53 protein-coding genes and 2 pseudogenes (1 of these 55 cut by a window edge) are annotated in these 55,655 nt (G+C 61.4%); 17 read left to right on the top strand and 38 right to left on the bottom strand.

What is annotated here, in order from left to right; all coding sequences use genetic code 11:
- Positions 1-1,601, bottom strand: partial view of an ATP-binding cassette domain-containing protein gene (locus BX592_RS21705; RefSeq protein WP_134194356.1) — the 5' portion only. The gene continues 1,111 nt to the left of window position 1, outside the view; 1,601 of the gene's 2,712 nt are visible here — the first part of the coding sequence; its start codon is at positions 1,599-1,601; the stop codon falls past the left edge of the window.
- A 424-nt stretch (positions 1,602-2,025) separates the two neighbouring features.
- On the opposite strand from BX592_RS21705, the gene BX592_RS21710 reads away from it, so the two are divergent.
- The 11 genes from BX592_RS21710 (at position 2,026) to BX592_RS21760 (ending at position 13,565) form a co-directional block, all read left to right on the top strand.
- Complete coding sequence (locus BX592_RS21710) at positions 2,026-3,315, top strand: glycosyltransferase (RefSeq protein WP_134194358.1); 1,290 nt, start codon at positions 2,026-2,028, stop codon at positions 3,313-3,315.
- Between the two features lie 90 nt (positions 3,316-3,405).
- Positions 3,406-4,035: a D-glycero-alpha-D-manno-heptose-1,7-bisphosphate 7-phosphatase gene (locus BX592_RS21715; protein WP_134194360.1), complete on the top strand. Its 630-nt coding sequence runs from the start codon at positions 3,406-3,408 to the stop codon at positions 4,033-4,035.
- A complete protein-coding gene (locus BX592_RS21720) occupies positions 4,032-5,255 on the top strand; it encodes a glycosyltransferase family 9 protein (RefSeq protein ID WP_134194362.1) in 1,224 nt (407 codons plus the stop codon). The genes BX592_RS21715 and BX592_RS21720 overlap by 4 nt, the downstream gene beginning before the upstream one ends.
- A gap of 15 nt (positions 5,256-5,270) precedes the next feature.
- The gene (locus BX592_RS21725; protein WP_134194364.1) at positions 5,271-7,022 is read left to right on the top strand and encodes a carbamoyltransferase family protein; all 1,752 of its coding nucleotides are present in this window, start codon (positions 5,271-5,273) and stop codon (positions 7,020-7,022) included.
- The gene (locus BX592_RS21730) at positions 7,019-8,107 is read left to right on the top strand and encodes a glycosyltransferase family 2 protein (RefSeq protein WP_134194366.1); all 1,089 of its coding nucleotides are present in this window, start codon (positions 7,019-7,021) and stop codon (positions 8,105-8,107) included. The genes BX592_RS21725 and BX592_RS21730 overlap by 4 nt, the downstream gene beginning before the upstream one ends.
- Positions 8,108-8,172: 65 nt before the next feature.
- Complete coding sequence (locus BX592_RS21735) at positions 8,173-9,234, top strand: glycosyltransferase family 9 protein (protein WP_134194471.1); 1,062 nt, start codon at positions 8,173-8,175, stop codon at positions 9,232-9,234.
- Positions 9,224-10,189: a glycosyltransferase family 4 protein gene (locus tag BX592_RS21740; RefSeq protein ID WP_134194368.1), complete on the top strand. Its 966-nt coding sequence runs from the start codon at positions 9,224-9,226 to the stop codon at positions 10,187-10,189. The genes BX592_RS21735 and BX592_RS21740 overlap by 11 nt, the downstream gene beginning before the upstream one ends.
- A gap of 41 nt (positions 10,190-10,230) precedes the next feature.
- Positions 10,231-11,232, top strand: a complete 1,002-nt coding sequence (locus tag BX592_RS21745; RefSeq protein WP_134194370.1) for a UDP-glucuronic acid decarboxylase family protein — start codon at positions 10,231-10,233, stop codon at positions 11,230-11,232.
- Between the two features lie 54 nt (positions 11,233-11,286).
- On the top strand, positions 11,287-11,766 hold the full coding sequence (locus tag BX592_RS21750; protein WP_134194372.1) for a PRC-barrel domain-containing protein: 480 nt from the start codon (positions 11,287-11,289) through the stop codon (positions 11,764-11,766).
- Between the two features lie 90 nt (positions 11,767-11,856).
- Positions 11,857-12,777, top strand: a complete 921-nt coding sequence (locus tag BX592_RS21755) for a cation diffusion facilitator family transporter (RefSeq protein WP_134194374.1) — start codon at positions 11,857-11,859, stop codon at positions 12,775-12,777.
- A gap of 80 nt (positions 12,778-12,857) precedes the next feature.
- Positions 12,858-13,565 (top strand): MgtC/SapB family protein, encoded by a 708-nt coding sequence (locus BX592_RS21760; protein WP_134194376.1) that lies wholly within the window; start codon positions 12,858-12,860, stop codon positions 13,563-13,565.
- Between the two features lie 209 nt (positions 13,566-13,774).
- Here the strand turns inward: BX592_RS21760 and BX592_RS21765 are convergent, their stop codons facing one another.
- The 6 genes from BX592_RS21765 to BX592_RS21790 all read right to left on the bottom strand — a co-directional run bounded on the left by BX592_RS21765 (position 13,775) and on the right by BX592_RS21790 (position 18,038).
- Complete coding sequence (locus BX592_RS21765; protein WP_134194378.1) at positions 13,775-14,188, bottom strand: DUF3331 domain-containing protein; 414 nt, start codon at positions 14,186-14,188, stop codon at positions 13,775-13,777.
- Between the two features lie 200 nt (positions 14,189-14,388).
- The gene (locus BX592_RS21770; RefSeq protein WP_134194380.1) at positions 14,389-15,417 is read right to left on the bottom strand and encodes a LysR family transcriptional regulator; all 1,029 of its coding nucleotides are present in this window, start codon (positions 15,415-15,417) and stop codon (positions 14,389-14,391) included.
- 108 nt (positions 15,418-15,525) lie between these two features.
- Positions 15,526-15,942, bottom strand: a complete 417-nt coding sequence (locus tag BX592_RS21775) for a cupin domain-containing protein (RefSeq protein ID WP_134194382.1) — start codon at positions 15,940-15,942, stop codon at positions 15,526-15,528.
- Between the two features lie 75 nt (positions 15,943-16,017).
- Positions 16,018-16,497, bottom strand: coding sequence for a carboxymuconolactone decarboxylase family protein (locus tag BX592_RS21780; RefSeq protein WP_134194384.1), 480 nt, complete (start codon positions 16,495-16,497; stop codon positions 16,018-16,020).
- Between the two features lie 229 nt (positions 16,498-16,726).
- Entirely contained in the window at positions 16,727-17,617 is an 891-nt protein-coding gene (locus BX592_RS21785) for an RNA polymerase sigma-70 factor (protein ID WP_134194473.1), read from the bottom strand.
- Between the two features lies 1 nt (position 17,618).
- Complete coding sequence (locus BX592_RS21790; RefSeq protein WP_134194386.1) at positions 17,619-18,038, bottom strand: VOC family protein; 420 nt, start codon at positions 18,036-18,038, stop codon at positions 17,619-17,621.
- A gap of 547 nt (positions 18,039-18,585) precedes the next feature.
- Between BX592_RS21790 and yghU the strand changes: the two genes are divergently transcribed.
- On the top strand, positions 18,586-19,461 hold the full coding sequence (yghU, locus tag BX592_RS21795) for a glutathione-dependent disulfide-bond oxidoreductase (RefSeq protein ID WP_134194388.1): 876 nt from the start codon (positions 18,586-18,588) through the stop codon (positions 19,459-19,461).
- 93 nt (positions 19,462-19,554) lie between these two features.
- On the opposite strand, the gene BX592_RS21800 is transcribed toward yghU, so the two are convergent.
- From BX592_RS21800 to BX592_RS21835, 9 genes and pseudogenes are all read right to left on the bottom strand, one after another.
- Positions 19,555-20,688 carry a porin gene (locus tag BX592_RS21800; RefSeq protein WP_134194390.1) on the bottom strand — a complete coding sequence of 378 codons (1,134 nt, stop codon included), beginning with the start codon at positions 20,686-20,688 and terminating at the stop codon, positions 19,555-19,557.
- 252 nt (positions 20,689-20,940) lie between these two features.
- Complete coding sequence (locus BX592_RS21805) at positions 20,941-21,783, bottom strand: tetratricopeptide repeat protein (protein WP_134194392.1); 843 nt, start codon at positions 21,781-21,783, stop codon at positions 20,941-20,943.
- Positions 21,780-22,715, bottom strand: a complete 936-nt coding sequence (gene ku / locus BX592_RS21810) for a non-homologous end joining protein Ku (RefSeq protein WP_134194394.1) — start codon at positions 22,713-22,715, stop codon at positions 21,780-21,782. Before ku ends, BX592_RS21805 begins: the two co-directional genes overlap by 4 nt.
- A 189-nt stretch (positions 22,716-22,904) precedes the next feature.
- Entirely contained in the window at positions 22,905-23,882 is a 978-nt protein-coding gene (locus BX592_RS21815) for a zinc-binding dehydrogenase (protein WP_134194396.1), read from the bottom strand.
- 440 nt (positions 23,883-24,322) lie between these two features.
- A complete protein-coding gene (locus tag BX592_RS34880; RefSeq protein WP_279589202.1) occupies positions 24,323-24,454 on the bottom strand; it encodes a hypothetical protein in 132 nt (43 codons plus the stop codon).
- 109 nt (positions 24,455-24,563) lie between these two features.
- Positions 24,564-24,772: pseudogene (locus BX592_RS21820) on the bottom strand (citrate-proton symporter); the annotation flags it as partial.
- 181 nt (positions 24,773-24,953) lie between these two features.
- The gene (locus tag BX592_RS21825) at positions 24,954-25,724 is read right to left on the bottom strand and encodes an IclR family transcriptional regulator (RefSeq protein ID WP_134194398.1); all 771 of its coding nucleotides are present in this window, start codon (positions 25,722-25,724) and stop codon (positions 24,954-24,956) included.
- 152 nt (positions 25,725-25,876) lie between these two features.
- Complete coding sequence (locus BX592_RS21830) at positions 25,877-26,590, bottom strand: response regulator transcription factor (RefSeq protein WP_134194400.1); 714 nt, start codon at positions 26,588-26,590, stop codon at positions 25,877-25,879.
- 222 nt (positions 26,591-26,812) lie between these two features.
- The gene (locus BX592_RS21835; RefSeq protein WP_166676418.1) at positions 26,813-28,414 is read right to left on the bottom strand and encodes a sensor histidine kinase; all 1,602 of its coding nucleotides are present in this window, start codon (positions 28,412-28,414) and stop codon (positions 26,813-26,815) included.
- An 853-nt stretch (positions 28,415-29,267) separates the two neighbouring features.
- Between BX592_RS21835 and BX592_RS21840 the strand changes: the two genes are divergently transcribed.
- Complete coding sequence (locus BX592_RS21840; RefSeq protein WP_134194404.1) at positions 29,268-30,089, top strand: EAL domain-containing protein; 822 nt, start codon at positions 29,268-29,270, stop codon at positions 30,087-30,089.
- 101 nt (positions 30,090-30,190) lie between these two features.
- Here BX592_RS21840 and BX592_RS21845 read toward each other — a convergent pair whose 3' ends face one another.
- A complete protein-coding gene (locus tag BX592_RS21845; protein ID WP_243849658.1) occupies positions 30,191-31,066 on the bottom strand; it encodes an alpha/beta fold hydrolase in 876 nt (291 codons plus the stop codon).
- Between the two features lie 506 nt (positions 31,067-31,572).
- Between BX592_RS21845 and BX592_RS21850 the strand changes: the two genes are divergently transcribed.
- Positions 31,573-32,436, top strand: a complete 864-nt coding sequence (locus BX592_RS21850) for a ligand-gated ion channel (RefSeq protein WP_134194408.1) — start codon at positions 31,573-31,575, stop codon at positions 32,434-32,436.
- Positions 32,437-32,478: 42 nt separating this feature from the next.
- Here BX592_RS21850 and BX592_RS21855 read toward each other — a convergent pair whose 3' ends face one another.
- Positions 32,479-32,928 (bottom strand): ester cyclase, encoded by a 450-nt coding sequence (locus BX592_RS21855; protein ID WP_134194410.1) that lies wholly within the window; start codon positions 32,926-32,928, stop codon positions 32,479-32,481.
- A gap of 325 nt (positions 32,929-33,253) precedes the next feature.
- On the opposite strand from BX592_RS21855, the gene BX592_RS21860 reads away from it, so the two are divergent.
- Both BX592_RS21860 and BX592_RS21865 read left to right on the top strand, forming a co-directional pair.
- A complete protein-coding gene (locus BX592_RS21860; protein ID WP_134194412.1) occupies positions 33,254-33,715 on the top strand; it encodes a (2Fe-2S)-binding protein in 462 nt (153 codons plus the stop codon).
- Positions 33,716-33,718: 3 nt separating this feature from the next.
- Positions 33,719-35,929, top strand: coding sequence for a xanthine dehydrogenase family protein molybdopterin-binding subunit (locus tag BX592_RS21865; protein WP_134194414.1), 2,211 nt, complete (start codon positions 33,719-33,721; stop codon positions 35,927-35,929).
- A gap of 191 nt (positions 35,930-36,120) precedes the next feature.
- On the opposite strand, the gene phnE is transcribed toward BX592_RS21865, so the two are convergent.
- The 17 genes from phnE to BX592_RS21950 all read right to left on the bottom strand — a co-directional run bounded on the left by phnE (position 36,121) and on the right by BX592_RS21950 (position 53,652).
- A complete protein-coding gene (phnE, locus tag BX592_RS21870) occupies positions 36,121-36,924 on the bottom strand; it encodes a phosphonate ABC transporter, permease protein PhnE (protein WP_134194416.1) in 804 nt (267 codons plus the stop codon).
- Positions 36,921-37,772 carry a phosphonate ABC transporter ATP-binding protein gene (phnC, locus tag BX592_RS21875; RefSeq protein ID WP_243849659.1) on the bottom strand — a complete coding sequence of 284 codons (852 nt, stop codon included), beginning with the start codon at positions 37,770-37,772 and terminating at the stop codon, positions 36,921-36,923. The genes phnE and phnC overlap by 4 nt, the downstream gene beginning before the upstream one ends.
- 5 nt (positions 37,773-37,777) lie before the next feature.
- Positions 37,778-38,677 carry a phosphate/phosphite/phosphonate ABC transporter substrate-binding protein gene (locus BX592_RS21880; protein WP_134194420.1) on the bottom strand — a complete coding sequence of 300 codons (900 nt, stop codon included), beginning with the start codon at positions 38,675-38,677 and terminating at the stop codon, positions 37,778-37,780.
- A gap of 484 nt (positions 38,678-39,161) precedes the next feature.
- Positions 39,162-39,902 (bottom strand): hypothetical protein, encoded by a 741-nt coding sequence (locus tag BX592_RS21885; protein ID WP_134194422.1) that lies wholly within the window; start codon positions 39,900-39,902, stop codon positions 39,162-39,164.
- A 510-nt stretch (positions 39,903-40,412) separates the two neighbouring features.
- Entirely contained in the window at positions 40,413-41,579 is a 1,167-nt protein-coding gene (locus tag BX592_RS21890; protein ID WP_243849660.1) for a DUF445 domain-containing protein, read from the bottom strand.
- A gap of 119 nt (positions 41,580-41,698) precedes the next feature.
- Entirely contained in the window at positions 41,699-42,526 is an 828-nt protein-coding gene (gene phaZ, locus BX592_RS21895; RefSeq protein ID WP_134194426.1) for a poly(3-hydroxyalkanoate) depolymerase, read from the bottom strand.
- A 76-nt stretch (positions 42,527-42,602) separates the two neighbouring features.
- On the bottom strand, positions 42,603-43,025 hold the full coding sequence (locus BX592_RS21900; RefSeq protein WP_134194428.1) for a phasin family protein: 423 nt from the start codon (positions 43,023-43,025) through the stop codon (positions 42,603-42,605).
- Positions 43,026-43,061: 36 nt separating this feature from the next.
- Positions 43,062-44,780 carry an alpha/beta fold hydrolase gene (locus tag BX592_RS21905; protein ID WP_134194430.1) on the bottom strand — a complete coding sequence of 573 codons (1,719 nt, stop codon included), beginning with the start codon at positions 44,778-44,780 and terminating at the stop codon, positions 43,062-43,064.
- 10 nt (positions 44,781-44,790) lie between these two features.
- Positions 44,791-45,300: a MaoC family dehydratase gene (locus BX592_RS21910; protein ID WP_134194432.1), complete on the bottom strand. Its 510-nt coding sequence runs from the start codon at positions 45,298-45,300 to the stop codon at positions 44,791-44,793.
- 9 nt (positions 45,301-45,309) lie between these two features.
- On the bottom strand, positions 45,310-45,690 hold the full coding sequence (locus BX592_RS21915; protein WP_134194435.1) for a BON domain-containing protein: 381 nt from the start codon (positions 45,688-45,690) through the stop codon (positions 45,310-45,312).
- A gap of 31 nt (positions 45,691-45,721) precedes the next feature.
- The gene (locus BX592_RS21920; RefSeq protein WP_208327948.1) at positions 45,722-46,867 is read right to left on the bottom strand and encodes a porin; all 1,146 of its coding nucleotides are present in this window, start codon (positions 46,865-46,867) and stop codon (positions 45,722-45,724) included.
- A 96-nt stretch (positions 46,868-46,963) separates the two neighbouring features.
- Positions 46,964-48,595 (bottom strand): 3-(methylthio)propionyl-CoA ligase, encoded by a 1,632-nt coding sequence (locus BX592_RS21925; RefSeq protein ID WP_134194439.1) that lies wholly within the window; start codon positions 48,593-48,595, stop codon positions 46,964-46,966.
- Positions 48,596-48,617: 22 nt separating this feature from the next.
- Positions 48,618-49,223, bottom strand: coding sequence for an RBBP9/YdeN family alpha/beta hydrolase (locus BX592_RS21930; protein ID WP_134194441.1), 606 nt, complete (start codon positions 49,221-49,223; stop codon positions 48,618-48,620).
- A gap of 10 nt (positions 49,224-49,233) precedes the next feature.
- On the bottom strand, positions 49,234-50,082 hold the full coding sequence (locus tag BX592_RS21935; protein WP_134194443.1) for a TauD/TfdA dioxygenase family protein: 849 nt from the start codon (positions 50,080-50,082) through the stop codon (positions 49,234-49,236).
- Between the two features lie 11 nt (positions 50,083-50,093).
- On the bottom strand, positions 50,094-51,074 hold the full coding sequence (locus BX592_RS21940) for a quinone oxidoreductase family protein (protein WP_134194445.1): 981 nt from the start codon (positions 51,072-51,074) through the stop codon (positions 50,094-50,096).
- An 80-nt stretch (positions 51,075-51,154) separates the two neighbouring features.
- Positions 51,155-52,474: an MFS transporter gene (locus tag BX592_RS21945; RefSeq protein ID WP_134194447.1), complete on the bottom strand. Its 1,320-nt coding sequence runs from the start codon at positions 52,472-52,474 to the stop codon at positions 51,155-51,157.
- 122 nt (positions 52,475-52,596) lie between these two features.
- Positions 52,597-53,652 (bottom strand): beta-keto acid cleavage family enzyme, encoded by a 1,056-nt coding sequence (locus BX592_RS21950; RefSeq protein WP_134194449.1) that lies wholly within the window; start codon positions 53,650-53,652, stop codon positions 52,597-52,599.
- Between the two features lie 208 nt (positions 53,653-53,860).
- Here BX592_RS21950 and BX592_RS21955 point away from each other — a divergent pair, with 208 nt between their 5' ends.
- Positions 53,861-54,862, top strand: a complete 1,002-nt coding sequence (locus tag BX592_RS21955) for an AraC family transcriptional regulator (RefSeq protein WP_134194451.1) — start codon at positions 53,861-53,863, stop codon at positions 54,860-54,862.
- A 19-nt stretch (positions 54,863-54,881) separates the two neighbouring features.
- Here BX592_RS21955 and BX592_RS21960 read toward each other — a convergent pair whose 3' ends face one another.
- From BX592_RS21960 to BX592_RS21970, 3 genes and pseudogenes are all read right to left on the bottom strand, one after another.
- Positions 54,882-55,292 carry a Rieske (2Fe-2S) protein gene (locus BX592_RS21960; protein WP_134194453.1) on the bottom strand — a complete coding sequence of 137 codons (411 nt, stop codon included), beginning with the start codon at positions 55,290-55,292 and terminating at the stop codon, positions 54,882-54,884.
- Positions 55,289-55,501: a hypothetical protein gene (locus tag BX592_RS21965; RefSeq protein WP_134194455.1), complete on the bottom strand. Its 213-nt coding sequence runs from the start codon at positions 55,499-55,501 to the stop codon at positions 55,289-55,291. The genes BX592_RS21960 and BX592_RS21965 overlap by 4 nt, the downstream gene beginning before the upstream one ends.
- A 16-nt stretch (positions 55,502-55,517) precedes the next feature.
- A pseudogene (locus tag BX592_RS21970) lies at positions 55,518-55,655 on the bottom strand (electron transfer flavoprotein subunit alpha/FixB family protein); the annotation flags it as partial.

Consider the following 55,655-nt stretch of genomic DNA (forward strand, 5'->3'; position numbering starts at 1 on the left):
GCGAGCCGGTTCAGTTCGGTCTGGATCGCGCGCTCGGATCGCGTGTCGAGTGCCGACGTCGCTTCGTCGAACACGATAATGCGCGGATTCTTCAGGATGGCCCGCGCGATCGCAATCCGCTGGCGCTCTCCACCCGACAAGCGCAAGCCACGTTCGCCGACGCGCGTGTCATAGTGATCGGGCAGCCGCTCGATAAATTCGTCGAGTTGCGCGGCGCGCGCGGCGCGGACGACATCGGCGCGCGTTGCGCCCGGACGCCCATAGGCGATGTTGTACGCGATCGTATCGTTGAACAGCACGGTGTCCTGCGGCACGATGCCGACCGCTTCGCGCAGGCTCCTTTGCGTGACGGAGCGCAGGTCCTGTCCGTCGATCCGCACGCTGCCCGCGCTCGGCTGGTACAAGCGGAACAGCAGTCGCACGAGCGTCGATTTGCCCGAACCGCTGCCGCCGACCACCGCAAGCCGATGCCCGGGGTGCACATGGAAGTTGACGTCGCGCAACACCTGCCGCGCGGCATCGTAAGCGAAGTCCACATGCTGGAATTCGATGCCGCCCTGCGTGACGACGAGCGGCCGCGCATCGCGCAGATCGATATCTTCGCCCCGCACACCCTGCGCGGCGAGAATCGCGAACATCCGCTCGACATTGACTTTGGCATCGTTCGTCTCACGAAACACGACGCCGAGCGTGTTCAGCGGCATGCAGACCTGAATGATGTACGCGTTGATCAGCACCAGGTCCCCCACGCTCAGTTGGCGCGCGATCACGAACTGCACCGCCAGCAACAGCACCGCCGCAACGCCGGCGGCAACCACCCCGCTTTGCCCGATATGCAGTGCGGTGAGTGCGCGTTGGTTCGCAATGCGCGCGTCGATCCATTGCTGGAGCACATCGTCGAGTCGCCGGCTCTCGACGTCTTCCGTCGCGAAGAACTTGACGGTGTCGTAGTTGAGCAAGCTATCGACCAGCCGCGCATCCGACTGCGCTTCCAGCGCATTCACGCGCCGCTGCACAACGAGCCGCCGCCGCGTAAAAACAAACGTGTACACCGCATAGCAGACGAAGGTGATCGCAATTGCTGCGGTGAAAAGCCATGAATATCCCCGCGCAAGAATAATGACGATCGTCACGATTTCTATAAAGGTCGGCACGATCGCGAAAATCGCGGTGCCCAGCAGAAAACCGATACCGTCCGCGCCTTTCTGCACATCGCGCACCACGGTGCCGGTTTCCCGTTGCGCGTGAAACCGTGCGCCAAGCCGGTGCAGATGCGCAAACGTGCGCTCGGTAAACGATGCGACCGTGCGCTGCGTGACCGCGCTGAATACCACGTCGCGTGCTTCGTTTAGCGCGTCGCCGAGAAACCGCAGCAGCGCATAGGCCAGCACCAGGAAAACCGGGAAGACAAGCGCCGGCGCGGACCCGCCCAGATCGTCGACGATTTCCCGCAGCGCAAGCGGCATCGCGACGGACGCGAGCTTGCCGCAAACCATCAGTGCAAACGACGCGAGTGTGATCGCGCGGTATTGCAGCAGCGCGTTCCATAAATCGATCGCGATGCGGTTTCTCATCTGGCGCCGATGGTCGATTCCGGTCATCTCCTTCCCGTCCGCTAAAGCGTTCGCATTGCGCGGCAAAGCCGCATCGAAGCTCTGCGAGCGAGATTCGGTCCCGCACCGCGGTTTCGCGAACGCGCCGTGCGCATCGCGCGCCGTCACGGCTCCGCGTGAGCTGCGCCGGTCGCCCTTGCAATATTCATCGAAGAGGCTGCGCGCGACGCGAGCCCATCCTGCTTTTACATGCCGGATGTAAATCAGGGTGCGCCACAGCGCTTCGGAAAACCCGCAACGACGGAAATAACAGTGCGTGCGCTGCCGTTCGTTGGAAATGCCCATGCTCATCGTTGGCACATCGGATGCTGAAACTGGTGCATGCGCCGGCTCGAGCATTGAGGAGTCAGGCTCGATCACCGAGGTAACCGTCGCCCACTATCAGTCTGACCACGAATGAAGAGGAACCCAAATGAAAATCGCCCTGATCAGCGAACACGCGTCGCCGCTTGCACTTGCTGGCGGTGTCGATAGCGGCGGCCAGAACATCTATGTCGCTAACGTCGCGCGGCAACTGCACCGGGCAGGGCATCAGGTCGACGTGTTCACACGGCGCGACCGGTCGCTCTTGCCGCTGGTGTCCGAAATGGACGGTATCCGGATCGTCAATGTTCCCGCGGGCCCGCCGCGGCAACTCGCGAAAGAACGGCTGCTGCCGTACATGAACGAGTTTGCCGAGTTCCTCATTTCTTTCTTCCAGAAAGAGAGGCACCCCTATCATCTGATGCACGCGAACTTCTTTATGTCGGGCCTCGCCGCACTAAAGGTGAAGCACGCGCTACGGATACCGGTCGTCACGACCTTCCATGCGCTCGGTCGCGTGCGGCGCATTCATCAGGGCGACGACGATGGCTTTCCCGATGAGCGCTTCGCGATTGAAGACGACCTTGTCCAACATTCGGACGCGGTCATCGCCGAATGCCCGCAAGACGAGACTGATCTGATCGAGCTATATCACGCGAACCCCGATCGGATCGAAATCGTGCCGTGCGGGTTCGACATCGACGAATTGCAGCAGGTCGACCGCGACGACGCGCGAGCCGCACTCGGCTGGCCGTGCGACCGGTTCATCGTGCTCCAGCTGGGCCGGCTCGTGCAGCGCAAGGGCATCGACAATGTGATTCGCGGTATGGGCGCGCTCAGGCGTGATTACGGCATCGACGCGCAGCTTTATATCGTGGGCGGTAATTCCGAGGCGCCGAACGAAATCGCGACGCCGGAGATTGCCCGCCTGCGCGGCATCGCGCAGCGCGAACAGGTGGCCACCCAGACGACGTTCGTCGGCCGGCGCGGCCGCGCCCATTTAAGCCAGTTCTATAGCGCAGCCGATGTGTTCGTGACGACGCCGTGGTACGAGCCTTTCGGCATCACGCCGGTCGAGGCGATGGCGTGCGGTACACCGGTGATCGGCGCGGACGTCGGCGGCATTCGTTACTCGGTCAAGCATGGCGAGACCGGCTGGCTCGTGCCGCCGCGCGATCCGTCCGCGTTGGCGGCCCGCCTCGCGGCTCTGTACCGCGACCCCGCCCTCGCGCGGCAAATGGGCATCGCCGGCGCGGCGCGCGCACATGCAGAGTTCACGTGGCAAGGCGTCGCGCAATCGCTCGAGGCGGTGTACCGGCAGGTCGCCAAGGTGCCGCGGCCACGCCGCGAAGCCGCGGCGCAGCAACGCCGTTCGGCTGTCGGCGCAGCGTATGGCTAACACGGTTCGCGCTGTCGACCCGATGTGGCGAGCCGTGCGCAGCCGACACGTATCACGGCTTTTTCTCTAACTGTTCTTCCCACTCCAACTATGGCCAATGATGAGCTGCTACCCGGCAGCCGTGCCGTCTTTCTCGACAAGGACGGCACGTTGCTCGAAGACGTTCCATACAACGTCGACCCGCGCACAATGCGATTCGCACCCGGCGCCCGGGACGCGCTCGAGCTGCTGCGCGACTATCCGTTCAAGCTGATCGTGGTCAGCAATCAGGGCGGCGTCGCGCAGGGTCGCTTTGCGATCGGCGCACTGGATGCGGTCCGCCACCGTCTTCGCGAAATGTTCGCGTCATGCGGCGCGTTGCTGCACGCGTTCTACTGGTGCCCGCATGATCCGCGCGGACACGTCGCGCCGTTCGCCAATGCGTGCGACTGCCGCAAACCGGCGCCCGGCATGCTGTTGCAAGCGGCGCGGGAACACGATATCGATCTGCGCACGTCGTGGCTGGCCGGCGACATCCTCGACGACATCGAGGCCGGCAATCGCGCGGGTTGCCGCACGATCCTGCTGAACAACGGCAACGAGACCGAATGGCGCAACGCGGCGCAGCGCACGCCGTTTGCGTACGCGCGCGATCTGTACGAAGCCGCGCAGTTCATCGTGCGCACACACGAGCACGAAAACCGGTCCGCCACCGAACCCGCACCCGGAGTCGCGCGATGACGGATTTGTCGGACCTCGCCAGCCCGTCGTTCGCGCATGCGCATGTCGCCGCATCGGCGCCGCTGAATCCGTGGGGCACGGAAGTCAAACGCATTCTCTGCGTACGCACAGACAACCTCGGCGACGTACTGATGACGACGCCTGCATTGCGCGCGCTGCGCGATGCAGTGCCGGGCCGGCATCTGACGCTACTGACGTCGGCGGCCGGCTGCGCGCTCGCGCCGTTTCTGCCGGACATCGACGACGCGATTCGCTATGACGCGCCGTGGTGCCGCCATCGACCGGCGCAAGCGTTCGCTGCCGATCTCGCAATGCGCACGCTGCTGCACGAACGGAAATTCGACGCCGCGGTGATCTTCACGGTGTATAGCCAGAACCCGCTCCCCGCCGCGACGCTTTGCTATCTGGCCGGCATCGAACGGCGTCTTGCACGATGCCGCGAGAATCCATATGCGTTGTTAAGTGACTGGCTGCCCGAGCGCGAGCCCGAGCAAGGGACGCAGCACGAGGTGCCGCGGCAACTGTCGCTGGTCGGTGCGGTCGGTGCGCACGCCGCTGACACACGCATGCGGTTGCGCGTAACGGACCTTGAACGGGCCGCGCTCGATGCCGAGCTTGTGGCCCGCGGCATCGACGCCAGTACGCCCGTTATCGTCGTGCACCCTGGTGCGAGCGCCGCATCGCGCCGCTACCCGGCGGAACGGTTCGGGCTGGCCTGCGCCGCGCTCGTGCACGAGACGGGCATGCAAGTGCTCGTCACCGGCGGCGCCGACGAAGCCTCGCTCGCACACGCGTTGCGCGCCGCGGCGGGAGCGTCTTCGCAGCGACTGATTCATGACCTGACCGATGCGCTCGACTTCGGTCCGTTCGCTGCATTGATCGAGCGTGCGCGCGTGCTGGTCTCGAACAACAGTGGCCCGGTGCATATCGCGTCCGCGCTCGGCACGCCGGTCGTCGATCTGTACGCGCTGACCAATCCGCAGCATGGGCCGTGGCAAACCCCGCACCGCGTGCTGTTTCGCGACGTCGAATGCCGCTGGTGCTATCGCAGCGTGTGCCCGCAAGGCCATCACGCGTGCCTGCTGGGCGTCGAACCGCGCGACGTGGTCGACGCAACACGCGATCTGCTCGAAGAAACCCGCACGCGTACCGCGCCCGTGGCCGCGTCGCTGGACGAACCCGTGGCCGCACGCGCACTGGACGCTTCTCGCCCTCTCTGACATGGAGCGATGCATATGTACACACTTGGAATCAATGCGGTCTATCACGACAGCGCGGCGGCTCTGCTGCGCGACGGCGTGGTGCTGGCCGCCGCCGAAGACGAGCGCTTCACGCACATCAAGCACGCCAAGCGGCCGGTGCCGTTTTCGACGTGGCAGTTGCCGTTCGATGCGATCGACTATTGCCTCGCCGCCGCGGGCATAACGCTCAAGGATGTCGACCACGTCGCGTATTCGTACGACCCGGCGCTGTTCGCAGGCATGCCGAAAACGCCCGGCGCGACGATCACGTTACCGTTCGACCCGGCAGGCCAGCCGCACACGAACCCGTCCGAATCGCCATGGGACCCGCTGTTTCTCAGCTATATCGCGAATGCGAAAGCGCAGTTGCTCGACGGCGCGCCGCATCATCTGGCGCGGCGCTTTCGCGATGTCGACCGGCGCAACGGTTTCAGCTGGCACTTCGTCGACCACCATCTCGCGCATGAAGCGAGCGCATTTCTCGCGAGCCCGTTCGACGACACCGCGGTGCTGACGATGGACGGCCGCGGCGAAGGCGTGACTACCAGCATGGGACGGTTCGTCGGTGGCGCATACCAGCGGCTGCGCCAGGTCGAACTGCCGCATTCGCTCGGCCTGCTGTACGAAGCAGTGACGGACTGGCTCGGCTTCCTGCATTCGTCCGACGAGTACAAGGTGATGGCGCTCGCGTCGTTCGGCGAGCCAGTCTACGCCGCGCAGTTTCGAGAAATCGTCAAGGTCAGGCAGGACGGCAGTTACACGGTGGATGCGCCGCGTCTCGTCGAACGCTTCGGTGCGCCGCGCGAACGCGGCGGGCCGCTCGAACAGCGGCACTTCAACATCGCGAGTTCGCTGCAATGCGTGCTGGAAGAGACCGTGTTGCGGCTTGCCGGGTGGCTACACCAGCAAACCGGCTTGCCCCGGCTGTGCATGGCGGGTGGCGTCGCGCTCAACTGCGTGATGAATTCGAAGGTGCGCGACCTCGGTCCGTTCGATGACATCTGGGTGCAGCCGGCGGCCGGCGACGCAGGCACCGCGCTGGGCGCAGCGTTATGGATCGATTATCGCGAACGCGGCGACCGTGTCCGGCATTGGCGAATGGATCACGCGTACCTCGGCCCCGAGTACGCGGACGACGAGATCGAGCAATTCTTGCGCTGGTCGAAGATTCCCTATCGGCGCGCGACGGATATCGCCGATGAAGGAGCCCAGATGCTGGTCGACGGCAAAGTGATCGGCTGGTATCAGGGGCGTACCGAGTTCGGTCCTCGCGCGCTCGGTTCGCGCTCGATCCTTGCGTCGCCGATCGAAGCTTCGATGCAGGCCCGCTTGAACGACATCAAGGACCGTGAAGACTTCCGGCCGGTTGCGCCGGTGGTACTGGAAGAACATGCGGCCGACTGGTTCGTCGGCGGGCAGCGCGCGCCGTTCATGCTGTTTATCTTCGATGTGCGCGAAGAGAAAGCCGCGCGGATTCCCGCGGTGCGCCATGTCGACGGCACCGCGCGCATACAGACGATCAATCGCGCGCAGCATCCGCTCTACTATGACCTCGTCGACGCGTTTTACCGGCGCACCGGCGTTCCCGTGCTGGTCAATACGTCGTTCAATACGCGCGGCGAACCGATGGTGAACTCGCCACGCGATGCGATTGAGTCGTTCTGGACGTCGCCGCTCGATGCGCTTGCGATCGGGCCGTTCATTGTCGAGAAGGACGGCGCCGGCGCGACCGTGGCCAGATCATGAACGTCGCGCATCCGCTTTCTGCCAGCGCCGTCGCAGCCTCAACGGCAGCGCACGCGGCTGCGTCCGATGACGCGGTCGCCCAGGACGCACGCATCGCGGCATCGACGAGCGTCGACGTGTCGGTCGTCGTGCCGACGTGGCGGCGCCCCGCGCTGCTCGAAACATGTTTGCACGCGTTAGCGGCACAGCATCTCGACTGCGCGCGCTATGAAATCATCGTCTGCGACGACGGTCCGGACGACGCGACGCGCACGCTCGTCGACCGCTTCGCAGCCGCGCAGTTGGCACGCGGCGGCGTCGTGCGATATATGCCGGTCACCGCAACGCAAGGGCCCGCGGCCGCTCGCAATGTAGGCTGGCGTATCGCACGCGCACCGCTGATCGCGTTTACCGACGACGATACGATTCCGTCGCCGCACTGGCTGCGTGCCGGGATCGCCGCTGCCGCCGCGCACGACGCTGACGCAGTGAGCGGCCGCATCGAGATGCCATTGCCCGACCTCCCGACCGACTACGAACGCGACGCGAGCGGGCTCGCCCGCGCGGAATTCGCGACCGCGAATGTGTTCGTGCGCCGCGCGGCGCTCGCGGCGGCAGGCGGTTTCGACGAGCGCTTTACCGCCGCATGGCGCGAGGACTCCGACTTGCAGTTCACGCTGCTCGCGGCAGGTCGCCGGATCGTGCGCGCCGACGATGCAGTCGTGATTCATCCGGTGCGGCCCGCGCGCTGGGGCGTCAGCCTGCAGCAGCAGAAAAAAAGCCGCTTCGACGCGCTGCTGTTTCGCAAGCATCCAGCGCTGTTTCGGCAGCGTATCGGTGCGCGCCCGCCATTGCGCTACTACGCGACGGTCGCCTGCGCCGTATTCGCGTGCGTTGCATGGCTGGCCGGCAAAGGCACGCCGGGCGTCGTTGCCGCGGCGCTGTGGGCGCTGCTCACCGCGCAATTTTGTGCGCAGCGGCTACGTGGTACGCGTCGCCACTGGCGCCATCTGGCGGAGATGGTGTGGACGTCGATGCTAATTCCGTTTCTGTCCGTCTACTGGCGTCTGTATGGCGCGCTACGTTTTGGGGTGGTGTTCCTGTGAGCAAGTTGATCGGATCGCTGGCGCCGCGGCGCATCGTCGTATTTCGCGCGTTGCAACTCGGCGACATGCTGTGCAGCGTGCCCGCGTTGCGGGCGTTGCGCCGCGCGGCCCCTCGCGCGCATATCGCGCTGGTTGGCTTGCCCTGGGCGCAAAGCTTCGTCGAACGTTACGCCGGACTGCTCGACGAACTGATCGTTTTCCCCGGCGCGACCGGTTTTCCGGAACAGCGCGAAGACGACACCGCCTTACCCAGCTTCGTCGCGCAGATGCAAGCGCGCCGCTTCGATCTGGCGATACAGTTGCACGGCAGCGGCGGCGTCGCAAACGACATCGTCGAACAATTCGGCGCGCGCGCGTCGGCCGGCTTCGTGCAGCCGGGTGAAGCGCGTAGCGGTTGCTTTATCGGGTGGCCCGACACGCTGCCGGAGCCGCATCGCTATCTCGCGCTCACCGATGCGCTCGGCGCGCCCGCGCACGGCCGCGAACGCGACGCACTGTGGTTCGATCTGACGCCGCGCGATCTCGCCGACTACATGACGCTCGTTGCGTCGCACGGCATTGAAGCCGCGCGCGTCGTGATCCTGCATCCCGGTGCGCAATTGCCGTCGCGCCGCTGGCCCGCCGAACGCTTCGCCGAAGTGGCCGACGCGCTGTCGGCCGACGGCTGGCAGATCGCGGTCACCGGCACCGCAGCCGAAACGCAGCTGAGCGCGAGCGTGCTCGGCGCCATGGTGTCGCCGGCGGTGCATCTGGCGGGCGCGACGTCGCTTGGCTCGCTAGCCGCGCTGGTGCGCAATGCGCGCGTCGTCGTATGCAACGACACCGGCATTTCGCATATCGCCGCGGCGATGCGCACCCCGAGCGTCGTGATCGCGTCCGGCAGCGACACGCGCCGCTGGGCACCGCTCGATCGCGAACGGCATCAGGTGCTCGCCGATTATCCGTCGTGCCGGCCGTGCGCGTTCCGCGTCTGCCCGTATGGCCATGAATGCGCGTTGAACGTCAGCGTCGCGAGCGTCATCGATGTGGCGCGCGCACAGCTTGCCCGCCGGTTTCCGAAAGAAGACGCGGGCACGTCGTGCGCGTCGCCCGACACATGCCAGGAGGCCCATCAACATGCCGAATAACCTGACGAACCGGCGCCGCCTGCGCGTGCTGACATGGCACATACATGGCAACTATCTGTACTACCTGACGCAGGCGCCGCACGATTTTTATCTGGTCACGAAGCCCGGCAGCCCGCCAGGCTACGCGGGCCGCTCTGGAACGCTGCCGTGGGGCAAAAACGTACACGAGGTGCCCATCGGCGACGTCGCGTCAACCGACTTCGATGCCGTGCTTTATCAGCATCGCGTGCAATGGGAATACGACCGCAAGCAGGTCCTGTCCGAACGGCAGCGGCGTTTGCCGTGCATCTATGTCGAACACGATCCACCCCTTGAAAATCCGTACGAACAGAAGCATTGGGTCGACGATCCGGCCGCGCTGCTCGTGCACGTCACGCATTTCAACCGGCTGATGTGGGACTGCGGCGCCACGCCGACCCAGGTGATCGAACACGGCGTGCGGGTGCCGGACGGCGTGCGATACAGCGGTGAACTCGGACGGGGGATCGTCGTCGTCAATCATCTCGCGCAGCGCGGGCGACGGCTCGGCGCGGACCTGTTCGGCGCGCTGCGCGCGCAGACGCCGCTCGACCTGGTCGGCATGGATGCGGCGCGCAGCGGTGGCATCGGCGAGATTCCGAACCTTGAACTGGCCGCATTTATTGCGCGCTACCGCTTCTTTTTCAATCCGATCCGCTGGACGAGTCTCGGCCTTGCGATCGTCGAAGCGATGATGATCGGCATGCCGATCGTCGGCTTCGCAACCACTGAACTGGCCACCGTAATCCGGAACGGTGAAAACGGCTATGTGCACACCGACCGCCAGTTGCTGCTCGAAGCGATGAACGATCTGCTGCGCGATCCGCAGCATGCGCGGGCACTCGGCGACGCCGCGCGGCGCACCGCAATCGAGCGCTTTCATATCGACCGTTTCGTGCGCGACTGGTGCGACGCGCTGTCGACGGTCACCGGCTAGTGCCGCGCGCCCGTTATCCGACTTCATTCAGGAGCAAGGACATGAAGGAACTGTCGCGCAAACGCATCCTGGTCACCGGCGGAGCGGGTTTTCTCGGCTCCCATTTATGTGAGCGCCTCGTGATGCAAGGGCACGATGTGCTGTGCATGGATAACTTTTACACTGGCGCCAAGGACAATATTGCACATCTGCTCGACTGTGCGAATTTCGAATTGATGCGGCACGACGTGACCTTCCCGCTTTACGTCGAGGTCGATGAAATCTACAACCTCGCGTGCCCCGCGTCGCCGGTCCACTATCAGCACGATCCGGTGCAAACGACGAAGACCAGCGTACATGGTGCGATCAATATGCTCGGACTCGCGAAGCGCGTTAAGGCGAAGATATTTCAGGCATCGACGAGCGAAGTGTATGGCGACCCGCGTATTCATCCGCAAACGGAAAACTACTGGGGCCACGTGAATCCAGTTGGCCCGCGCTCGTGCTACGACGAGGGAAAACGCTGCGCCGAAACGCTGTTCGCGGACTACCGCCGGCAGCACGGCATCGATACCCGGATCGCGCGGATCTTCAATACCTACGGACCGCGTATGCATCCGGCCGACGGCCGCGTCGTATCGAACTTCATGATGCAGGCGTTGACCGGCCAGCCGCTAACCGTTTATGGAGACGGTTCGCAGACACGCTCGTTCTGCTTCGTCGACGACATGATCGATGCTTTCGTGCGGCTGATGACGCTGCCGGCCGACCCGGGTAGTCCGGTCAATCTGGGCAATCCGCATGAGATATCGATGCTGGAAATCGCGCAGCGCACGATCGGCGTGACCGGGTCGTCGTCGGCTATCGCGTTTCGCCCGCTGCCGGTTGACGATCCGTGGCGGCGCCAGCCGGATATTTCACTGGCTACGCGTCTTACTGGCTGGACGCCGTGCACGCCGCTTGACGACGGTCTGCGCAAAACGGCCCGCTATTTCGCCGCACTCGCCGGCACCGCGCGCACGGCTGCCGACGATGCGTTAGTCGTGCCGCAGCAGGTGCCCTAGGCATACCGTTTGCACATGCACTAGCGCTCACACCTTTCCTTGGGAGGACACATTATGAGCACGCTTGACCCGAAAGGCGCATCCGGATCGGGTGCACAGATCGTCGGCGGTGGAGTCGGTGAAGGGCCGGGCCCCGAGATCATGGCCGCAGCAACGTTGGACGGCGATAAGGTCATCACGGCAGACGGCGAGCATGTCGGCAAGGTGTCCGACATCATGCTCGATGTGCGCAGTGGCCGCATCGCCTATGCAGTCCTGTCGGAAGGCGGTTTTCTGGGCATGGGAACAACGTTGCACGCGATCCCGTGGAGCGCGTTGACGCTCGACACAGCTGAGAAATGCTTCCGCGTCGACATTACCGCGCAGCGCATCAAGGACGACCCGGGCTTCGACAAGGACCACTGGCCGTCGATGGCCGATGCGTCGTGGGGCACGCAGTTGCATCAATACTACAATCGCCAGCCTTACTGGGCCGAGATGTCCGCCGGGACCCGCGGCAGTTTCGAGCAAGGGAGAGATGTCCAGGGCCTTTAAGCGGAAAGCAGCAACGCGACGGTGCGCGCGCGTGGAATCGATCCGCGCCCCCCGCACCGGGGCGATGCAAGACCCGCGCGGAACGGCCAGATGAGCACGACCGTTCCGCGTGCGGTCTACTATGCGCTCGCATCGAACGTCGCCGTCGCGCTCTGCAAATTCGCGGCGGCGGCCTATACAGCGTCCGGCGCCGCGCTCGCCGAAGCGATCCATTCGAGCGCCGACTGCATGAACCAGTTCTTTATGCTGGTTGGCCGCCGCGCGGCAAGCGAACGCGCGGACGAACAGCATCCGCTCGGCTTTGGCCGGGAATCGTACTTCTATGCAATGGTCGTCGCGCTACAGATTTTTATCGTCGGCGGCCTTGCATCGGCGGCAGTCGGCATCTACCGACTCACGCATATCACCCCGCTCGATCATCCGCTGGTCGTGGTGGCCGTGCTGGGCGCATCGATCGTCATCGAAGGCGCCGCATTAAGGGCATCGGTCCGCACCGTTGGCCACGAACTGCGCAGCCGCGGACTGTGGCGATGGTTCCGCGAGACCGGCAAACCCGAACTGCTGCTGGTGATCGGCGAAGACATCGCCGCGCTGGCGGGCGTGCTCGTGTCGTTGATCGCAGTTGCCATCGCGGTGTGGACCGGCAACCCGGTATTCGACGCGCTCGGCGGTATCGGCGTCGGTCTCGTGCTGATGGGCACCGCGCTTCTTTCGTTGCGGGAGATCAAATCGTTGATCGTCGGCGAGTCCGCGCATCGAAGCGTGCGCGCCGCGATGGAAAAATGGCTGGCCGCGCGACCCGAGGTACGGCGCATCGTGAGTCTCGTGGTGCTTCGCTGGGCCGACGATCTGCTGGTCGCCGTACAGGCGGAACTGGAGCCGCGCGGCGGCGAAGAGCAACTGGTGCGCGCGATCGACGAGATCGAACTCGCATTGCGTGCGGCTTTTCCCGCTGCAAAATGGATTTTCTTCGAGCCGGAGCTTAGCGAGCATGGGGATCATCCGGTTTAGCAGCTGGTGGTGCCTGGCGGTGCCTGGTGTGCACGCGGCCTGGGTGGAATGATCGCGCGGGCGCTGGTGGGAGTTGCGATATGTCGGTGATGCCGCTAACGCTTGAGTGGCGAGATGTGTGGATACGGCTCGCGCTCGCTGTCGTCGCCGGGTTTCTGATCGGCTTCAATCGCGGCGAGTCCGGAAAAGTCGCGGGTCTGCGCACGACGATGCTGGTATGCCTCGCCGCTTGCCTCGCGATGCTTCAGGTGAACGTGCTGTTGCCGCAAGTGGGAAAGGACTCGGGGTCGTTCGTCACACTCGACCTGATGCGTCTTCCGCTGGGCATTCTTTCGGGCGTCGGGTTTATCGGTGCGGGTGCGATTCTGCGCAAGGACGGCTTGGTCAAAGGCGTGACCACCGCTGCGACGCTATGGTTCGTCACGGTGGTCGGTCTGTGTTTTGGCGGCGGTCAGCTTGGGTTGGGAACCGTCGGGCTCGGGCTCGGCATATTCGTGTTGTGGTGCCTCAAGGTGCTGGAAACACGGATACCACGGGAAAATCAGGCCGAACTGACGTTGATCTACGACCCCGATCAATTTTCCAGACGTGCGCTGATCGACTCACTGGTCCAGCAAGGTTGCCGGCTCACGCTGGTCGCGGGTTCGTCGGAGACGGCCGCCGGACGGATCGAGGAGCGCTTCGAAGTACGCTGGCATGCGTCGCCGGAGTCCGGGCACGTGCCGCCGCTTCTTGAGTCCTCGGCAGCTGCGGGCGTGGTCGAGGTGAAGTGGGCGGTGGCGCGGTAGCAGACTTATGCCACCGCAGCCTGCGCGTCGAATCGCAAGAATCGCTACCTTTGCGCCCGCTTCAACGTAGTCCCAGAACGCGACAGATGAACAGGTCCGCGCGATGTAATGACACGCGACACAGCGTGATGATCATCACGCTATTTCCATCGCGCATCTGTCAACGTTTGTGAACTGAGCGGTCGGGGACTGCCGCGGTCAAAGCATCGCTATACGAACGGATCGCCGGACATTTGCGTGCAAGCGAGCGGTAACGTCTCCGCGAGAATCATATCGAGCGCGTTCAGCGGCCGCACACCGCCACGCACGACCGGCCGGTACACCGCGTCGCCACGCCTCACCGGCATGCCGGTCAACCCGCACACACCGGGCTTGCGTGCAAAACCCGCTCGCCACGCCTGGTCCTGATAGCGGCCAAGCGTTGGATCGCTCCACGAAACGAGTATGGTCGATCCGGTTTGCCGTTCGATACGGCGGATCGACGAAACATTGGCCATTGCGGGTGGCAGGCCATCGTCTAGATCGCACGGTGCGTAATTTGCCCGGCGCATCGTGCGCGCGATGTCTGAAGGATGTCCGCGCAACCCTTTGACAATCTGCGACCAGCTATCGGTGACATTCATAATCAACGTCCTTCGGAATCCACGCGGCAAACGCTACGGCTCGCCCGCCCGATCCGGTAGTACAAGCGCGACAATATTGCTCATGCGATGCCGCGCCAGCTTCGTCACGCGTGGGCGTCCGTACATAGCCATCGTACGTGCGCGCGCAACTAAACAGTAGCGCCGCGGTGTGATGCATCGTGTTGCATCGACGGCATCAATCAGAGCGCGACTGCGGCGCGCATTGCCGACCATTCGTCGATAGCGGCGGATATTTTCGTCAGACAGTCGAGGTCGAGCCTTCTCGTCTGTTCGATCATGTAGTCGACGAACACGCGGATTCGCGCGGGCAAGTGCTTGCGGCTCAGATAGCAGATATAGTGGCCGCCGTCATCCGGCGCGTACTGCGACAGACAACTGACGAGCGGCCCATCACCCAGCAGATCGCACACCAGATAAGCGGGCAGCTGCGCGATGCCATGCCCGTCGAGCACCGATTGAACGATCAGGTCCGGGTCGTTGAACGTGTGCCGTGCCACCGGCAAACGCCGGTATGGGAGACCGCCAACCTTGAAATCCCACTCCCTGACGCGGCCCGACGCCGTTCTGAAGTTGATGCAGCGGTGCTCGGCCAGTTCGTCGATATCGGATGGCAAGCCGTATGTGCGCGCATAGTCACGCGACGCGCACACGAGCAATTGCATCGGTATCAGCTGGCGCGCGATGATTTCGCTATCTTCGAGTCGCCCGTCGCGAAACGACACGTCGATGCGATCCGCGGTGAAATCCATCGGACGATCGTTGAGCACCAGTTCCAGTTTGATATCCGGATATTTAGCGTGAAAGCCCCGCAGCAGCGGCGCAACGATCTTGCGGCCGAAGCCGGGCGTCGAGCAGATACGCAACTGGCCGCGCGGCGGACCGTTGCGCAGCTCGCGCATCTCTTCGAGCGCCTGCACGATGCGCTCCACACCCGGCCGGCAGTACTCGTAGAAGCGTTCGCCTTCGCGCGTCAGCGACGTGCTTCTCGTCGTGCGAAGGAACAGACGCGTATCGAGTTGAGCCTCGAGCTTCTGTACGTTGCGGCTGACCGATGACCGGCCGATGCCGAGGCGGTCGCCCGCTCTGGCAAAACTTCCTTCATCGGCAACAGCCAGGAATGAGACGACGCCCGCGTAGCTGGTTGCAAAGCTGGTCGCGAAAGGATCGTCGGCGCCGCTAACGGATCGTCGGGATGCGATGTCTGACATGGAAGCGCAAAGTAGTTGTGTCCACACCCACCTAGACGTTTGAGCGCTCCCGTTTGTGACACCGGCCGCCGCTTTTTTTCTGGTGAATGCCGGCGGCGCACGCCTGGCTTATTTTTCAGGCACGAGAATCGGTGCGCCTTTATCCTTCAGCAGCAGCACGAGAAACTTCGCCGGTTTGGTCTGGCTCGCATTGCGTCCCACAGTATGGACATCGTTCGGGCCTTCGTAAAAGCTTTGGCCTGGCGTCAGCGTGACCTCCTTGCCGCCCTTCAGCTGCATCACGATTGTCCCTTCGAGCACATAGACAAACGCGTGCGCATTGTGCCGATGCACAGGGTCGACCGAGCCGGGCGGGTACACGACGGTAATCATCTCCGCTTCCTTGCCCGGGTAGTCCGGAAGCAGCTGTGTCATCACGGGCGTGACGATCGCTTCAGGCGCGGCGGCGTGCGCTTGTCCGATCAATGACGCCGCTGCGAGCATTGCAACGGCCATGACGAGAGCGGTGACTTTCGAGCGAAACATGATGCGTTCTCCCAAAGGACGCGGCCCGCGAAGCGGGCCGACATTGAACCCAGAAAACAGCAATGCGTCGGGCCTTCAGGCGAGATTAGCCTTGTCGAGGCCAAATACCTTGTCAGCGGAACCGGGCACCGTCTGGAACGCGACGTTGGCACGGTTCCAACCGTTGATCGCCATCACAGCATAGGTCAAATCGGACAGTTCCTTTTCCGAAAACTGGCCGCGCACGCGCTCGTAGAGGTCGTCGGGTACGCCGTGCTCGGGCAGATGGGTCAGCACCTCAGTCCAGGCCAACGCCGCGCGTTCGCGCGGCGCGAAGAGCGTCGACTCGCGCCAGATCGCGACATGGTGAACACGCAGTTCGCGCTCGCCGTGAATACGCGCTTCCTTCACGTGCATATCGACGCAAAACGCGCAGCCATTCATCTGCGACGCGCGGATTGAAACGAGGTCGAGAATCGACTCTTCGATTCCGCAATCCTTTATCTGATTGCCGAAGGCCATGAACTTCCTGAATAGCTCGGGCGATTGTTGAATGTAATTGATGCGCTGAGTCATGATCTCTCCTGGCGCCGTTGGGCGTCGTCGGGCTCGGTGGGTGTTATTGCGCGGCGGCGGGTGTCCGGGTAACGGTCCGCACGAGATCATGTTAGGCGTGCGTCACGCCCGACGGTAGATGGGCGAATGGACTCACAGCGTTGCCTGTAAGGCACCAATCCACGTCCATCGCGCGTCTGTGGGTTGCGCCGGGTGTTGGCGCGTGGCCGCGTTGCCGCGGCGGGAAGATTCAGCGTTCGGTGGGCGCGCTATATGTCGCGGCTATCAGCCCGAGCTTGTCGGGATTGCGTTGCACGAAGATACGGACAATGCGATTGCCGTCCGTTTCGAACGATTGTGCCGACTCCAGCTCGCCGCCCAGGTAGCGCAACAGCGCCCACTCGCCATTGAGTTCGACAAGCTGGAAACGAACACCGCTTTTGTAGCGCAGCGACGAAGCGTAGAACAGTTGGGCAATGCGCTTGCCGCCCACCATCGGCTCCGGAAAGCTGGTCACTTTGCCGCCGCCATCGCCTAGTAGCATCGCGTCTTCGGCGAGCAGCGCGTTGATTGTCGCGAAGTCGCCGCCCTCCACCGCCTGCGTGAAGCTCTGTAGCAAGCGCCGGTGTGTGTCGCGCGATACCTCGAAACGCTGCCGCTCATCGCGCAGTTGCGTTTTCGCACGGCTCACGAGCTGACGGCACGCCGCTTCGGTTTTGCCAACCGCCTCGGCGACTTCGTCATAGTCCATATCGAAGACTTCGCGCAGCAGGAATGCCGCGCGCGCCTCCGGCGTCAGCCGTTCGAGCAGCAACATGAACGCGACGGACACGTCGTCCGCCCGCTCGGTCACCTCTTCCGGCGTGGCCGGCGACTCGGTCAATAGCGGTTCGGGCAGCCAGATGCCCGCGTAGTGCTCGCGTTGGATTTTCGCCGCGCGCAGCCGGTCAATCGACATCCTCGTCGTCACGGAAACGAGCCACGCTTCCGCGTTATCGATGCCGTCGTGAGCCGCCGTGTGCCAGCGCAGCCACACATCCTGCACGATGTCCTCGGCTTCGGCCACGGATCCGAGCATCCGGTACGCCAGTTTCTGTAAGCGCGGGCGAAGCTGATTAAACGCGTGGAGGTCCTCGTCCATATCAGTGTGCGCGGTAGCCGCGCTCATGGAGCGTCCAGATGTTGCCGTCGAGGTCCTCGAAGTCCCCGAAGCTCGCATGGTCGCGACGCTCCGGATCCACGCCCGCGCTCCATCCGCCGGCCCATGTATCGGCCGGATGCTTGTTCCGGCACGCGCCGTCCGCGACACCGCGGTCGATCAGCGCGGTCCGCTCGGCCTCGAGGTCGGTCGTCACGAGATACAGGTTGCGCGCGCGCGCCGGAGAATCGGCGGCTACCACTTGCACCGAACACGACGAACCCGGCGGCATCACCTGGACGACCCGGAATGCCAGAGCCGGATGGTAGTCGACGTCAAGGCTGAAACCGACCTTCTCCTTATAGAAGGCAAGCGCACGGTCGACATCGGCAACCGGCGACGAAACAACTTCGAGGGCAAGCATGACAGCTCCTGCAGGGATTTGTCGACGCCATCGATGTAAAGGGTACGCCGCAACGGCGCGAAGGTGAGCGTTCGACTTTAGACAACAATCGACAGGATAGCCCGAATCGGACGGAACCGACCAAAAACTGGCCGCAACGTGCAACGCAAGGTCATCGCATCACGCCACACGAAAAAACGCACGGGCGAGGCCCGTGCGCGACAACAACAAAAGGCCAGAGGTATGGAGGGAGCCGTCCTTCTGTTGTGCCCCGGAGATTAGCGTAACGAGCGACCCGGATATACCCAATGTGCGTGAATTCACTTACCGACGGTCGCGAACAATCGGCAAACCGGTGGTTAGCTGCGGACGACAAAACCCGGTTCGTCCCGGCTTGATCGAATAGGGACGGGCCAAATAGATTATGCGTTCAATCTTTTCGCGGGGTTGGGAGCGGCGCGAATTGGCGCACCATGCGTTTTGATACGCCATGAGCTTTCAGCACGTTATGTGGCGATTTGCTAAGCTTGAACGACGTGCAATGCACAAAGTAAGGAGACTTAAAGCAATGACTCAATCATCCGGATATCAACCGCCTAAGGTCTGGGCATGGAACAAAAGCAACGGCGGCCAGTTCGCCAGCATCAACCGGCCTGTGTCGGGTCCCACGCATGACAAGCCGCTGCCGGTCGGGCGTCATCCGTTACAGCTTTACTCGCAGGGCACGCCAAACGGCGTAAAAGTCACCGTGATGCTGGAAGAACTGCTCGCACGCGGCCATCGCGGCGCCGAATACGATGCATGGCTCATCCGGATTGGCGATGGCGAACAGTTCGGTAGCGGCTTTGTCGACGTCAACCCGAATTCGAAGATTCCCGCGTTGGTGGATCGTAGTGGCGCGGCGCCGGTCCGCGTATTTGAATCCGGCGCGATTCTGCTATATCTGGCCGAGAAGTTCGGCGAGTTTCTGCCGACGGAAACGGCCAGGCGCGCTGAGTGTCTGTCGTGGCTGTTCTGGCAGATGGGCAGCGCGCCGTACCTTGGCGGCGGCTTCGGGCATTTCTACGCGTACGCGCCATCGAAGATGGAGTATCCGATCGACCGTTTCGCGATGGAAGTGAAGCGTCAACTCGACGTGCTCGACAAGCAGCTTGCAAAGCATGAGTTCGTCGCGGGAGACGAATACACGATCGCCGATATCGCGATCTGGCCGTGGTACGGCGGCCTCGTCAAAGGCAGGCTCTACGATTCGGCCGAATTTCTCTCGGTGCAGGACTATCGGCACGTGCAGCGCTGGGCCGAGGCGATCGACAAGCGTCCGGCCGTGCAGCGCGGGCGTATGGTGAACCGGACTTCGGGCGAGCCGTCCAGCCAGTTGCTCGAACGTCACGACGCGACCGACTTCGAGACGCGCACGCAGGACAAGTTGTCCGCGCAAGCATAATACGCGACCGGGTGACGCGCGAGCGACCCCGCAAACGTACGCGCGGCCCATAGGCCGCGCGTACTGTACAAGCTTTAGACAGGCGTAGTGCGATCAGAAGCGCGTGCGCATACCGATCGTCGCCGCAACCTGATTGCCGGTCGACGATTGGGCCAGGCCATTGATAAACGCGCCTTCGAACGCCGTGCCGTCGGCGCCATACGCGTGCTGATAGACGCCTTCAACGTAGACGTCCGTGCGCTTGCTGAACGAATAATCCGCCATCAGCGTGACCTGATGCCACTTCGGATCGGCCGAGCCGGTCGATCCGCTGAACGCGCCCTGCGTGAACGTGTATGCGCCGGCGAGAGAAATTGCAGGCGTCACCGCATAGTGCACGTTGACTTCGTAGTTGTCGAAGTGCAGCGAGTCGAACGATTGCTGGATCACCGAGTTCGCGCCAGGCTGCGTATTGTCGAACAGCGAATGCGTCCACAGCAGGCCCACGACAGCCGGTCCGAACGTATAGTTGCCGCCCACGCCCATCACGCGCTGACGCGCAGCCGGGAAATTGACGAAGTCGTTGTTCGACACCGCGCCGCTCGAGCTTAGCGAACCGTTGTTCAGCTGCAGGTAGGCCGCCGCCAGATTGATCGGGCCGATGCTGTACGTCAAGCCGAAGCTATACGCGCGATTGTCCGCAAAGCCGCCGGCAGCATTGCTGAAGCCATACAACGCTTCTGCCTGCACGCCGCGATAGGTCGGGCTCACATACTTGACAGAGTTGTTGATATAGAACGAGTCATCGACGTTGTCGTTATCGAACGGGTGCGCGGCAAGGTTGTTGCCGTCGCCGTTGTTCGCGAGCGCGATCGGGCCGAGATCGTCGACCACGGAGTCGTACTGGCGTCCGAGCGTGATCGTGCCGAACTGGTCATGCTGAATACCGACATACGCCTGACGGCCGAACATCGTGTTCGCGTAAGTGGTTTTGCCGTTCTGGATATTGAAACCGTTTTCGAGCTTGAAGATCGCGTGCAGGTTGCTGCCGAGGTCTTCACTGCCCTTCAAGCCCCAGACTTCGTTCGACAGCATGCTGCTTTGTACTTGCCACGCGCTGCTGCCACCCTGGTTGTTCGTATAGACGATACCAGTGTCGATCAATCCATAGAGCGTGACGCTGCTTTGAGCGTGCGCGGCCGCGGCAAAGGCGAACAGAGCGGCGGCGCCGATAATCTTCTTTTTCACTTAATCCCCAACAGAAAATCAAGCCGGGCGGGCGTAGCCGGGTATAGACAACACACAACCCGGGTAACGCTGGGCTTGCTTGACAAGCGTGTTCAACGAAAAGGCCATGTCCAACCGCGAGAGCGTAGGCCGTTCCCTATGAGGTCCGCTTCGATACCTATAGCCCGACGATTCTATGAAGATCGTATTTGCGGTGCATCAAAAGAGTTTCACGGTTTTTGCAAAGATTCTATAAACGGCGGTAATCCATTTTTAGCTGCTTAGCTTGCGATAAGCGCTCATATGCCTGACCAAGCCTTGCTGGTCGCCAAGCTGTTCCTTGATCAGCGCGAGATTGTGATGCGCGTCGGCGTAACGCGGGTTGATTTCCAGGCAGCGCGCGTAGCTCCGTTCGGCTTCGGCCAGCCGGCCAAGCAGTTCGAGCGCGACCGCGCGATTGAAATGCAAAACCGCGTCTTCAGGAAAATGCTCAAGCGCTTCGTCAAACACGGATAGCGCATCGTCAAAGCGCGAATCGTTCTCGCACAGCAGCGCACCCAGGTCTACATACGCGCTATAAAAAGGCATTGGTGAAATCGCGAGCGCCTTGCGATAGGCCTGCTCGGCGCCGGTTGCATCGGCATCTTCCGCCATCTGGTCGGCCAGCGCGTACCAGTCGTCGGCCTGCTTGCGCGCGTCCTTTTTTGCCGACGACGCATCCAGAAAGACAACGTCGCCTTTTATATCCGCAACTTCGAAATCGAATGCAAGCTGCCCGGTATTCGCGTCCCACTGCGACGGACCGGTCCTGACCATGATCGTGTTGCCCATCGCGCTCACGCGTATGCCGGAAAGCGGGATCTCGTCGGGAAGTTGCGCACGCAAGCGGGCAAGCGCCGCGAGGATCTTGCGCGACGAGATGCGCGCTGACTGCAGCTGAAAGGCGGTGCGCAGCAACACCACGTCCTGAAACGTAAAGCGCAGTTCGTTACGCGACCCGCGCGCCGGCGTCACAAAGCCGGCGTCGATCAGACCGGCGAGCACGCTGCGCGACACGCCGAGCAATGACTGAAGCTTGCGTACCGAGATGTCGTGGCGATCGCTCTTATGCTTCACTTGCGGGCGCGAACCTTGGCAGGCGCGGCAGCTGGCGCTTTCTCCGCGCGCTGTGCAGGTTTCCTGGTTCGCGGCGCGGGCATCTCGGCCACCTCGGCTGCTTCCGTTGCCTCTTCCTTCGCTTTGCGCGCGGTGGGCTTTTGACGTGCGCCGCCACCGCCCTTCGACAAACTCGCGCGCAACGCCTCCATCAGATCGATCACCTGGCCAGTTGACTCGCTTTCGACGGGTTCGTTCGACACGATTTCCTTGCCTTCGATTTTCCGGTCGATCGCGGCTAGAATGCGCTTCTTCTCTTCGTTTTCGTAGGCGGCCGGGTCGTATGATTCTTCGGTGCCTTGCTCGATGATTTGCAGCGCGAGCTTGAGTTCCGCAGCCGATACCGGAACATGCTCGATATGCAAATCGGCAAGCGAGCGCACTTCGTCGGCAAATAACAGTTGCTGGAAAATCAGGCCATCCGGTGTAGGCCGAATCAGCACGATATGCGTCTTGCCCTTCGACGCCCATTTCGCCAGCGCGCCCCGTTCACTTTCGATCAACGCCTGCTGCAGCAGGCTATAAGGCTTGCCGCCGCGTTTGTCCGGCGCGATGAAATAGGCCTTGTCGTAGTAAATCGGATCGACCGACTTCTCCGGAATAAACGCGACGATCTCGACGACGTGGCTTGCGCTATCTTCGAGCGCCTTCAGTTCATCCGGCGCAAACACAACGAAGCGGTCCTTTTCGAACTCGTAGCCTTTCTTCATTGCGCTACGTTCGACCACCTCGCCGCTCGTTTCCGAAATGTATTGCTGCCTGACCCGGGAACCGTCCGGCGCGAGCAGATTAAAGCGGACGTCCGATGCACTCTCGGTTGCCGAGTACAGCTTGACGGGTATCGACACGAGACCAAACGACAGAGAAAGCGATGCGATCGAGCGCGCAGGCATGGGCTTCTCCTCATGAGCCGGCGCGAGCGCACCGGCTTCAGCAGCAACACCGGGCCGCCAGGCGGCGGCCGGTTGCAGTTCGGCCCCATTTTTTGCGGGCGCTTTTCAAAGGATAGCACTGCTGCTACAGCGATGATCGGACAAATGCGGCTGGTGCGGTTACAACGGCCGTGCTCAAATTAGCCGCGCTCACTCGTCGTGCACGACTACCATCTTGCCTTTCGCTTCGCCGGCTTCCATGATCCGGTGCGTCTGCGGAACCTCGTCGAAGCGGAACACGCGCCACGGTTTCGCCGCAAACTTACCGGCCTCGACATCGGCGGCAATCGCTTGCAGCGGGACATCCGAAAACGGGAAGCCCGGCGTACCGAACACAAAGCTGCCAAAGAACGTCAGATCCACACCGCTCGGCATTTGCAGCAACGGGTTGAAATCCGCGATTGGCGCGAGGCCGCCCAGCCAGCCGGCCAGACAGACTTTGCCGTCACGCCGCACCATGTCCAACGAATCGAGCATCGTGCTGTTGCCGACCAGGTCCAGCACGGCATCGAGTTCCTTGCGCTGCGCAATATGCTTCGACAAATCCGGTCGCTCGATTTCACAACGGCTAACACCATGCGCAGTCAGTTTCGCAAAGCTTGCTTCGCTGCTCGACGTGCCGATCACCTTCACACCCGCGTTCACCGCGAGATTGACCGCTGCCAGCCCCAACGCTGACGACGCGCCACGAATCACAATGGTCTGGCCACGTTGAATTTTCAGGTTACGGAACAGCGCGGTCCACGCGGTGGCATACGATTGCGGAATCGCAGCGAGCTCGGCCCATGGCAGATTCGATTCGATCGACACGACGTTGCTCACCTTCGCACGCGTGTACTCGGCATAGCTGCCGTTGATCGTGCGGCCGAGGCCGCCCATCATCGTCGCCACCTTCGTGCCCACCGCGAACTCGCCGCCCGGGCATGAGTCGACGATACCCACGCACTCGATGCCGCTCACCGGCGCCGATTCGGCCCACTCGCCGCGACGCATATGCATCTCAGCGTGGTTGATGCCGAATGCCTTGATTTTGATAACGACAGTTCCTTGCTGCGGCTCCGGCTTCGGGATGTCCTTGTACACCAGTGCTTCGAGGCCACCAAAACCATCTAGAACAATCGCTTTCACGTCACGCTCCTATTGCAGGTTCAATTGACTGACTACGCCGACTCAAGTCTCGAATCACTCATTCGACGAAACGCTTGCTTGAAGTCGACCGCCTGACCCGCATCATAGTCATCCTACGTAACTTGTCAAAGTTGTTTTTACTGGTTACTCAGCGTCAGTGGATGGAGGGCGAGCGATCCGATGCAGATCGGGCGAGCCGGGTCCGGCAATCGCTTGCCACGCGTCATGCACGCCAATCAAGGCGCTCCGACGCAAACGCCCACGGCAACCAGGCCTGCATGAGCATCGGGTCCGGATTTCAGTATCTCGGCCCGCAAAACAATCCGGCACTGAGTCCACCTTTGCCTCTATCGAAATCAATTCGCAAGGAAACCGCATGAACGATCGCGCGCCGCGACGGTGACAACTCGAAGCCTGAAAACCCATGTCAGCGTTAACCCTTATTTATCATCGGTGCAATCCCCCGGCGTGAACCCGCCGAATACCGCCTGCGCGACGCTCCAGATCAGCGAAAAGCCGGTGCTGCGAATAGGCGCAGGCATGATCTCCGTCAGCGCGACGACCATTTGCATGACCGCGCCACCGATCGTGCGGCGATGGTCAAGCAGCGATTGAAGGATCTGTCGCCGGGAAGGTTTCGTTTTGCGCGCTTCGAATACACCGGTTTCACGCAACCGGCGGCGCATCGCCGGGCACACAGGTAATCATCAGCAGCCGATCGCCATCAATCCGAGCTTCAGCAGCAAGCCCTTGCGCCGCCCTTTTCGATCGACATAGCCGCCGAGCACTAGCGCACCAATCGATCTCATCAGAAAGCCGACGCCAAATGTTGCGAGCGACAGCAATAGCGAAACAAATTCGTTGCCGCGCGGAAACAGTGCATGCGCGATGGTGTGCAGTGATCGCACAAATGTGTAAACCCAAATTTCGTTGTTAACGTCCTATCTTATAGGACACGAAAATGACCGAAGCGAAGGCTTCGACTCGAACCCGGAGGTTGTCGGTATCGCGAAGGAAAACTTGAGGAAAACGCAGAATTGTCATCGTCGCGCTTCAGCGACGTGCGCGGCATTACAAGCCGGTACTGAAGTACGCGCGTCTGAACCCCATCGAACGCGAAACCTGTGCGCCCGCTTTCAGCACTTCGGGCATGAGCGCTTTCATGCGTTTGGGACTCAACCGGTCTAGCGGCCCCGATATGCCGATGGCCGCGACCGCGACGCCCAGCCCGTCGAAAACCGGCGCGGCAAGCCCGCCCACCGAGTCACGCCATTCGCCGCGATTGACCGCACATCCGCACCGTCCGATCCTGCGCAATTCGTCCTGCAATATCGCGCGATCGGTGATCGTCACCAGCGTGTGTTCGTGCAGATTGCGCACCTTGCGATCGAGGTAATCCGCGGCCTGGAATGCGAGCAGCGCTTTGCCGGTGGCGACGCAATGGGCCGGCGCACGGCCGCCTACCACCGAATACGCGCGCACCGGTTGCGGACTATCGATCTTGTCGATGTAGATCACCGCATCGCCGTCCAGCACGGACAGATGCACGGTCTCCTCGGTAAGGTCGGCGAGCTGGCGCATCACCGGCGTCGCCTGGTGCCGCACATCGAGCCGTGAAATCTGCATCGTGCCGAGTTCGAATAGCTTTAGCGTGCTTCGATAAACGCCGCTGGATTCGTCGCGGACCGCATAGCCCGCATGCGCGAGCGTCTGTAGCGTGCGATGCGCGTTACTTTTAGTGAGTCCAAGCCGGATTGCCAGCGCCTGAATGGTCAAAGGCTCGCCGTTTAGCGCGGCAAGCGCTTCGAGAACCATGAGCCCTTTCAGTAGTGTCTTGTCCATGCTCCAGTGGCCGCTGACTGGAAGGCGACATTCTTGCACAGGCTCATGCGTGTGCTTTTCGCCAACCGATCGATGAGTATCGGGTTTAGTTCGGAATATGACGCTTGATCAGCGCTATAGCAGCGCGTCTAATCTTATTGAGCGGAACGCGCTTACATGCAGGGCTCGCTTTCGACGCCGGACTTCACCAGATCCAGCCGGTACCCAAGCGTGTAAATGGACGATAGGCGCAAGCCATTCTCCGGGCTCAGTTTCAGTTTCTGCCGGATTCTATAGATGTGTGTGTCAAGCGAGCGCGACTCGACACTCAGTTCCCGCCCCCACGCGGTCATCGCCAGCAGATCCCGCGAAAGGATTTTGCCGAGATGACTGAATAGCGCCGAAACGAGTTGAAACTCCTTGGTCGTCAGATCGATCTTGCCGCCTCGCAACGTCACGCAACGCTCGAGCGGATCGAGCACATAGTCGCCAACACTGATCGGCTCGTCATGCATCGCTGTTCGCGCGACACGGCGCAACAGCGCCTTCACGCGCGCGGCCAGTTCTTCTGCACGAAACGGTTTGACCATGTAGTCGTCCGCGCCCGCATCGAGCGCTCTAACGACATCGACTTCGTGAACGCGGCTCGTCAGAAACAGCACGCCGTATTTCACATTGGAGCGAGCGCGAATCCAGTGCAGCACTTCAATGCCGCTCATTCTTGGTAAATGCCAATCGAGCACAACCGCATCGATCGGCTCGGATCGCAGGCAGCGCACCGCCCGCTCGCCATCGTCGACGATCGTGAGCGTGTGACTCAGTGAACTCAATGCATTCGATACCGCTTCCGCCTGGAGCGGATCGTCCTCGACAACAAGAATACGCATGTGTGGCCCCCGAGCATTGTGACCTTTTTATGTCCGACTCACATACAGTTGAAGCTTTCGCCGATCGCGCAAACGTTTGCGAGATCGGCTGTGTCGACACAACGAATGATGCTAGAGGACAAACTATAAATATGTTTGAACTTTTGTGAACTGTTTGATCGCACGTCAGCGCAAATAAATGCGCTTTGCATGCGGCGATCCGGATCACATAGCGAAGCCGGTTCAACCGGTTCCGGTTAGCTTAGGCAGGAATACCATGAATGTTGTCCCTTGACCTGGCACAGAGTTCACCTGCATTTCCCCGCCAAGCGAATCAACGACCGTTTTGACGAAGGCCAGTCCCAAGCCATGGCCGAAACGCGACGACTTTTCATCGAGTTGGCTGAATTCGTGAAAGAGCGCTTTCTTTTGCTGATCCGTGATGCCAACGCCTTGATCGATCACCGAGATCTTCAGGTGTCGGTCCGTCTCCGCAAGTTGCACGTCGACCGTCGAATATCGTGGGCTGAACTTGATCGCATTACCGATCAGATTCGCAAACGCACGCCGCAACAGCTGAACATCGGCGATGGTGCTTTTTCCCGGTTCCGCAGCGAGGTTGACGCTGGTCGCTCTCGCGGTCGCCTGCGGCCATAGGTCATCGATCGCGTCGCCCAGGACAAGAGCGGGGTCCACCTGGGTCAGTTTCGGCGGCAAGCTTTCCGCGCGTGCCAGAAACAGGAAATCGTCCGCCAGACTGAGCGCTGTGGTCGCGTATTGACCCACCAGCGTAGCAAACTGACTGGCGGTAAAGCGCGGCGGGTCCTGCTGCATCTGCTCGACGAGCGCCAGGATCGCGGCCTGCGGCGAGCGCATATCGTGCGACAGGAAGCGCAGCGCGGTATCGCGTTGGCGTTCCGCCTTGCGTACCGATGAAACGTCAGCCAGATGAAAAATCAACGCGCCATCGCGACCCGCGGACGGCTTGATTTGCGCGCATTTGATCAATAACGAGCGCCCGCCTCGCGCATTCGCGATCTCGATGCCTTGCGCGAACATCGAGTCGCTATAAGCAGGCGGGTCCTCGTCGCCGGACCACAGCGCAAACAACGCCATGGCCTGCGACGCAAACTCGATGGCCCGATGCGATGCGGTGATTTCGAAGAGCACGTCCGATACGGGTCGACCCGCCGGCGACAGATGTTCAATGCGCGGAAGCCCGGAACTTTGACACAACGCATTGACGCGCTCGTTCGCGAGAATGACTTCTCCTGCAGGCGTCGTAACCAGCGTGGCCGCGGGCAAGCTGTCGACCCATTCGGAAATAAATTCGCGATGGCGGCGTACCCGGTCGAACAGAGACGCTGCGGCCGTCAGCCGGGTCTGGATCGGATCGCACAAGAACTTCGCAGGTCCAGGTTCATCCGGTAGAGACGGCTCCGTCGCCCCCTTCATCACTTCGATCGACAGGAAAGTCAGTAAGGCTTCCTGACGTCGCCACGACCAAAGCGGATAGGCCATCATGCAAGCGAAAATGCCCGCGCACGGCGATACGAATAGTTGCCCGTATCTCAACATCGCGATCGACGCGACCGCGATCGCTCCCGACATCACGACCGATGCGAGAAGGCCCGCACGAGGGCCGAGAAGATAGAGCAACAGACAGATCAACGGCACCACGCCGACGCTGAACAGCAACTGGTACGCGAAGCTCGCGGGCTGAGCCGGCATCGCTGAACCCGACACGCTGTCCAGGAACAGCAGGTCCGCACGATGCAGAAGTGGAGTCGCGATGATGCACGCGCACAACACCGTCAGTGCCGCAGTCAGCCAGATGCAATCCAATGCCAGATCCGGATATTTTCGCGTCAATGGCGGTATGCCGGTACCCGATCGCTCACGTGAAAAATCGCCGCGAAAATATGAAGCCTTTTCCCATATGTTACCTATTCCCTGCCTTATTCGATCAATTGCCATTTATTCTTAAATATTATAATTGCCTTTCACTTTTGATATGGAATAGACTTCGTCCCATAGCTTAATTATCCGTCACGCTGCGTGTTCATTTCCCGGGCGGGCGTCTGTTCCCTGGCCACGCTATCCTCCGTTGCTTTGCAGTCCATTGTGACGGCTCTACCGTATGACAACCTCGTGACCCGGCGCGGATTCGTCAGACCATTGCACGTACCATACCGGAATCAAACAGCATCCAAATGTCAACAATTGTCACGAAACGGTGTGAGTGGCACCAGAAGCATCGTTTCGCCGGGGTGCGCGGGTTTTTTTCAGCCCTTTTACGTGTAAAATGCGCAAAACCAGCCGTACTCTGCGCGACGAATGTGAACTTTTTTCACTCAATTCGAATTGGCCGGCTTTTGGTTTTTTCACATCGCTACCGCAACAGCGAGAGTTTGCGGTCGTGGGAAATTCAAAAGCACGAACGAATGCTTTTTCACATAAATCGACTTTGGAACACGATAAAAATAGTGCTCCAGGATAATCGCCGCGCGCTGAATGACGAGAATAGTTTCACGAATTAACTCTCTTGACTTGCAGGCAGCAACCTTCTATATAGAACGGGACGCCGCAAACAGTCATATAAGAAACCTGCGCCGCCTCTGGCATCACGCGTCCGCTCTCTGGCCACAACGTACGGTTCGCCGCGCACACTAACTGCATCAGAGGAAGCGGAACGCCAATGCGACACACTTCACCATTACAAAACACGTCCACTCTGATCAGCGACGCCGAACGCGGCCTCGGTCAGGACGAGTTTTTTTTCGTCCTTCAGCCGAAGCTAAGGCTGCAGGAAAACCGACTGTCGGGCTTCGAGTCCCTGATCCGGTGGCGGCATCCGGAAGGCGGCGTGCTCGAGCCAGCTTACTTCCTTAGCGTCGTCGAAGATTCCGCCCTTGCGGGAAGGTTTACCGATCTGCTGATTGCCCGAGCGGCAAACACCCTTGTGCGATGGAAGCTGGCCGGCCGTGGAGATCTGTCTCTCGCAATCAATCTGTCGGCGCTGGAACTCGGCCGTAAAGATCTACCCGGCCGGCTCAACGCGCTGTTCGCATCGCTTGGCGTCGACCCGGGCGCATTCGAAATCGAACTGACCGGCGTCGTGCATCCTGATCAGCTCGACTGGCTGGTCGATGTGATTCAGGCCGTGCAGGCGGTCGGGGTGCACGTCGCACTGGACGACGTCGGCGCCGGCTTCAACTCGCTGACGCTGCTTCAGCAGTTACCGGTCAATATCGTGAAGTTCGATCGCTCGTTGATTCGTCAGGTAACGGTCAATGAGGAATCGAGACGAATGGTGGAGACGCTCGTGCGTCTCGCGCAAAACCACGGAAAGCGGATCGTTCTGACCGGGCTCGAAACGTCGGAACAGTTCGCGTGGGCGAAAACACTGCCCGACATCGAAGGTCAGGGCTTTTTTATTTCCGAGCCCATCGATGAAGCGGAGATCGACGACGTCTTTTTTCGTCCCGCGAACGGGTACCAGACGATGTCGGGCAGATAAAAGCGTCGTGTGAGCGGGGACGCGAAACAGCCTCAACCCATTCTTTGTTGAACTGACGACAACGCCGTGTGTTCGCTCACGCGCCACACGGCGGGGCTCGACTAAACCGCGTCCTTCAGAAAACCGCGAACCAACTCGATGGTCGCCTGCGGATTTTCCTCCATCACCCAATGCCCGGAGTCGGGCAATACGCTTTCGTGCACATCGGTCGCGGCGGCCCGCATCACCGCTGCCATCGTCGTGCCGAACGACTTCTCGCCGCCCACTGCCAGCACCGGCATGCGCAGCCGCGCACCGGTGGCGAGCCATGCGCGATTGTCATCGGCGTCCTGGTCGAACGCGGCAAATTGCGCGAACCCGGAATGCATCGCGCCTGGCAGCGCATACAGTTGCGCGTAGTGCGCGCGCGCCGCTTCGTCGAACCGGTCCGGTTGCGCGGAGAATTCATTCCAGAAGCGATCGAGATAGATGCGCTCGCGACCCGCGACCAGCCTTTCCATATCAGGGCCGCCAAAGCGGAAATGCCACAACATCGGGCTCTTCAGGATCTCCTCCCACGGACCCAAGCCTGGAACCGGTGCGTCGATCATCACGAGGCGACGGATCCGCTCGGGATACTGCACGGCAAACTGGAAAGCGACCATATTGCCGATGTCATGTGCGACAAGGTCGATTGTTCCGGCATGGAGGGCGTCGAGAATGCCCGCGATATCGCCGGCCTGAGTCTTCTTGTCGAAGCCGCCGGCGGGTTTGGCGGACAGGCCCAGGCCTCTTAGGTCCGGGACGATCACCTGATGGTCTTCGGCAAGGTCGGCGGCCATCGGCGCCCACATATCGCCGGTCTCCGCATAGCCGTGCAGCAGCACGACTGCCGGCCCTTCGCCGCCAGTCCGGACATGCAGGATCGTTCCGTTGGTCGGAACGTCCTGAATACCGAAGTTGGGCGGAAACGTGTGTGCTTTTGTTTGACGGGACACGGACACAGCTACCTCCAGCGAATGGAATGGATTCAGGATCGCCCTACACGATATCGACGCGCAACATCGAAGTCCTTAGCCGCGCCTTAAAAGTCCTGAAGAGGCCTTAACGGCAGCGGTCGCGCGGTGGGCACGGTCGAGCGTAGTTGAGCATACCGTACCGTACATCCACTTGCGGATTGGATAAGCGGTACACGCCGTTCGATTGCAGATCTTTGAATCGCGTGCGATCGCGTATCCGGCACACGAATCGAAGTGCTAACACTGACTGTGCTCCATGACACAGAGCCCGCTCGACTCATGGAGCATGATGAGCGGTTGACATACGTATCCGAACCCTTTGCATCACTGAAGAGGAAAATCGTGCGATGAATCTGCCGCGCCCGCGCTTACTGTCGAGTAGATTCGCGTACTGCGCGTGCGTATGGTTTGCCCTGCTTCTTCTGCTGCCTTCTGTCGCACTGTGCGAGGTGTCGAAAGCGCGACCCGAGCACTTCAAAATAGGCATGTTCGTCACGTCGATCTATTCGGTCGACACCGCTCAAGGCACGTATGCAGCCGATCTGTGGATATGGAGCGTCGGACACTCGCCGACGAAGAACCCACTCCATACGATGGAGTTCGTCGATTCGAACGGCGTGCTCCGGCGACTCGAAAGCACCACGCAACGCGGCGACCTGTACTGGCGGCAAATCAAGATTATCGGCACGTTCAGACAGGACTGGGATTTACGACGGTTTCCGTTCGACGAGCAGGTTTTGCATTTGACCGTCGAAGAAGGCGTCGACGACACGTCGACGCTGCTGTATGTAGCGGACGCCGACAACACCGGCTATCTGCCGAGCGCGAACCCGCAGGGGTGGCACATCGCCAGCCAGAAGATCGAAGCCGGAACCTCGCACTATGCAACGAGGTTCGGCGATCCGGCGGGCGGCAGCGGCGGCTCCGATTACACGAATATGCAGCTGACAATTACGTTGCAGCGCGCCAGCATCGCGACGTTCCTGAACCTCGCCGCGCCGCTCTATGCAGCGTTTCTGTTGTGCACGGTCAGTTTTCTGCTTCACAAGGACGGACGGCCGCTGGTCGAATCGCGCATGACGTTATTGGCGGGGGCGCTATTTGCTGTCGTGCTGAATTTCCGGGCGGTCAGCAACGTCCTCGGCAACGAACACCATTTGACGATTGTCGATCGGCTGAACATCCTCGTGCTGATCGAAATCGTGTTTGCCACGATTGTCACGATTACGGCGGCCATCACGACCAACAGGGGAAAAGCGTTCTCGCTGCACCTCGAATATATTTGCGGCGCCGTCGTTGCACTAACGTTCGTCGCGTTCAATCTGTTTCTGATCATCGGCGCCGTTTGATCGACGGTCCGGCACCGCCCACGCAGACTCGCAAGCGAACGCTCAAACCATTTTGATCAACCCCAGTTGCGCAAGGGCTGTCACACCGTCGTCAAGCCCGCGCTCCTCGAGGATCTTGCCGTCCTTCAGGTGCAACACCGTCGTGCCGGTAAAGTGCATCTTGCGTCCCGTTGCAGCCGGCAGCGAGCCCGCGAGGAAGTCGCTGAACGCGTTGCCCGCATGCGTGCCCCCGCCCTCCCACTGACCGACGACGTAGTCGCCCTCCGCGATGAGGTCGGCGACGCCCCAAAAGTTCAGGTCCGGGAAAGCCGCGCGAAAGTTCGTCATAAACGCTTTGATGTCTTCATGGCCGCGACGCGGCTCGTGTAGCGAATACTTGAGCAGCATGTCCGGCGCAGCGATCTCGTCGACGATGCTCAGGTCGCACTTTTCGCCCCAGAAACTCGCAAACCACCGGGCAACGATCGCCTTGTTTTCATCTTGCTTCGACATGTTCGACTCCTTGATGAACGTGCATCAAGCGAAGCGGGATTACTCCGCATGGAACCAACGATATCGACCGACGACGCGCGGCCGCACTCCGTTTCTTGCGGACAAATCCGGTTGAGCCATTTCGTCAGCCAGATAAACAGGATTAGGCAAAACTTCCGGAGTTTCGAACAATCCTTAACCCTCATTTTTGGCTCAAACTCACGCAGCGGCGTCGCCGCGATGGCCATGCAATGCCCAAGCCGCGGGGCTTCGCCACTGAAGGCTATCCGTCAAACGACACGCATTCCAAACAAGTCCACAAAGCGAGCTCTCTCCGGAGTCGTCCATGTCCACCACTTTCATACTCAACGGCAAGTCCACGACGCTAGACGCCGACCCCAACATGCCCTTGCTCTGGGCAATCCGCGAAGTCGCGGGTCTGCACGGCACCAAGTTCGGCTGCGGGATGGCGCAATGCGGTGCATGCACCGTCCATCTCGAAGGGCAGCCGCTGCGCTCGTGCGTTACGCCGCTGTCGGCGGTCGCCGGCCGCAAGGTCACGACGATCGAAGGTCTGCAAAGCAAACCGGCACAGGCCGTGCAGGCAGCATGGGTCAAGCTGCAGGTTCCACAGTGCGGTTACTGCCAATCCGGACAGATCATGTCCGCCACCGCGCTGCTGACCGAAAACCCGAAACCCACCGACGCGGATATCGACGCGGCCATGAGCGGCAACATCTGCCGCTGCGCGACCTATACGCGGATTCGCGCCGCGATCCACGATGCTGCCCGCTCGATGGAGGCGTGAAATATGACGACCGACATCAATGAAGTTCAGCGCCCGACACGCCGTACGTTCCTGAAAGGCGCGGGCACAGCCGCCGCCGTCGCACTGACAATCGGCTTCGAATGGGGTGGCTTTGCGCGGCGCGCGATCGCGGCAGAACCCGCCGCGCCCGGCACCGCGGCCGCGGGCACGTTCGCACCGAATGCGTTCCTGCGCGTCAGCCCCGACAACAGCGTGACCGTCATCGCGAAGCACGTCGAGATGGGCCAGGGCGCGTATACCGGCATTGCGACGATCGTCGCGGAAGAGCTCGACACCGACTGGTCGGACGTGCGCGTCGAAAGCGCGCCTGCCGATGCGAAACGCTACGCGAATCTCTCATTCGGCACGATGCAGGGCACCGGCGGCAGCTCGGCGATGGCTAATTCGTGGATGCAGTTGCGCGACGCGGGCGCCAAGGCGCGCGCGATGCTCATCACCGCGGCCGCGCAGCAATGGCAGGTGCCGGCGTCCTCGCTGCGCACCGAGCGCGGCAGTGTCTATCACGACGCAAGCGGCAAGCAGGCCACCTACGGATCGCTGGTATCGAAAGCCGCTGCACTGCCGGTCCCGGATCAGGTCACGCTTAAAGACCCGAGCAAGTTCCGCTTGATCGGCCAGCCGCTGCCACGCGTGGATGTGCCGCCGAAGACCAACGGCACCGCGCAATTTACGCTCGACGTTACGTTCCCCGGCATGTTGGTCGCGGTGATGCAACGCCCGCCGCGCTTCGGCGCGACCGTGCGTTCGTTCGACGCGTCTGCGGCCAAAGCGGTGCCGGGCGTGGTCGATGTCGTTCAGGTACCGCGTGGCGTCGCGGTGGTCGGCAAGAGTTTCTGGGCAGCCAAGCAAGGCCGGGATGCGCTGAAGGTCGTGTGGGACGACTCGCAAGCGGAAAAACGCAGTTCCGCGGACATCATGGCCGAATATCGCCGCATGGCCGAAAAGCCGGGTGTCAGTGCACGCGCCGAGGGCGATGCCAACAAGGCGATTCGCGGCGCAGCGCGCAAGATTTCCGCGAGCTATGAATTCCCTTACCTTGCACATGCGCCGATGGAGCCGCTCGACGCGGTCGTCAAGCTGAGCGCGGACCAATGCGAAATCTGGGCAGGCGATCAGTTCCAGACGGTCGACCAGGCGAATGCGGCGAAAGCCGCGGGTCTGCAACCGCAACAGGTAAGCATCCACACGCTGTATGCGGGCGGCAGCTTCGGCCGGCGCGCGAATCCGGGTTCCGACTACATCTCTGAAGCCGTGTCGATTGCAAAGGCGCTTGGCGCGAATGGCACGCCTGTCAAACTTCAATGGACCCGTGAGGACGATATCCACGGCGGACTTTACCGGCCGATGTATTTCCATAAACTGGAAGCCGGCTTGACACGCGATGGTCATCTGGTCGGCTGGCGGCATCAGATCGTCGGCCAGTCGATCATGGCGGGCACGCCATTCGCGGGGATGATCAAGAACGGCGTCGATCCGACGTCGGTGGAAGGCGCCGCGAACATCGCGTACGCGATTCCGAACATCTCCGTTGAACTGACGACGGCGCAAACCGGAGTGCCGGTGCTCTGGTGGCGTGTGGTCGGCAGCTCGCACACGGCGTTCGCAGTCGAGGCGTTTATCGACGAGGCCGCTCATGCAGCGGGCAAGGACCCGTACGCGTTCCGGCGCGACATGCTCGCGAACGAGCCGCGGATGCGCGCGGTTCTCGATCTCGCCGCGCAGAAGGCTGGCTGGAATGACAAGCCGTTGCCGAAGGGTAAAGGACGCGGCATCGCGGTGGCCGAAGCGTTCAAGACGTTCGTCGCGCAAGTGGCGGAGGTCTCGATTGACAAGGACGGCAAGGTCAAGGTCGATCGCGTGGTCTGCGCGGTGGACTGCGGAACGGCGATCAACCCGGACGTGATTGCCGCGCAGATCGAAGGCGGCATCGGCTTCGGGCTCGGCGCGGTGTTGTACGGCGCGATCACGTTGAAAGACGGGCAGGTCGAACAGAATAACTTCGACGGCTACCAGGTGCTGCGGATGAATGCGATGCCGGCGGTCGAAGTGCACATCGTTCAATCGAACATCGCACCGACTGGCATTGGCGAACCGGGCGTCGCACCGCTCGGGCCCGCAGTCGCTAACGCAATCTATGCGGCCACCGGCAAGCGAATCCATGCGTTGCCGCTGACGAACGTGGGTCTTGCCTGACACCTGACGCAGCTAGAAGTGAGCTAACTCGATGTTGATGCGGGGGGCGGCCTTGAAGAAGCCGCCCCCCGCGTTTTTAGCGCCCAAAGGCCGTCGGGTGGATCCGCGGCTCGATCGATACCGTATCACCCAGCGTCCAGGGGTCGGCGGCGACGCCGTGATCGATCAACATAGGACGGGTTCGAGCCGGACTACGTCACGAGGCTGCGCAGATACGCGGAAATGCGTTCCGCGCACGCAACCAGCACAAAGGTGGCAATCAGCAGATATGACACCGTCTGGTACTGGAACAGATTCATCGCGGTCAGCAACTGGAAGCCGATGCCACCGGCGCCGACAAAACCGAGCACCAGCGACGAGCGCAAGTTTTCGTCGAACCGGAACAAGCCAATGCCGAGCAGCGACGGCAACACGCCCGGCACGACCGCATGCGTCAACACCTGCAGGCGGCTCGCGCCGGTCAACGTCAATGCTTCGACCGGGCCCATGTCCATATCTTCGATCACTTCCGCGAATAGACGTCCCAGCATCCCGATCGAATGGACGGCAAGCGCAAGCGCGCCCGGAAACGGTCCGAGCCCGACCGCGGTCACGAACAGCAGAGCCCACACGAGGTCCGGAACCGCGCGCGTGACGCCGATAATTGCACGCGACGCGTGATACAACGGCTTCGCCGGCGTAATGTTCGCGGCTGCGAGAATCGCAAGCGGGAACGCGAGGATCACACCGAACACCGTGCCGAAGATCGCGAGATCGATGGTCTCGAGCACCGCGTGCAGGTTCGGGATGAACTCGTCGAAGGCGGGCGGCATCGCGCGCGAAATGATGTCGGCCATGCCGTGCGCGCCGGTCACCAGATCTTGCGGACGGGCCTGAACAACGATCCACGCCTGCACGAATAGCGCGAGCGCAACGACGATCGCACAGAGTGTCAGGAACGTGCGTGCAGGGGACGAACCCGTCGTCGGCGCACGCATCTCAAGGGCTTTGTTCATGATGCGCCGTCCACGTAGAGGCGCGAAATCTGCGCGCTGGACACTTCCGGCGCCTGCTGGTCGAATTCCATCTGCCCATTGCGCAGGCCGACCAATCGATCGGCATAGCGCGCAGCGAGCTCCGGTTGATGCAGCACGCACACAACCGCCAGCCCGTCTTCCGTCGCGAGGCGGCGCAGTAGCCGCATCACTTCGTCGGCCGCTTCCGGATCGAGGCTCGCCACCGGTTCATCTGCAAGCAGCACATGCGGACGTTGCACTAATGCACGCGCGATGGCCACACGTTGCGCCTGTCCACCCGATAAGGTGCCGGCGCGCTGAGCGGCGAGATGCAGCAGACCGACTTCATCCAGACACGCGCGCGACGTTTCAATTTCGGCGCGTGGCAAGCGCCCTAACGCGGTCGCCAGCGTCCTGTGCCGACCGAGCGCACCACAGCAGACATTCGCGAGCACACTGCGCCGCTTCACCAGATTCGCGCTTTGAGAAATCAGTGCAAGCGGCAGTCGCGCTTGCCGCAACGCGTTGCCCGACAGTGCAGCGAGATCGCATCCGGCAACCTCCACGGAGCCCGCGGTGGGCTGATTCAGTCCAACCACGCACTTCATGAAGGTCGACTTGCCGCTGCCATTGCTGCCGAGCACGACCACCATTTCGCCCGCTCTCACAGACAGGTTGAAATCGCGCAGCGCGGTATGGCCATTGCCATAACGCATCGTCAGGTTATGCACGGCCAGTTTGACGCCGGAAGCGCGCGTATCGCGCGACGCCGCCACATGTGCGCCGGACGCGTCAGCGCCAAATGCAGCCGACGGATCCAGCGGGATATTGCCAGAGGTACTCAACACGGTGTTCAAAGCTTTGACAGATCGATATGAAGGGTCGACACGAGGTCACGAATCTGGTTGTACGCGGAATCGGCTTGCGGCACGGTGCGCAGTTCCGGGTTCTGGTTGGCCGCGAGGAATTTCTGATCGGCCGCGGGCAACTGATGCAGATCGAGCGAGCTGAGCACACTGGTCAAACGCGCCTTGATATCCGCGGGCAAATCGCCGCGCACCGCGATCGGATCGATAGGAATCGGTTCCGATTTCCACAGCGTCACATAAGCGGCGGGGTCGTATTCGTTGTGCAGTTTCGCGCTGGCAATTTCTTCGCTGTTGAGCTCGCCTGCTTCAACTTTGTGGTTGCGTAGCGCTTCGAACGATGCCGTATGACTGCCTGCATAAACAGGCTTGATGCCCTTATCGGGGTCGATGCCGTTCTTGCTCAGACCGAATGCGGGAAACAGATGCCCGGACGTGGAAGCCGCATCCGCATACGCGAACGAATGACCGCGCGTATCGGCGAGCGTCTTGATGCCCGAACCCGGCCACGTGACGATCGACGCGTAGTACGTCGCAGGCTTGCCCTCTTCGCCCGCGAACGTCGCAACCGCCTCGGCATGCGCGACCTGATGCGCGAGCACATAGCCAAGCGGGCCGAACTCGCCGAACTCCAGCTTGTTGTTACGCATCGCTTCGATCTCGGCGTTATAGCTGGTCGCCACGTACAGTTGCACGGTGCAGCCAAGCTTGTCGCCGATCAGCTTCGCGAGATCGGTATAGACCGGCAACATGCGCTGCGCCGATTCATATGGCTCAACCCCGAAGCGAACCACGCCGTTATTCGGACAGGTACCGGCCGCATGCGCCGCACCGGAGAAAAACCCCGCTAAAAAGGTCGCGGCCGCCAAAACCTTCGATACCTTCATCTCTTCCTCACATGACTCGACGCGGTATGACACATCGGTGAACTTGTACGGACGTCTAGACGAATTTAATCGCCGTGAACGCATGAATTGCCGATCGACACACGACCGCCGCGTCCCTTCGTATGAGCGACGATCTGCGAGTATTTTGGACAGGTAGGAATGACACCGGCATGACAACAACCGAAAACATCGACGTGAATCCGGAGCGTCTGCGGCGTGAACGATTTCAGTGACTCGCGTAACTGAAATAACGCTTACTTGAAGCCTTAATGTAAGCGAGTTCGCGAGATTCGTGACAGCGTGCTGACGCGAGCTTTCGTTATAGCGTGCGCGCCTGCGCGTGTGCTTTCGTATGAAAATTGCCTACCCGGCTCCCGCGTTCGCTTACGATACGCAATCCGAAATGACTCGGCATGGCCGTTGTGAGGCAAAGGCACGAATGCGGACCCGGTTCAGCAACTGTCCCCGAGCCCGCGCGACTCCGTTATTGCCAGACCTGGTAGATCATCGGCCCGTTGCTATACGGGCGCGGATACGACCCGGCCCAGTATCCGCCGCGGTACACCGGATAAGGACTGGCGACCGCGACAACCGGCTGCATCACCGGATACTCCATTTCCTGCGCATAGACCGGAATGTACGGCACCGCACGCACGGGCGGCGGCGGCGCGTAGGCCTGTTGCACATAGACCGGCTGCTGCTGGTAATACGCCGCGGGACCGTTGTCATACGCAGGCGCCTGCGCATAGACAGGTTGTGCCTGATAACGCACCGGCGGCGGCGCCGGCCTCGGCCGCGCGACGGCGACACCCTGGGGTCGGGCCTGCGCGGGCAACGCGCGTTGCGTGACAGCCGGTTGAGGAACCGGTGTCTGCATCGCCTCGTCTTCGTCATCGTCGGGCATTCCTGCAGGAAGCGGCGGCACATCGTGCGTCTTGACCTGCTTCGCCGGCTGCTTCAACTGATCCCGCAGCGACGCATACGTCTCGGCGTCCTCCTTCGCACGAGCGTTATAGCCGTTGTGATAGGCATCGCTCAGGTCTTTCTGACGTGCCTGGTTTTCCTCATCGGCTGTCATGCGTTCTTCGCCCGGATCGAGCGACACATCTGTTCCGCCGTTGTCGTACGCCTGCTTCGGGCCATCGGCCCATGCTGGAATGGATTGCAGCGATGGCACGAGGACCACCGATGCAACCGCAATCCCTAACAACGATTTAATTCTCATGGCTTCACCTCGTAGCTAGAGAGACAAAAAAGGAAATGCCGGAGCGCTTCGTCTGGTGGGCCGCGTGCCGATACACGCCTTCGCGCGTCGCACCAGAAGGTATCGCTCCCGTGACTGCACAGCGCTCTCGGGCAATCCGATCTCTTGAGCATTTCACGGTCTCTCTCACGACGGTGCGATCCGGCCAGTTCAATGGCCACCGATCGCAAACCGTTCGCCAATCGCGTTGGCGGAATGTGCGGTGCTTAATCGCACGGCCTGTTCCGCCATTCGCGACGAAGCTATTCAATTCTCATTTTCAGCGTCTTCTCTTTCTTGATGAGCGTCGCGGATGCGACATCAATTGCGGCCCACGCAGCGTCTGAAATCACATCGGCAATCGCATGGTGTGCGATCGGCAATGGAAACTCCGTGCGGGAATACTCACATCTGACGAACAGTGATGCACGAGAAAGGGGCATCACAGGCGATGCGACAGAAGCGATGCGAAATGCGGCAGCGAGGATGGGGTTAAAGCATGGTGATCGCGTGGAGCAACACGCCCGCGATACCACCGACCAGTGCGCCGTTGACGCGAATAAATTGCAGGTCGTGGCCGATCTCAGCCTCGATCCTGCGGCTCACTTCCCGCGCGCTCCAACCATTGACAACCTCGGAAATCAGCGTCGACAGCGGGTGCCGATAGCGGATCACCAGCTGGTAAGCGACCTCCAGCCACCATTCATTCAACTTGTGCTGAAGCGCCGGCGCGCCCGCCACGCGCTTGCCGACGGAAATCAGCGTCCCTGCCGCGAGGTTGCGCAGTAAGGATCGCTTGCCGTTGAGGTCGGCAGCGACGCGGGTCCGGACATATCGGAGCAACACGCGGTGATAGCCGCGTCTTCTGACGTGCCGCAGGCAATCGCGCAATAACAGGCGCCCATAGCGACGATGGATCGAAGACGTGCGCAACCGGACAATCAGTTGCTCTATCGCGTCGCCAAACTGTCGACGAAGCTCGTGATCGGGCCGCTCGATCGCTTCATGCAGCAGCGCAACGACTCCGTTGACAAACCTGCCAACGATGTATGTATCAAGCATTGCCGGCGTAAACTTCGACGCCTCGCTGAATTTCGCAGCGATAAGGTCGACGTGCGACGTTAGCCACTTTTCGAACACACGCAGACCGTGCTCGAGCAACGGTTGATGTTTTTCCAGTTCGATGCAGAGCCGCAACAGCGTGCCGCCGACGCGGGACACGTCAAAGGTGCGCAGTTCCGGAACCACGGAAAGGTCAAGGAACCGTTCGACATCGGCGTCATCGATTTCGTCGAGCCATGCCGGCAGCGAGTCGGCTAGCGCGTCTACCACCGCGTTGCTGTTCGCGCGATCGGTGGCCCAGAGCGCGATTGCCTTCGCCGCATTGTGCTCGCGCAACCGCGCGACGATCACTTCCGGTTTCAGGAAATTGACTTCCACGAACTCGCCGAATCGCGCCGCGATGCGCTGCTGGTTCCGCGGAATGATTGCCGTGTGCGGCACCGGCAGCCCGAATGGATGCCGGAACAACGCGACGGTTGCATACCAGTCGGCGATCGCGCCAACGGTACCGGCCTCGGCGAACGCACGCACCCAGACAAGCCACGGATGCGTACCTTGAAGCGCAATACAGGCGCACAGCAGCGCAAACAGACCCACAAGCAGACCTGTCGCGACGCGCCTTATGCGCGCGACGCCGGTTCGTTCCGCGTCGGTCCGTGCATCAGCTGCCGCATGCGGGCTGCAATCGCCGTCGCGAGCACCATCTCCGGGTAACCTCAACGTGAGTCCCGCCGCAGAAATTCGCGCACGACAGGCGCGACTTCCCGTGCGCGGGTAATCAGCAACAAATGGCCATCGTCGACCACATGCAGCGTCGCATCGCGGATACAGGCCGCGAGAATCTTCGCGTTGGAAAGCGGCACGATCGGATCGTCGTTGCCATGCAATACGAGCGTGGCCTGGCGCAACGCGCGCAGCCACGGGAGGCTCGTCCAGCCTGCAACCGCCAGCAATTGATACAGATACCCGCGCCCGCCCGGCGCCTGTATGTGTCGGCTGTGCTCTTCGAGCAGCGCGGGGTCGTGCCGGTATCTGCCGCCGTAAATTTCAGCACCGACCCGCTGCAAATACGCGGAATCGGTGTAGCGGCGAGGGCCGACCAGCTTTGACAGCACCGATAATCTGCCCGGCAGCATCACGATACCGGACGACGTCGACACAAGAACCAGCCTGCGGCAACGCGCCGGATGCATAAATGCGAATTGCTGCGCAAGCGCGCCGCCCCATGACACGCCGAGCACGTCGACTGGCCCATCGTGACCTAGTCGCGACAGCAGTTTGTCGGCCAAAACCGATAGCGTCGAGAACCGATACGGCATCAGCGGCGCCGGCGATCCGCCGACGCCCGGGATATCGAAGACAATCACACTCACGTCTTCCAGCGCTTGAACGAACGGCTCGACCAGTTCCAGATTCGCGCCGATCCCATTGAAGATGACCAACGGCGGCGACGCATCGCTGCCGTAACGGGTAGCGACCCGCAGGATCCGACCGTCCAGGTCCACGGTCGCGATCCGCATGCTGCTGACAAACTCGGCATTCATCTGCAATTTCTTGTTCAATTGATCCGATGGCGGGACACCCGGTCCCGGGCGGCAGCATCGCGCTCAGCGCGCGCCATTACTTCCTGACCGAAAGCAGGCCCTTCCACTCCTCCACGTTTTCAGTCACGCGCTTGCCGAGCACCGCGAGACTGTCGAATTGCGTTTTGCACGCGATATCGACCAGCGAGCGAAAATCCGCAACCGTGTCATGCAACGCTTGTTGAATCGTGTCGTCCCGATCCACCGGTTGCTCGCGCTCCTGCGTCGCTTTCGGCGCGATCCTGGACTGCAAGCCACTGACCGCCGACCGGAGAATTTCAGCCTGTTTCTGGCCGAGCGATTGCATGCCGGCGATCTCAGTTGTGACAGCAACCATCACCGCCTCGAGATCCTTGCGCCGCGATTCGAGAATCACCGCTGCGTCAACGCCGGGCAGCTTGAACTGGCCGATGAGGTTCGCAAAGACGCCGGGAACATTGAAAAGTTGAGTCGATTCCATCGTCGTATCTCCAAGGGTAAAAAGGTTAAGGAATGCCTATGCTTCGACGACATACGTGCCGGGTGCGTTGGCGAGCCGCACGTGCTGCGTGTTGCCGAGGGCTCGCCGTGCTTTTCTCCGGTCACCGGATTGGGTAGCAAGCCAGTCACGCCAGTCTGTCCACCACGAATCGGCTTCGGTCTGCGCATCTTCGAGCCACGCATCCGCATGGCGTGGCAGCGCCGGATTGGTGAAGAATTTCGCCTTCGGGTTGCCCGGCGGATTGATCAGGCTCTGGATGTGGCCGCTCGAGCTCAGCACGAATCGCGTATTGCCGCCGAACATCCGCGCGGTGTTGTACACGCCCTTCCAAGGCGTAATGTGATCGGTGATGCCCGCCACGACATATTTGTCGCACGTCACCTCGGAAAGATCGATTGGCGTGCCGAGCACGGTCAACGCACGCGGTTTGCCGAACACGCATTCGGCAAAGATGTCGAGCAACTGCCCATGAAACTTTGCCGGCAGCCGGGTTGTGTCGTTGTTCCAGTAGAGGATGTCGAGCGCCGGCGGCGCGTTGCCCAATAGATAATTGTTGACCCAGTAGTTCCACACCAGATCATTCGGTCTCATCCACGCGAACACCCGACCCATTTCCTCGCCGGCGAGCACGCCTTTCGCGGTGCTATTCTGTTTGGCGGCGGCGATGGCTTCAGGCGTGGCGAACAGGCCAAGTTGCGAGTCATCATTCATGTCAAGCATGGCAACCATCAGCGTGACCGCGTTGACCGTCTTCTCACCGCGGCTCGCCAGGTGGCCGAGCAGCGCTGAGATCGTCATCGCGCCGGAGCACGCGCCATGCAGGTTGACATCTTCGCTGCCGGTGACCTCGCGCACCGCCGCGATCGCTTCGAGGAGCGCACCGACGTACGTGTCGAGATCCCAATGGCTTTGCGCGGCGGTAGGGTTGCGCCAACTCACCGCAAATACCTGGAATTCGCTCTTCACCAGAAATTCGATCATGCTCTTGCCTTCGGACAGATCGAACACGTAGAACTTGTTGATCTGCGGCGGCACGATCAGTTGCGGGCGACCGTAGACGTGCGCAGTCGCCGGCGCATACTGAATCAGCTCAAGCACATCGTTCCGAAAAACGACCGCACCTTGCGAAGCGGCGACGTTCTTTCCCACGGCGAACGCTGACTTGTCGACCTGAGCCGGCATGCCCTGGTTGTTCAACAGATCCGTTGCGGCATTCGCGAGGCCGCCAATCAGACTCGCACCGCCGGATTCGACAAGCCTCCTCAGCGCCGCGGGGTTTCCCGGCAGCGTATTGGTCGGCGACAGCGCGTCCGTGATAAGCGACAGCATGAACTGCGCGCGCTCACGAGTCTTCGTATCGAGTTCGGAACGCTCGACAAATCCCGACAGGGCATGACGCCAGGCAAAATACCCTTGCGACACGATGCGATACAACACGCTCTCCTGCCACGCAGGATCGGCAAATCTCCTGTCGCCTTTCGGCGGCGCATGTAACGTGTTGCCGCACAGCACCGAAATCAGATCGCACACGAGCGCGGCTTTCTGTTGCACGAACAGCGCGGGATGGCTGACCGCCTGAGCGGCAAGCTGCTGCGCAGTGGCCAACAGGTCACCGGGGCGCAGCCCGACAAACGGATTCGGCCCCGGTACGCCTTCAGTTGCAGACACGGCGAGCCCGATAGGCGCGTTGTCTCGTGCTGCGTGTTCCACCGTGTGTTCTCTAGCAATTGCCATCAGCTTCTCCTCATACCGCACCGGCTTCCGACGCCGCACGCGCGTCACGCGCGTCACGCGCCACCAGCATTGCCAGCGTCTCGGCGATCAGCGCCGGTCTGTCGGCGCCGTCCACCTGCAATTCATTCATCACCTTGACGATCACGCGACCGCCACCCTTTTTTTCCACCGACATCAGCGTCACACGGTTTCTCACCCGTGCCCCAGCCCTGACCGGCGTCATAAAGCGCACCTTGTCGAGCCCATAGTTCAATCCGGCGGATACATCTTCTGGAATCAGACCGATTTCCATTGCGAGCGGCGCGAGCAACGAGAGCGTCAGGTAACCATGTGCGATCGTGCCGCCAAAAGGGCTCTCGCGCTCCGCGCGCTGCGCATCCAGATGGATCCATTGCGTATCGCCCGTGCACCGCGCAAAGGCATCGATGCGCGATTGATCGATGACGACCCAGTCGGACACGCCAAGTTCGCGGCCAACGAAATCGTCGATCGTGGCGAGGCTGTATTTCGTTATCTTCATTGATTCGCCTCACTGACCACTGAACGGCCGGGTTACCGCAAGCTTGTTGACGACCGACGTAACGCCCGGTACATTGCGCGCGATTTCGGCCACCTGGTTGACCTGTGACGCATCCTTGACGGTGCCGTAAAGCGTAACGACGCCGCTCTTTGCGCTGATACTGATATCGCCGGCATCGATCGCCTTGTACTTTGCAATCGCCGCGTAGACCTTCTTGCGCAGCGCGCGATCGGCCTGTTTCGCAGATTTCCGACTGGCGACACCCGGTGCCGAGGCGGCTGCTCCGCCCGACGCCATCTTCGCGTCGTCGCCACCTTGCGGCCATGCATGGATTGAACCCACCAGCATCAATGCGCCCACCGTGCAAACGAGTTTTTCACTGATCTTCATTCGGTTGTCCTTGTGTTAATGACACGGCTGATCAGAAGCTGTGCCGCATCCCAACCATCGCGGCAGTCGTCGACCTTCCGGGTGCAACCGGTTGCCCATAGACGATCGTCTGATTCATCGTGCCGTTGTTGTCCACATACCCGACCTGCGCATACGCCAACGTTCGCTTCGACAGGTTGTACTCGGCGCCTACCGCGACTTCGCTTGAATGGTTCGACGAGTTGTTCTTGTCCTTCAGGTAGTAGAAGCCGGACGTGACCTTGAACGTCGGCGTGAACCGGTACCCGAGGCCGGCGGACCAGAGCTCGAAGTCGACGTGATTGCTGTTCGCCGGATTTTTACCGTTGCTATACGAGCCCGACACCGAAAAATCGTGGAACGTATACATCGCGCCGAGATAGTAAAAACGGTTGTTGTTCAGGCCCGTCGCGGGCGCGGCCGGTGTGGCCGGATAAGTAGCGGGAAACGGATTGGCGTCGTGCCCGTTGTAATAAGCGGCCGCCAGATTCAAACCGTAATTCGAGTACTTCAGCACCGCCGACTCGCGCGTGCCGCCTTGCGGCTGTCCTGCCACGCCGCCCGGCGCATACTCGAGCGCGATCGACGCGCCGTAGAACTTCGGCGACTGATAGACGATCGCGTTGCTGTCGTACAGCGCGCCGATGGGTCCGTTGGTGCTTGTGCCAGGCCATCCCGCGGCCTGATTCATTCCAAGCCACGCGGTCAGGATGCTGCCGAAATACTGCGCGCCACGCACGTCGGTTTCGTACATCGCGTAAATCATCGGAACGATCTGGCGGCCGGCGTCGATGGTGCCAAATGGACCCGACACACCCAGCGTCGCGAACTGGTTGAACATGGCGACCGCACCGGGCGTATCGCTCAGTTGGGACCTGCCCGTTCCGCTGTCGAACGACCCTTGCAGCTTGATGTTGACGTGATAGCCGCCTCCCAGATCTTCGCTGCCCTTCATGCCCCAGTTGCTCGCATAGATCCCGCCGTCCTTGTAACGGAACACGTACCCGAGGTTCGGCGCGGTCCGCGCAAACGATGCCGCTGCGGTGCTCTGGTACAGGATGCCGGAATCCATCGTGCCGTACAGCGTCACGAATGACTGCGCTTGTGCAAGACCGGAAAAGCCGGCCAGTATCCCCGTTGCAATGTGGACCAACTTCATTTTCATTTGGTTTCCTAACTTACGTTGCTATTGAAACATCAAAAAGAGCGAGACATCCATAACGTTCGGGTTACATCCGCAGCAGCCGCGAGGTGTTTAATTCGCCGACAGGTAGTGGTCCTGGTACTGCTCGCGCAAACGGTTCTTCAATACCTTGCCAGTCGCGCCGATCGGCACTTCATCGATAAAGACCACTGCATCGGGCCTCCACCATTTCGCCACGCGCCCGTCGAAGAATGCGAGAAGTTCGTCGCTGCAAAGCGACCTGCCAGGCTTCCTGACGATCAGTAACAGTGGCCGTTCGTCCCATTTCGGATGCTTCGCCGCAATACAAACCGCAGTCGCCACGTCGGGATGCGAGCACGCGACATTTTCAATGTCGATCGAGCTGATCCACTCGCCGCCGGATTTGATGACATCCTTGCTTCGATCGGTGATCTGCATGAAACCGTCCGGATCGATCTTCGCGACATCGCCCGTCGGAAACCAGCCGTCGACGAGCGGTTGCGCGTCGTCGCTGCGGAAGTATCCGCGCGTGACCCAAGGTCCGCGCACCATCAGGTTGCCTGCCGACACACCGTCCCAGGGAAGTTCGCTACCGTCCGCATCGGTAATCTTCATGTCGATGCCGAACACCGCACGCCCCTGGGTGGCCTGCACGCCGTAGCGCTGCTGCATCGGCAGCGACCGCTGATGCGCCTTGAAGCTACATACTGTTCCCACCGGACTCAGCTCGGTCATCCCCCATGCGTGCAGCACGTCGACGCGATAGCGTTCCTGGAACTCCGTCGTCATCGCGGTCGGGCAAGCGGCGCCGCCCACCACCGTGCGACGCATCGACGTGAACGTCGTACCGCGTTCGCCGACGTGCCGCAGCAACCCCTGCCAGACCGTCGGCACGCCGGCCGACATCGTGACCTGCTCCGCTTCGATCAGTTCATAGAGCGACTTGCCGTCGAGCGCCGGGCCCGGAAAGACGAGCTTCGCTCCAACCATGCATGCGATATAGGGCAAGCCCCACGCGTTCACATGAAACATCGGCACGACCGGCAAAATCACATCGCGCGCCGAGCAGTTCAACGCATCGGGCAATGCCGCCGCGTACGTATGCAGCACGGTCGAACGGTGGCTATACAACACGCCCTTCGGGTTGCCCGTGGTACCGGACGTGTAACACAGAGACGACGCGCTGTTTTCGTCCAGCAACGGCCAGTCGAAACGCGGCCCGTGACGGTCGATCAGGTCCTCGTAGCACAGCAACGGAACTGGCAGCGTATCGATACGCGGCATATGCGCACGATCGGTCATCGCCACGAATACCTTCGGGCTCTTCACGCGTTGCGCGACCGCTTCAATCAGCGGCAAAAACGTCAAATCAAAGAACACCGCCTGGTCGTCCGCGTGATCGATGATGTAGGCGAGTTGGTCGACATGCAGCCGCGGATTGAGCGTATGCAGCACCGCGCCGGACCCGGACACCGCAAAGTACAGCTCCATGTGACGGTAGCCGTTCCACGCGAGCGTGCCGACACGATCGCCCGCGGCGATACCGAGCGCCGCCAGCGCATTCGCCATGCGGCGCGCACGTTGAGCCAGATCGACAAAACGATAGCGGTGAATGTCGCCTTCTACGCGGCGCGACACAATCTCCTGCGAGCCGTGATGGCGCTCCGCGTGCTTAAGAAGCGAAGCAACCAGCAGCGGCTGCTGCATCATCAAACCTTCCATGAGACTCTTCCCGATATTTCGATTACGCACTGTGTGCGACGTTGCTCGATTGCATCGACGGCGGCTGTTCGCATAACGCGTCGATCAGCGATTTCGCCAGCGGCCATTCGCCGTAGCCGGCCGCCGGATTCAGATGGCCGACCTTGCCGACGTCGAGCAGACGGCTGCCCCAATCGGCTGCCATCCGCGCGACACGTTCGAAGCCGGCAAGCGGATCGTTCCGGCTCGCGCAGACCACGCTTGGAAACGGCAATGGTTCGCGCGGGCACGGCACCCAGCCGTTCAGTTCAAGTGCGTCGCAAGTCGGATAACCGGCCGGCATCGGCACCTCGAGGTCCGGTGGTGTCACAAGGAGCGCGCCATGAATTGGCCGATCGTGAAGCCGCGCCCAGTGCACGGTAGCGATCACACCGGCGCTGTGCGCCACCAGAACGACCGGTCCTTCGATGCCGCCGAGCGCCTTGTCGAGCGCTGCGACGCGCGCAGCGCAGCTAAGCTTGTGGTGCTCGAGCGGCGGCACGCAGGCAGCCCGCGGCAGACGCGCCTGCATCAACGTCTGCCAGTGGTCCGCAACGTAGTCGCGCAGGCCCGGCACGAACAGCACGGTCGGTGTCGTGTGCATAGTCATGCGAGCCCCATCAGAACGGCTTGTCGCCGATGATGCCGGCGCGCTCCATCTTGCGCACGCACGGCGCGTAGTCCATCACCGCATAGTGCTGCGTGCTGCGGTTGTCCCAGATCGCGATACTGTTCCTCGACCAGCGCCAGCGCACCTGGTACTCAGGGACGTAGGCCTGGCTCACCAGATAGTTCAACAGCAGGCTGGCGCCAGGGTTCGCATCCTGACCGAAACGCACGCGTTGCGGCGTGTGGAAATTGGTGATGTGCGTGGTGAACGCATTCACAAACAACACCTTCTCGCCCGTGTCCGGATGCGTGCGCACCACCGGATGCTCGGCGTCAGGAAAACGCTCTTTTAGCGCAAGACGCTTTTCGATCGGCATCGCGGCGCCAAAGCTCGCCTCGATACTGTGACGCGCACGCAGATCCGCAATCTCGCTCTTCACATGCTCCGGCAGGTTCTGATATGCGAGCACCATGTTCGTCCACATTGTGTCGCCACCTACCGGCGGACATTCCACACAACGCAGAACACAGCCGAACGGCGGCGCTTCGCGCCACGTTGCGTCGGTATGCCAGGCATTCTCATATCGGTCGTTCGGCTGGTCCGGTGCTTTGTAGATGCGCACAAGGCCCGGATGCTCCGGATCGCTGCCCGCAACGGGATGATCTTCCAGGTCGCCGAAGCGCCGCGCAAATGCGACATGCTCGGCGCGGGTAATCTCCTGATCGCGCAGGAACAGGACGCGGTGCTTGAGCAGCGCGGCACGGATCCCGGCGAACAGGTCGTCATCGTGAACCGCGTCGGCAAGATGCACACCGGTGAGTTCGGCGCCGATCGCGCAGGTCAATTGTTCAATACGCATGGTTCCGTTCCTCAAATAACGAACACGGATGAGCCCGTGGTCTTGCGCGATTCGAGGTCCCGGTGCGCCTGCGCCGCTTGCTCGAGCGCGTAGCGCTGGTTGATATCGATCCGGATGCGGCCCGCCCCGACGTGAGCGAAAAGCTCACCGGCAAGTGCAGCCTTTTCGGCAGGATCCGCGATGTAGTCGGCCAATGCGGGGCGGGTCAAGTACAGTGAACCCTTCATCGCGAGCACCTGCGGATTGAACGGTGGAATCGGACCCGACGCCGTGCCGACGCAAACCATCAGACCTCGGCGCCTGAGCGAATTCAACGAGGCCTCGAAGGTATCCTTGCCGACGCTGTCGAACACGACGTCGACCCCGATCCCTTCGGTCAATTCGAGCACTTGCGCGGCCACGTCTTCGTGGCTGTAATTGATGACGTGGTCGCAACCATGCTCGCGCGCGACACCCGCCTTCGCGTCGTTCGAGACGGTACCGATCACGGTCAGTCCCAGCAGCTTCGCCCATTGCGACACAATCAGCCCCACGCCGCCGGCCGCGGCGTGCAGCAGAATCGACTGACCGGGCTTGAAGTCATGGATGCGCCGCATCAGGTACGAAGCGGTCAAGCCGCGCATGGTCATCGCCGCAGCCGTTTCACACGCAATGTCATCCGGAAGCTTGATCAGTGGCGCCGCAGGCACCAGACGCTCGGTGCTATACGCGCCCAACGTATTAACAAAGCCCGTATAGGTCACACGGTCGCCCACTTCGATCTGCGTGACGCCCTGCCCGATCGCTTCGACAACGCCAGCTGCCTCGACGCCCATGCCCGCGGGCAACGGCACCGGGTATAGCCCCGAGCGAAAATACGTATCCGCGAAATTCAGGCCGACGGCCTCGTGGCGCAACCGCACCTGGCCGGGCCCAGGGTTACCCACTTCAACCTCTTCGTATTGCAGAACGTCGGGGCCACCTGTTTGATGAAAGCGCACTGCTTTCGCCATGATTCAATCTCCCATTCAATTTCACGCAACCAGACTGCGAAGCGCAGTTGGCGTTACCAGGTCCGTTGTACGGCGCGCCTCTATGCGGACGCCTGTTCGCGAAGTGCATTAACCCGTTCGAGGTCTTGCTGATAGTGGCATTTGCCGAACGCGAAGACGAAGAGCGCAAACAGTGACGCGAACGGCACCAGACACAACGCGCCGTGCAGACCGATCCTGTCCGCGAGCACGCCGGTGACCAACGCGGCGGGCGCGAGGCCGAGCAGGTTGTTGACCAGCGTCAGCGTCGCAAACGCGGAAGCGCAGATCGAAGGCGGCGTGAGATTGGCCACCATCGCACCGGATGGCCCAGTCGCACCTGCGCTAAAGAACATCCCGCCGCCGATCAGCACGAGTTGCAGCGGGCCGTGCGGGACCGTGAGTCCGACAATCAGCAGCGTGAACGAAATCGCGCAATAGACGATCGCGCAATTCCATTTCCGCCCAGGCGCGTCTTTACTGAACCGATCGGTCAGATTCCCGCACACGACCATGCCAATGCCCGTGACGAGCACCAGCACGGCCGCACCCGCCGCGGCACTACCGACTGCCATACCGTAGTAGCGGTTCAGAAAACTGGGCATCCAGGCCCACAGCGCAGCCGGGACAAACAGATGAACGCCACTGCCGATGTACGCACATGCAACCGATTTCGTCGAAACCAGCCGTTTCAGCAATGCACCGACGCGCATGCGCTCACGAGCACACGCATGCTGCCTACCGGACGCAATGCTGAACGGCGCGAGCCGCTTCTCGGTGACAACGAGCACATAAATGACGACCAGCACGATTCCAAAGCAGGCCATTGCGCCGAACGCCCAGCGCCAGCCCAGATGCGCCGCGACGGCGCCGCCGAACGCCATGCCCATCACCGAGCCCAGTGCCCCACCTGCCATGAACGCGGCAACCAGCGTCGCGCGCAACCGCACCGGAAAAATGCTCAACACGACCGCCACGCCGACACTGCCGTATGCCGCCTCACCGATTCCGACGAAGGCGCGCGCCAGCAGCATCTGTCCGTAACTCGCCGAGACCGCACAAGCGAGCGTCGCGATGCTCCACATCATCGCCATCAGCGCGATGCTCTTCACGCGGCCCCACCGATCGGCCAGCATCGACAAAGGCAGCGTCAGCAAACCCACCATCAGCGCGACGATGCTGCTAAGCGAGCCCAACCGCGCATCGGAAAGGCTCCATGTCGCCTTCAGCATCGGAAACACGGCATTGAGCACTTGTCGCGACATGTAGTCGGAAAGCAGCAGACCGACGGTCAGCGTGAAGACCACCCACGCGTAAACCGGAACATCCGATCTGGCATTTGATAGATCGCCCGTCGTGGGCTCGGCGTGCTGCAACAACATTCGGTATCTCCTTGGCGCCTCGCGCGATGACCGCTCCTCTGTCCCGAAGGACACGGCGGCTGTTGTCGTTATGTTTCGATTCGTTTCCCCGGCCGCGGCCGGGGGCTTTTCGGACTTGCTGGTTATGCCGCACGCAGCGGCAGATTCTTGACACCCGCGTCGCGATTCGGCGCCATGCCATTGGCGGCGAGCGTCTCACCGACGCTGCCGTACCACTTGCCGATCCGGTAGATCTCGCGCGCTTCCTTGCCGCTTGCGATCTCGCGGCCGAGTTCATGCGCGACCCGCACGCACTGTTCGATCTGCTGCACCGACGTCATGCGCTTGCCGTGCTGGTCGATAATCGTGTCCTCGATGCCGCAGCGCGGATGCAAGCCCATCGCCATCGCCATCGTGTTGAACGGCAGCACGTTTTTCAGCAGCGATTCGGCAGTCAGCGTGCAGCCATCTGGCGCACGGTGGATGAAGTTGAAGAAATTGAACGGGTTCGGGCCATCAAAGCCGCCGCCGATGCCGATCCACGTCAGGTTCAACGGACCGCGATAAACGCCGCGACGCACCAGACGATCGAGCGTCTCCAGCGCATGCATACCGGTGAGCTGGAAGTGCGGTTGAATACCCGCTTTCTGCAAGCGCTTCAGATGCTCCTCGACCCACGCGGGCCCTGCAGGCACGGTCATTTCGCTATAAGCAGCCTGATAGGCCGGATGAGCGAGCGACGTGCCCTCCAGATAAGCGGGATAAAGCAACTCCATGATGTTCATCTGCGTCGTGTTGATCGCGACAGTCACCTGATCCGGCGACGGCTGGAGTTCGGCGAGCATGTGACGCGTATCGTCGGACAGCCACTTTGCCGCTTGCCCGTCATCTTCCGGCGCGAATGAAATGGAACCGCCGACCTGGATGATCATGTCGGGCACCGCGCGACGAACACCGTCGATCAGTTCGTTAAACTTCGAAAGACGTTTCGATCCCTTGCCATCCAGCTCGCGTACGTGAAGATGCAACACGGTCGCGCCTGCCTCGTAGCAGTCGACGGCCTTTTGAATCTGCTCGTTCATCGTTACCGGAATGTCTTCCGGAAAATCGGCGGGCATCCATTCCGGACCATACGGAGCGACCGTAATAACAACCTTGTCCTGATTCTCGGGGTGCAACGAATCGTCGAGGAACTGCATCTGTTTCTCCAGAGGTTTGTGAAGTGGCTCCATCCGGTCTGCTGCGAAGCGGTGTATGCCGGGGGCTGAAGCGTTATCGTCACGATAGAGGAGGACGCCAAACCGCTTTTCGGATTGGACGACATTGTTTTATGATTTGATGCCAGTCGTCGTTAACCCCGAAATAAGCTCGGTGATGGCAATCAGGGCCGCGGAACGGAGAAAGCCAATGGAAGCGATGGTGAGGTCGTCGTCGATCCGGGGGTATTTCGACGTCGCGCGACGTCTTGATCTGAATCCGTTTGCACTGGTTCAGGAAGCCGGGCTCGACGCCGCTGCGCTCGCCAATCCCGATACGCTGGTGCCGGTCACGCCAATTTGCCGGTTGCTCGAACTGACTGCAGACAAGGCGCAATGCCGCACGTTAGGTTTGCAAATTGCGCAAACGCGCCAGCAGTTCGGTACTGGCGTGATGAATATCCTGCTCGCGCATAAGCGCACGCTGCGTGAGGTGTTGCTCGCTGCGGCGCAGTATCGCCACCTGCTTAACGAAGCGCTGGCGATATACGTAGAAACGGCAGGAACGACCGTCACGATCCGCGAAGAACTGCTCGTGCAGCCGGGCACGACGAACGTACAGGCAATCGAACTCGCCGTTGGCGCGCTCGCCCAGCATTCGAGCGCACTTTTAGGTGAGCACTGGAAACCGCGCAGCGTCCATTTCACGCATGTCGCGCCGGCGGATTTGACGTTTCACAGGCATTTCTTCGGTTGCGCGGTGCAATTCGGCAGCGACTTCAATGGCATCGTCTGCACCGCCGCCGACCTCGACTACCCGAATCCCAATGCCGATCCCGAACTGGTGCGGTATGCGGAAAACCTCGCCAATCCGCTGAATGTGGCGACCGCGGATTCGACGCCGCTCGAAGTGCGCAAAGCGATCTACCTGTTGCTACCGGTCGACCAGGTGAGCATCGAACTCGTCGCGAAGCAGTTGAATCTGACCGTGCGCACGATGCAACGCCAACTCGATTTATCCGGCACGAGCTTTTCCGATCTGGTTGAAGAGGTCCGGCGCGACCTGGCTGTGCGCTATCTGCTCAATCCGCGTTATCCGATTGGCCGTGTCGCGACGCTGTTGGGATATGGACGGCAAGGGTCGTTCACCGTCTGGTTTCAAACGCGATTTGGTATGACGCCGCGTGATTGGCGAACCCGGCATCGAAAATAGACGGGGGTGCGCGTTGCAATCACTCGCTGCGCGGCAACTGCCAACGTGTCGTATTGGCGCAATCCATCGCGCCACATGGATTCGTTGTGCGTGCGTCGACAGCGACCTCGAACCTGCCTTCGACGACATCTACCGGAAATGTCCTTAAACCGAGGCCGCCCGCCCCTGGTGTGCGCCCGGTTCGAAGATCGAAGCGCAGACCATGGGCCGGGCAGCGCAGAAAAGTACCGTCGAGTTGGCCGTTGGCAAGAGACGCGCCGTTGTGCGGACAATCGTTATCGATCGCGCGAATCATGCCGTCGACGTTAAACAGCACGATGCTGCGACCGCCGACGAACAGGAGCTTGCGTTGCCCCGGCGCGAGCTCGTCGGTTGTACCGGCAACTATCCGGCATGGACGTTCGTGCGTTTCCGGTGAAGACGATGTCATAGCCACGTGTGCGCCAGGATCGGGGTATCGCCGCCATTCACTTCGACCGGCATTGGGCAATATTCGTCCATCCAGTCGAAGTGGCCGATGGACCACGGCCAACGCCGTTCTTCCACCGCGCGTCCGTTGCCGGTTTCTGTTTCCGATGGCGGGTTATGCGGATCGGACTCATCAGACGTCGTTGCGTCATTAAGTTTGAAACGGTTCATGTTGCATTCCATTGAATCAGACTAGCGCGGCCAGTTCCGGTACGAGATCGAACAGATCACCAACCAGTCCATAGTCCGCAACACTGAAGATCGGCGCCTCGGCGTCCTTGTTGATCGCGACGATCACCTTCGAGTCCTTCATGCCGGCAAGGTG

The sequence above is a fragment of the Paraburkholderia rhizosphaerae genome (assembly GCF_004366595.1).
Taxonomy (GTDB): Bacteria; Pseudomonadota; Gammaproteobacteria; order Burkholderiales; family Burkholderiaceae; genus Paraburkholderia; species Paraburkholderia rhizosphaerae.

What these genes read in the sequence shown, in the direction of transcription:
- BX592_RS21855 (WP_134194410.1), bottom strand. Translation starts at nt 32,928, where the DNA reads ATGTCGAAGCAAGATGAAAACAAGGCGATCGTTGCCCGGTGGTTTGCG.
- BX592_RS21900 (WP_134194428.1), bottom strand. Translation starts at nt 43,025, where the DNA reads ATGGAATCGACTCAACTTTTCAATGTTCCCGGCGTCTTTGCGAACCTC.
- BX592_RS21910 (WP_134194432.1), bottom strand. Translation starts at nt 45,300, where the DNA reads ATGAAGATAACGAAATACAGCCTCGCCACGATCGACGATTTCGTTGGC.
- BX592_RS21715 (WP_134194360.1), top strand. Translation starts at nt 3,406, where the DNA reads ATGGCCAATGATGAGCTGCTACCCGGCAGCCGTGCCGTCTTTCTCGAC.
- BX592_RS21725 (WP_134194364.1), top strand. Translation starts at nt 5,271, where the DNA reads ATGTACACACTTGGAATCAATGCGGTCTATCACGACAGCGCGGCGGCT.
- BX592_RS21885 (WP_134194422.1), bottom strand. Translation starts at nt 39,902, where the DNA reads ATGAGAATTAAATCGTTGTTAGGGATTGCGGTTGCATCGGTGGTCCTC.
- phaZ (WP_134194426.1), bottom strand. Translation starts at nt 42,526, where the DNA reads ATGAATGCCGAGTTTGTCAGCAGCATGCGGATCGCGACCGTGGACCTG.
- BX592_RS21840 (WP_134194404.1), top strand. Translation starts at nt 29,268, where the DNA reads ATGCGACACACTTCACCATTACAAAACACGTCCACTCTGATCAGCGAC.
- BX592_RS21915 (WP_134194435.1), bottom strand. Translation starts at nt 45,690, where the DNA reads ATGAAGATCAGTGAAAAACTCGTTTGCACGGTGGGCGCATTGATGCTG.
- BX592_RS21760 (WP_134194376.1), top strand. Translation starts at nt 12,858, where the DNA reads ATGTCGGTGATGCCGCTAACGCTTGAGTGGCGAGATGTGTGGATACGG.
- BX592_RS21770 (WP_134194380.1), bottom strand. Translation starts at nt 15,417, where the DNA reads ATGTCAGACATCGCATCCCGACGATCCGTTAGCGGCGCCGACGATCCT.
- BX592_RS34880 (WP_279589202.1), bottom strand. Translation starts at nt 24,454, where the DNA reads ATGCAAATGGTCGTCGCGCTGACGGAGATCATGCCTGCGCCTATTCGC.
- BX592_RS21930 (WP_134194441.1), bottom strand. Translation starts at nt 49,223, where the DNA reads ATGACTATGCACACGACACCGACCGTGCTGTTCGTGCCGGGCCTGCGC.
- BX592_RS21735 (WP_134194471.1), top strand. Translation starts at nt 8,173, where the DNA reads ATGCTGTGCAGCGTGCCCGCGTTGCGGGCGTTGCGCCGCGCGGCCCCT.
- yghU (WP_134194388.1), top strand. Translation starts at nt 18,586, where the DNA reads ATGACTCAATCATCCGGATATCAACCGCCTAAGGTCTGGGCATGGAAC.
- BX592_RS21850 (WP_134194408.1), top strand. Translation starts at nt 31,573, where the DNA reads ATGTTCGTCACGTCGATCTATTCGGTCGACACCGCTCAAGGCACGTAT.
- BX592_RS21755 (WP_134194374.1), top strand. Translation starts at nt 11,857, where the DNA reads ATGAGCACGACCGTTCCGCGTGCGGTCTACTATGCGCTCGCATCGAAC.
- BX592_RS21765 (WP_134194378.1), bottom strand. Translation starts at nt 14,188, where the DNA reads ATGAATGTCACCGATAGCTGGTCGCAGATTGTCAAAGGGTTGCGCGGA.
- BX592_RS21720 (WP_134194362.1), top strand. Translation starts at nt 4,032, where the DNA reads ATGACGGATTTGTCGGACCTCGCCAGCCCGTCGTTCGCGCATGCGCAT.
- BX592_RS21785 (WP_134194473.1), bottom strand. Translation starts at nt 17,617, where the DNA reads ATGGACGAGGACCTCCACGCGTTTAATCAGCTTCGCCCGCGCTTACAG.
- BX592_RS21960 (WP_134194453.1), bottom strand. Translation starts at nt 55,292, where the DNA reads ATGACATCGTCTTCACCGGAAACGCACGAACGTCCATGCCGGATAGTT.
- BX592_RS21775 (WP_134194382.1), bottom strand. Translation starts at nt 15,942, where the DNA reads ATGTTTCGCTCGAAAGTCACCGCTCTCGTCATGGCCGTTGCAATGCTC.
- BX592_RS21950 (WP_134194449.1), bottom strand. Translation starts at nt 53,652, where the DNA reads ATGCAGTTCCTCGACGATTCGTTGCACCCCGAGAATCAGGACAAGGTT.
- BX592_RS21790 (WP_134194386.1), bottom strand. Translation starts at nt 18,038, where the DNA reads ATGCTTGCCCTCGAAGTTGTTTCGTCGCCGGTTGCCGATGTCGACCGT.
- BX592_RS21750 (WP_134194372.1), top strand. Translation starts at nt 11,287, where the DNA reads ATGAGCACGCTTGACCCGAAAGGCGCATCCGGATCGGGTGCACAGATC.
- BX592_RS21945 (WP_134194447.1), bottom strand. Translation starts at nt 52,474, where the DNA reads ATGTTGTTGCAGCACGCCGAGCCCACGACGGGCGATCTATCAAATGCC.
- BX592_RS21925 (WP_134194439.1), bottom strand. Translation starts at nt 48,595, where the DNA reads ATGGAAGGTTTGATGATGCAGCAGCCGCTGCTGGTTGCTTCGCTTCTT.
- BX592_RS21955 (WP_134194451.1), top strand. Translation starts at nt 53,861, where the DNA reads ATGGAAGCGATGGTGAGGTCGTCGTCGATCCGGGGGTATTTCGACGTC.
- BX592_RS21745 (WP_134194370.1), top strand. Translation starts at nt 10,231, where the DNA reads ATGAAGGAACTGTCGCGCAAACGCATCCTGGTCACCGGCGGAGCGGGT.
- BX592_RS21865 (WP_134194414.1), top strand. Translation starts at nt 33,719, where the DNA reads ATGACGACCGACATCAATGAAGTTCAGCGCCCGACACGCCGTACGTTC.
- BX592_RS21830 (WP_134194400.1), bottom strand. Translation starts at nt 26,590, where the DNA reads ATGCGTATTCTTGTTGTCGAGGACGATCCGCTCCAGGCGGAAGCGGTA.
- BX592_RS21860 (WP_134194412.1), top strand. Translation starts at nt 33,254, where the DNA reads ATGTCCACCACTTTCATACTCAACGGCAAGTCCACGACGCTAGACGCC.
- BX592_RS21825 (WP_134194398.1), bottom strand. Translation starts at nt 25,724, where the DNA reads ATGGACAAGACACTACTGAAAGGGCTCATGGTTCTCGAAGCGCTTGCC.
- ku (WP_134194394.1), bottom strand. Translation starts at nt 22,715, where the DNA reads ATGCCTGCGCGCTCGATCGCATCGCTTTCTCTGTCGTTTGGTCTCGTG.
- BX592_RS21965 (WP_134194455.1), bottom strand. Translation starts at nt 55,501, where the DNA reads ATGAACCGTTTCAAACTTAATGACGCAACGACGTCTGATGAGTCCGAT.
- BX592_RS21940 (WP_134194445.1), bottom strand. Translation starts at nt 51,074, where the DNA reads ATGGCGAAAGCAGTGCGCTTTCATCAAACAGGTGGCCCCGACGTTCTG.
- phnE (WP_134194416.1), bottom strand. Translation starts at nt 36,924, where the DNA reads ATGAACAAAGCCCTTGAGATGCGTGCGCCGACGACGGGTTCGTCCCCT.
- BX592_RS21730 (WP_134194366.1), top strand. Translation starts at nt 7,019, where the DNA reads ATGAACGTCGCGCATCCGCTTTCTGCCAGCGCCGTCGCAGCCTCAACG.
- BX592_RS21710 (WP_134194358.1), top strand. Translation starts at nt 2,026, where the DNA reads ATGAAAATCGCCCTGATCAGCGAACACGCGTCGCCGCTTGCACTTGCT.
- BX592_RS21920 (WP_208327948.1), bottom strand. Translation starts at nt 46,867, where the DNA reads ATGAAGTTGGTCCACATTGCAACGGGGATACTGGCCGGCTTTTCCGGT.
- BX592_RS21905 (WP_134194430.1), bottom strand. Translation starts at nt 44,780, where the DNA reads ATGGCAATTGCTAGAGAACACACGGTGGAACACGCAGCACGAGACAAC.
- BX592_RS21935 (WP_134194443.1), bottom strand. Translation starts at nt 50,082, where the DNA reads ATGCGTATTGAACAATTGACCTGCGCGATCGGCGCCGAACTCACCGGT.
- BX592_RS21740 (WP_134194368.1), top strand. Translation starts at nt 9,224, where the DNA reads ATGCCGAATAACCTGACGAACCGGCGCCGCCTGCGCGTGCTGACATGG.
- BX592_RS21780 (WP_134194384.1), bottom strand. Translation starts at nt 16,497, where the DNA reads ATGACTCAGCGCATCAATTACATTCAACAATCGCCCGAGCTATTCAGG.
- BX592_RS21880 (WP_134194420.1), bottom strand. Translation starts at nt 38,677, where the DNA reads ATGAAGGTATCGAAGGTTTTGGCGGCCGCGACCTTTTTAGCGGGGTTT.